The sequence below is a fragment of the Pseudarthrobacter sp. 05T312 genome (assembly GCF_056396685.1).
The window spans coordinates 1-56,057 of the sequence record NZ_JBFTLY010000021.1 but is presented as its reverse complement, the minus strand read 5'-3'; the positions used below and the strand labels follow the sequence as shown (position 1 = coordinate 56,057).

General features: G+C 65.9%; 53 protein-coding genes (1 of these 53 running past the window's edge). 25 read left to right on the top strand and 28 right to left on the bottom strand.

The annotated features are described in order from the left end of the window. Window positions 1-509: the 5' portion of an SDR family NAD(P)-dependent oxidoreductase gene (locus AC1DIP_RS19385; protein ID WP_477734744.1), read on the bottom strand. It extends 319 nt beyond the left edge of the window; the window shows 509 of its 828 coding nt (coding positions 1-509); its start codon is at window positions 507-509; its stop codon lies beyond the left edge, outside the window. 257 nt (window positions 510-766) lie between these two features. Here AC1DIP_RS19385 and AC1DIP_RS19380 point away from each other — a divergent pair, with 257 nt between their 5' ends. Then, the gene (locus tag AC1DIP_RS19380) at window positions 767-2,173 is read left to right on the top strand and encodes a GntT/GntP/DsdX family permease (RefSeq protein ID WP_477734743.1); all 1,407 of its coding nucleotides are present in this window, start codon (window positions 767-769) and stop codon (window positions 2,171-2,173) included. Beyond that, the gene (locus AC1DIP_RS19375; protein WP_477734742.1) at window positions 2,173-2,784 is read left to right on the top strand and encodes a gluconokinase; all 612 of its coding nucleotides are present in this window, start codon (window positions 2,173-2,175) and stop codon (window positions 2,782-2,784) included. The genes AC1DIP_RS19380 and AC1DIP_RS19375 overlap by 1 nt, the downstream gene beginning before the upstream one ends. A 78-nt stretch (window positions 2,785-2,862) precedes the next feature. Here the strand turns inward: AC1DIP_RS19375 and AC1DIP_RS19370 are convergent, their stop codons facing one another. The 6 genes from AC1DIP_RS19370 to AC1DIP_RS19345 form a co-directional block, all read right to left on the bottom strand. Continuing rightward, on the bottom strand, window positions 2,863-3,816 hold the full coding sequence (locus AC1DIP_RS19370; RefSeq protein WP_477734741.1) for a plastocyanin/azurin family copper-binding protein: 954 nt from the start codon (window positions 3,814-3,816) through the stop codon (window positions 2,863-2,865). Between the two features lie 392 nt (window positions 3,817-4,208). Further along, window positions 4,209-4,412, bottom strand: a complete 204-nt coding sequence (locus tag AC1DIP_RS19365; RefSeq protein ID WP_015936345.1) for a cold-shock protein — start codon at window positions 4,410-4,412, stop codon at window positions 4,209-4,211. A 201-nt stretch (window positions 4,413-4,613) separates the two neighbouring features. Further along, window positions 4,614-4,961, bottom strand: a complete 348-nt coding sequence (locus AC1DIP_RS19360; RefSeq protein ID WP_476209845.1) for a PRC-barrel domain-containing protein — start codon at window positions 4,959-4,961, stop codon at window positions 4,614-4,616. Further along, on the bottom strand, window positions 4,948-5,358 hold the full coding sequence (locus AC1DIP_RS19355; protein WP_476209844.1) for a hypothetical protein: 411 nt from the start codon (window positions 5,356-5,358) through the stop codon (window positions 4,948-4,950). Before AC1DIP_RS19355 ends, AC1DIP_RS19360 begins: the two co-directional genes overlap by 14 nt. Next, window positions 5,355-6,581 carry an Nramp family divalent metal transporter gene (locus tag AC1DIP_RS19350; protein WP_476209842.1) on the bottom strand — a complete coding sequence of 409 codons (1,227 nt, stop codon included), beginning with the start codon at window positions 6,579-6,581 and terminating at the stop codon, window positions 5,355-5,357. Before AC1DIP_RS19350 ends, AC1DIP_RS19355 begins: the two co-directional genes overlap by 4 nt. 10 nt (window positions 6,582-6,591) lie before the next feature. Then, window positions 6,592-7,092 (bottom strand): hypothetical protein, encoded by a 501-nt coding sequence (locus AC1DIP_RS19345; protein ID WP_476209840.1) that lies wholly within the window; start codon window positions 7,090-7,092, stop codon window positions 6,592-6,594. A gap of 236 nt (window positions 7,093-7,328) precedes the next feature. On the opposite strand from AC1DIP_RS19345, the gene AC1DIP_RS19340 reads away from it, so the two are divergent. Genes AC1DIP_RS19340 through AC1DIP_RS19325 form a run of 4 tightly spaced genes read left to right on the top strand, consistent with a single transcriptional unit; the run spans window position 7,329 to window position 10,900 of the window. Continuing rightward, window positions 7,329-7,721 carry a TfoX/Sxy family protein gene (locus tag AC1DIP_RS19340; RefSeq protein WP_477734740.1) on the top strand — a complete coding sequence of 131 codons (393 nt, stop codon included), beginning with the start codon at window positions 7,329-7,331 and terminating at the stop codon, window positions 7,719-7,721. Window positions 7,722-7,723: 2 nt separating this feature from the next. Beyond that, window positions 7,724-8,986, top strand: coding sequence for a flavin-containing monooxygenase (locus AC1DIP_RS19335; RefSeq protein ID WP_477734739.1), 1,263 nt, complete (start codon window positions 7,724-7,726; stop codon window positions 8,984-8,986). Between the two features lie 25 nt (window positions 8,987-9,011). Continuing rightward, on the top strand, window positions 9,012-9,797 hold the full coding sequence (locus AC1DIP_RS19330; RefSeq protein WP_477734738.1) for an alpha/beta fold hydrolase: 786 nt from the start codon (window positions 9,012-9,014) through the stop codon (window positions 9,795-9,797). 20 nt (window positions 9,798-9,817) lie between these two features. After that, window positions 9,818-10,900, top strand: a complete 1,083-nt coding sequence (locus tag AC1DIP_RS19325; RefSeq protein ID WP_477734737.1) for a tellurite resistance/C4-dicarboxylate transporter family protein — start codon at window positions 9,818-9,820, stop codon at window positions 10,898-10,900. On the opposite strand, the gene AC1DIP_RS19320 is transcribed toward AC1DIP_RS19325, so the two are convergent. Further along, window positions 10,897-11,601: a hypothetical protein gene (locus AC1DIP_RS19320; protein ID WP_477734736.1), complete on the bottom strand. Its 705-nt coding sequence runs from the start codon at window positions 11,599-11,601 to the stop codon at window positions 10,897-10,899. The two genes, AC1DIP_RS19325 and AC1DIP_RS19320, sit on opposite strands and share 4 nt — an antisense overlap. Window positions 11,602-11,912: 311 nt before the next feature. Between AC1DIP_RS19320 and AC1DIP_RS19315 the strand changes: the two genes are divergently transcribed. The 3 genes from AC1DIP_RS19315 (at window position 11,913) to AC1DIP_RS19305 (ending at window position 13,572) form a co-directional block, all read left to right on the top strand. Then, window positions 11,913-12,449, top strand: coding sequence for a hypothetical protein (locus tag AC1DIP_RS19315; protein WP_477734735.1), 537 nt, complete (start codon window positions 11,913-11,915; stop codon window positions 12,447-12,449). Between the two features lie 22 nt (window positions 12,450-12,471). Then, window positions 12,472-12,810, top strand: coding sequence for a hypothetical protein (locus tag AC1DIP_RS19310; protein ID WP_477734734.1), 339 nt, complete (start codon window positions 12,472-12,474; stop codon window positions 12,808-12,810). 75 nt (window positions 12,811-12,885) lie between these two features. Next, window positions 12,886-13,572: a response regulator gene (locus AC1DIP_RS19305; RefSeq protein ID WP_477734733.1), complete on the top strand. Its 687-nt coding sequence runs from the start codon at window positions 12,886-12,888 to the stop codon at window positions 13,570-13,572. Between the two features lie 12 nt (window positions 13,573-13,584). Here AC1DIP_RS19305 and AC1DIP_RS19300 read toward each other — a convergent pair whose 3' ends face one another. The 5 genes from AC1DIP_RS19300 to AC1DIP_RS19280 all read right to left on the bottom strand — a co-directional run bounded on the left by AC1DIP_RS19300 (window position 13,585) and on the right by AC1DIP_RS19280 (window position 21,870). Further along, entirely contained in the window at window positions 13,585-15,264 is a 1,680-nt protein-coding gene (locus AC1DIP_RS19300) for a GAF domain-containing sensor histidine kinase (RefSeq protein WP_477734732.1), read from the bottom strand. Between the two features lie 115 nt (window positions 15,265-15,379). Further along, on the bottom strand, window positions 15,380-18,106 hold the full coding sequence (mgtA, locus tag AC1DIP_RS19295; protein ID WP_477734731.1) for a magnesium-translocating P-type ATPase: 2,727 nt from the start codon (window positions 18,104-18,106) through the stop codon (window positions 15,380-15,382). 80 nt (window positions 18,107-18,186) lie between these two features. Beyond that, window positions 18,187-18,882, bottom strand: a complete 696-nt coding sequence (locus tag AC1DIP_RS19290) for a hypothetical protein (protein ID WP_477734730.1) — start codon at window positions 18,880-18,882, stop codon at window positions 18,187-18,189. 99 nt (window positions 18,883-18,981) lie between these two features. Beyond that, window positions 18,982-20,037, bottom strand: a complete 1,056-nt coding sequence (locus tag AC1DIP_RS19285) for an alcohol dehydrogenase catalytic domain-containing protein (protein ID WP_476209823.1) — start codon at window positions 20,035-20,037, stop codon at window positions 18,982-18,984. Between the two features lie 42 nt (window positions 20,038-20,079). Beyond that, window positions 20,080-21,870 carry an NAD(P)-binding domain-containing protein gene (locus AC1DIP_RS19280; protein WP_477734729.1) on the bottom strand — a complete coding sequence of 597 codons (1,791 nt, stop codon included), beginning with the start codon at window positions 21,868-21,870 and terminating at the stop codon, window positions 20,080-20,082. Between the two features lie 143 nt (window positions 21,871-22,013). Here AC1DIP_RS19280 and AC1DIP_RS19275 point away from each other — a divergent pair, with 143 nt between their 5' ends. Both AC1DIP_RS19275 and AC1DIP_RS19270 read left to right on the top strand, forming a co-directional pair. Further along, window positions 22,014-23,318: a GAF domain-containing protein gene (locus AC1DIP_RS19275; RefSeq protein WP_477734728.1), complete on the top strand. Its 1,305-nt coding sequence runs from the start codon at window positions 22,014-22,016 to the stop codon at window positions 23,316-23,318. A gap of 329 nt (window positions 23,319-23,647) precedes the next feature. Continuing rightward, the gene (locus AC1DIP_RS19270; protein ID WP_477734727.1) at window positions 23,648-25,195 is read left to right on the top strand and encodes a S8 family serine peptidase; all 1,548 of its coding nucleotides are present in this window, start codon (window positions 23,648-23,650) and stop codon (window positions 25,193-25,195) included. Window positions 25,196-25,211: 16 nt separating this feature from the next. On the opposite strand, the gene AC1DIP_RS19265 is transcribed toward AC1DIP_RS19270, so the two are convergent. Beyond that, complete coding sequence (locus tag AC1DIP_RS19265) at window positions 25,212-25,994, bottom strand: SDR family oxidoreductase (RefSeq protein ID WP_477734726.1); 783 nt, start codon at window positions 25,992-25,994, stop codon at window positions 25,212-25,214. Window positions 25,995-26,185: 191 nt separating this feature from the next. Here AC1DIP_RS19265 and AC1DIP_RS19260 point away from each other — a divergent pair, with 191 nt between their 5' ends. After that, the gene (locus tag AC1DIP_RS19260) at window positions 26,186-27,775 is read left to right on the top strand and encodes an alkaline phosphatase D family protein (RefSeq protein WP_477734725.1); all 1,590 of its coding nucleotides are present in this window, start codon (window positions 26,186-26,188) and stop codon (window positions 27,773-27,775) included. Window positions 27,776-27,866: 91 nt separating this feature from the next. Here the strand turns inward: AC1DIP_RS19260 and AC1DIP_RS19255 are convergent, their stop codons facing one another. The 3 genes from AC1DIP_RS19255 to AC1DIP_RS19245 form a co-directional block, all read right to left on the bottom strand. Continuing rightward, the gene (locus tag AC1DIP_RS19255; RefSeq protein ID WP_477734724.1) at window positions 27,867-28,700 is read right to left on the bottom strand and encodes a glycoside hydrolase family 25 domain-containing protein; all 834 of its coding nucleotides are present in this window, start codon (window positions 28,698-28,700) and stop codon (window positions 27,867-27,869) included. A gap of 149 nt (window positions 28,701-28,849) precedes the next feature. Beyond that, the gene (locus AC1DIP_RS19250) at window positions 28,850-29,854 is read right to left on the bottom strand and encodes a metallophosphoesterase family protein (RefSeq protein WP_477734723.1); all 1,005 of its coding nucleotides are present in this window, start codon (window positions 29,852-29,854) and stop codon (window positions 28,850-28,852) included. Window positions 29,855-29,924: 70 nt separating this feature from the next. Continuing rightward, window positions 29,925-31,193, bottom strand: a complete 1,269-nt coding sequence (locus AC1DIP_RS19245; RefSeq protein WP_477734722.1) for a S8 family serine peptidase — start codon at window positions 31,191-31,193, stop codon at window positions 29,925-29,927. Window positions 31,194-31,410: 217 nt separating this feature from the next. Here AC1DIP_RS19245 and AC1DIP_RS19240 point away from each other — a divergent pair, with 217 nt between their 5' ends. Further along, a complete protein-coding gene (locus AC1DIP_RS19240; RefSeq protein ID WP_477734721.1) occupies window positions 31,411-32,628 on the top strand; it encodes an MFS transporter in 1,218 nt (405 codons plus the stop codon). A gap of 88 nt (window positions 32,629-32,716) precedes the next feature. Here AC1DIP_RS19240 and AC1DIP_RS19235 read toward each other — a convergent pair whose 3' ends face one another. Then, window positions 32,717-33,559, bottom strand: coding sequence for an esterase/lipase family protein (locus AC1DIP_RS19235; protein ID WP_477734720.1), 843 nt, complete (start codon window positions 33,557-33,559; stop codon window positions 32,717-32,719). A 382-nt stretch (window positions 33,560-33,941) separates the two neighbouring features. Next, a complete protein-coding gene (locus AC1DIP_RS19230) occupies window positions 33,942-35,159 on the bottom strand; it encodes a low temperature requirement protein A (protein WP_477734719.1) in 1,218 nt (405 codons plus the stop codon). A gap of 218 nt (window positions 35,160-35,377) precedes the next feature. Between AC1DIP_RS19230 and AC1DIP_RS19225 the strand changes: the two genes are divergently transcribed. After that, window positions 35,378-35,680 carry a YciI-like protein gene (locus AC1DIP_RS19225; RefSeq protein ID WP_476209807.1) on the top strand — a complete coding sequence of 101 codons (303 nt, stop codon included), beginning with the start codon at window positions 35,378-35,380 and terminating at the stop codon, window positions 35,678-35,680. Window positions 35,681-35,683: 3 nt separating this feature from the next. Here AC1DIP_RS19225 and AC1DIP_RS19220 read toward each other — a convergent pair whose 3' ends face one another. From AC1DIP_RS19220 to AC1DIP_RS19205, 4 genes are all read right to left on the bottom strand, one after another. After that, window positions 35,684-36,163, bottom strand: coding sequence for a deaminase (locus tag AC1DIP_RS19220; RefSeq protein ID WP_476209805.1), 480 nt, complete (start codon window positions 36,161-36,163; stop codon window positions 35,684-35,686). 80 nt (window positions 36,164-36,243) lie between these two features. After that, window positions 36,244-36,741 carry an SRPBCC family protein gene (locus AC1DIP_RS19215; RefSeq protein ID WP_477734718.1) on the bottom strand — a complete coding sequence of 166 codons (498 nt, stop codon included), beginning with the start codon at window positions 36,739-36,741 and terminating at the stop codon, window positions 36,244-36,246. A 20-nt stretch (window positions 36,742-36,761) separates the two neighbouring features. Continuing rightward, window positions 36,762-37,499 carry a mycothiol-dependent nitroreductase Rv2466c family protein gene (locus AC1DIP_RS19210; protein ID WP_477734717.1) on the bottom strand — a complete coding sequence of 246 codons (738 nt, stop codon included), beginning with the start codon at window positions 37,497-37,499 and terminating at the stop codon, window positions 36,762-36,764. 104 nt (window positions 37,500-37,603) lie between these two features. Continuing rightward, window positions 37,604-38,458 (bottom strand): SAM-dependent methyltransferase, encoded by an 855-nt coding sequence (locus AC1DIP_RS19205; RefSeq protein WP_477734716.1) that lies wholly within the window; start codon window positions 38,456-38,458, stop codon window positions 37,604-37,606. A 183-nt stretch (window positions 38,459-38,641) separates the two neighbouring features. Here AC1DIP_RS19205 and AC1DIP_RS19200 point away from each other — a divergent pair, with 183 nt between their 5' ends. Genes AC1DIP_RS19200 through AC1DIP_RS19185 form a run of 4 tightly spaced genes read left to right on the top strand, consistent with a single transcriptional unit; the run spans window position 38,642 to window position 45,360 of the window. Continuing rightward, entirely contained in the window at window positions 38,642-40,084 is a 1,443-nt protein-coding gene (locus AC1DIP_RS19200) for a DUF3375 domain-containing protein (RefSeq protein ID WP_477734715.1), read from the top strand. Then, window positions 40,081-40,740: a DUF4194 domain-containing protein gene (locus tag AC1DIP_RS19195; protein ID WP_477734714.1), complete on the top strand. Its 660-nt coding sequence runs from the start codon at window positions 40,081-40,083 to the stop codon at window positions 40,738-40,740. Before AC1DIP_RS19200 ends, AC1DIP_RS19195 begins: the two co-directional genes overlap by 4 nt. After that, complete coding sequence (locus AC1DIP_RS19190; protein ID WP_477734713.1) at window positions 40,737-44,132, top strand: ATP-binding protein; 3,396 nt, start codon at window positions 40,737-40,739, stop codon at window positions 44,130-44,132. Before AC1DIP_RS19195 ends, AC1DIP_RS19190 begins: the two co-directional genes overlap by 4 nt. Beyond that, window positions 44,122-45,360: a Wadjet anti-phage system protein JetD domain-containing protein gene (locus tag AC1DIP_RS19185; protein WP_477734712.1), complete on the top strand. Its 1,239-nt coding sequence runs from the start codon at window positions 44,122-44,124 to the stop codon at window positions 45,358-45,360. The genes AC1DIP_RS19190 and AC1DIP_RS19185 overlap by 11 nt, the downstream gene beginning before the upstream one ends. A gap of 12 nt (window positions 45,361-45,372) precedes the next feature. Here the strand turns inward: AC1DIP_RS19185 and AC1DIP_RS19180 are convergent, their stop codons facing one another. Together AC1DIP_RS19180 and AC1DIP_RS19175 are read right to left on the bottom strand one after the other, a co-directional pair. Next, a complete protein-coding gene (locus AC1DIP_RS19180; protein ID WP_477734711.1) occupies window positions 45,373-45,699 on the bottom strand; it encodes a type II toxin-antitoxin system PemK/MazF family toxin in 327 nt (108 codons plus the stop codon). Continuing rightward, window positions 45,696-45,899: an antitoxin MazE-like protein gene (locus AC1DIP_RS19175; protein ID WP_477734710.1), complete on the bottom strand. Its 204-nt coding sequence runs from the start codon at window positions 45,897-45,899 to the stop codon at window positions 45,696-45,698. The genes AC1DIP_RS19180 and AC1DIP_RS19175 overlap by 4 nt, the downstream gene beginning before the upstream one ends. Window positions 45,900-46,062: 163 nt before the next feature. On the opposite strand from AC1DIP_RS19175, the gene AC1DIP_RS19170 reads away from it, so the two are divergent. From AC1DIP_RS19170 to AC1DIP_RS19155, 4 genes are all read left to right on the top strand, one after another. Beyond that, a complete protein-coding gene (locus tag AC1DIP_RS19170) occupies window positions 46,063-47,052 on the top strand; it encodes a 2-keto-3-deoxygluconate permease (protein WP_477734709.1) in 990 nt (329 codons plus the stop codon). Then, complete coding sequence (locus tag AC1DIP_RS19165) at window positions 47,049-48,251, top strand: four-carbon acid sugar kinase family protein (RefSeq protein ID WP_477734708.1); 1,203 nt, start codon at window positions 47,049-47,051, stop codon at window positions 48,249-48,251. The genes AC1DIP_RS19170 and AC1DIP_RS19165 overlap by 4 nt, the downstream gene beginning before the upstream one ends. Then, window positions 48,251-49,255 (top strand): 4-hydroxythreonine-4-phosphate dehydrogenase PdxA, encoded by a 1,005-nt coding sequence (gene pdxA, locus AC1DIP_RS19160; protein WP_477734707.1) that lies wholly within the window; start codon window positions 48,251-48,253, stop codon window positions 49,253-49,255. Before AC1DIP_RS19165 ends, pdxA begins: the two co-directional genes overlap by 1 nt. A 139-nt stretch (window positions 49,256-49,394) precedes the next feature. Continuing rightward, window positions 49,395-50,168: a DeoR/GlpR family DNA-binding transcription regulator gene (locus tag AC1DIP_RS19155; protein ID WP_477734706.1), complete on the top strand. Its 774-nt coding sequence runs from the start codon at window positions 49,395-49,397 to the stop codon at window positions 50,166-50,168. A 19-nt stretch (window positions 50,169-50,187) separates the two neighbouring features. On the opposite strand, the gene AC1DIP_RS19150 is transcribed toward AC1DIP_RS19155, so the two are convergent. The 3 genes from AC1DIP_RS19150 to AC1DIP_RS19140 all read right to left on the bottom strand — a co-directional run bounded on the left by AC1DIP_RS19150 (window position 50,188) and on the right by AC1DIP_RS19140 (window position 53,004). Next, the gene (locus tag AC1DIP_RS19150; RefSeq protein WP_477734705.1) at window positions 50,188-50,817 is read right to left on the bottom strand and encodes a DUF6308 family protein; all 630 of its coding nucleotides are present in this window, start codon (window positions 50,815-50,817) and stop codon (window positions 50,188-50,190) included. A gap of 62 nt (window positions 50,818-50,879) precedes the next feature. Continuing rightward, window positions 50,880-52,073, bottom strand: coding sequence for a ScoMcrA-related endonuclease (locus AC1DIP_RS19145; protein ID WP_477734704.1), 1,194 nt, complete (start codon window positions 52,071-52,073; stop codon window positions 50,880-50,882). Between the two features lie 139 nt (window positions 52,074-52,212). Next, window positions 52,213-53,004, bottom strand: a complete 792-nt coding sequence (locus AC1DIP_RS19140) for a DUF4352 domain-containing protein (protein WP_477734703.1) — start codon at window positions 53,002-53,004, stop codon at window positions 52,213-52,215. A 487-nt stretch (window positions 53,005-53,491) separates the two neighbouring features. Here AC1DIP_RS19140 and AC1DIP_RS19135 point away from each other — a divergent pair, with 487 nt between their 5' ends. The 3 genes from AC1DIP_RS19135 to AC1DIP_RS19125 all read left to right on the top strand — a co-directional run bounded on the left by AC1DIP_RS19135 (window position 53,492) and on the right by AC1DIP_RS19125 (window position 55,846). Continuing rightward, on the top strand, window positions 53,492-53,794 hold the full coding sequence (locus AC1DIP_RS19135; protein ID WP_477734775.1) for a YciI-like protein: 303 nt from the start codon (window positions 53,492-53,494) through the stop codon (window positions 53,792-53,794). Window positions 53,795-54,066: 272 nt separating this feature from the next. Further along, complete coding sequence (locus tag AC1DIP_RS19130) at window positions 54,067-54,597, top strand: HNH endonuclease (protein ID WP_477734702.1); 531 nt, start codon at window positions 54,067-54,069, stop codon at window positions 54,595-54,597. Between the two features lie 229 nt (window positions 54,598-54,826). Then, window positions 54,827-55,846 carry a zinc-ribbon domain-containing protein gene (locus AC1DIP_RS19125; protein ID WP_477734701.1) on the top strand — a complete coding sequence of 340 codons (1,020 nt, stop codon included), beginning with the start codon at window positions 54,827-54,829 and terminating at the stop codon, window positions 55,844-55,846. Window positions 55,847-56,057 lie beyond the last annotated feature (211 nt).

Genomic DNA, 56,057 nt, shown 5'->3' with positions numbered 1-56,057 from the left:
TCGGAAGTGAACAGGATGTTGGCGAGCTTGCCCGTACCGTAGGCGCGGTTGGTGCTGTAGCCGTACTCGGCGTTGAGGTCGAAGAGGTCGAGTTTGCCGAAGTTGTTGGCGGCGCTGGACGTGTTGATCACCTTGGCGTTGCTGGCAGTGAGGGTGTCCATGAGGAGGGTGGTCAGCAGGAACGGTGCCAGGTGGTTGACCTGGAACGTCGATTCGTTGCCGTCCACAGTGAGCGTCCGCTTGCCCATGATCCCGCCGGCGTTGTTTGCCAGGACGTCGATGCGCGGGTACTTTTCCTTGATTTTCGCCGCAAGGTCCCGGACCTGCGACAGCTGGGCGAAATCGGCCAGGTAGTAGTCGGCGCCGATGTCCCCGGCCAGGGCGCGGGTTTTCCCAGCGGAACGCCCCACCACGACCACCTGTTCCCCCGCCTTGGCAAGCGTCCGCGCGGCTGCGGCTCCGATGCCGTCGCTGGCGCCGGTAATCACGATGGTGCGGGGAGCAGTCACGGGGGTGTCCTTTGGTCGGCAGGCGGCGCGCCGGTATGGCACGCCAAGGGGGATAACGACGGCGGGACGGCGAGTGTTCCCGGACAGTAGCCTCCGGTGCCCGCGCGCCTGCGTCCGGAAAGGGCGGGGAGGGCACGCCGGCGCACCGGCACAAAGACGAAATGTCCTACTTATTCACTTTTGGGGTGTCATACGTCATACTTATTGCGGCGGCCACCAGTTTCGTTGGCTGCCCTACCCCATATCGAGGAAGCAACATGCAATCCCTTCTCCTTCCCGCCGCCACAGAGCCGTGGAACGGACACGACACCCAACTGGTCGTGGTCGCCGCCATCGGCATTGCGCTGATCGTATTCCTGATCGTCAAACTCAAGCTCCATCCCTTCCTGTCGCTGGTCCTCGGATCGGCGTTCGTCGGCCTCGCCTCCGGGGTTGAACTGGGGAAGGTCATCAGCAACTTCGAAGACGGCGTGGGGGGCACGCTGAAGGAAGTTGGCCTGCTGATCGCGCTCGGCGCCATGCTGGGCAAACTGTTGGCAGATTCCGGCGGCGCCAACCGCGTCGTGGACACCCTGCTCGGCAAGGTCTCCCCGAAGGTCCTCCCCTGGGCCATGGCCCTGGTCGCCGTCATCATCGGTTTGCCGATGTTCTTCGAGATCGGCCTCGTGCTGCTGCTGCCCGTCATCGTCCTGGTGGCCCAGCGGTCGGGCCGGAAGCTGATGCGCGTAGCCATCCCGGCCCTCGCCGGCCTCTCCGTCCTGCACGGCCTGGTCCCGCCGCACCCCGGTCCCCTCGTAGCCATCTCCAGCCTGAACGCCCCGTTGGGCATCACCCTGGCACTCGGGCTCCTGATCGCCATTCCCACGGTCATCATCTGCGGCCCGCTGTTCGCCATCTACGCTGCGCGCTGGGTCCCCGTGGATGCCCCGAAGGTAGCCGGCGGTATCGATACCGAACACACCCAGGCCGATCCTGACGCCAAGCGCCAGCCCACGTTCCTCATCACCCTGCTGACTATCGTCTTCCCTGTGGTGCTGATGCTCCTCAAGGCCGTGGTGGACATCGTCGACCCCAACGCCAAGAACCCGAGCGCTGCACGCGTCTTCTTTGACTTCATCGGTGAACCGCTGGTTGCCATGACCCTGGCGGTCCTGCTGGCCCTGGTGACGTTCGGCTACGCGGTCGGCTTCACCGGCACCAAAATCGGCGCCAAGATCGGCGCCTCCGTTGGGCCCATCGCAGCCGTGATCCTGATCGTGGGCGCAGGCGGCGGCTTCAAGCAGACCCTCATCGGGGCCGGAGTGGGCGATGCGGTTGCCAAATGGGCCACCGGAGCCAATATCTCCGTCCTGGTCCTGGGCTTCCTCATCGCGGTCGCCATCCGGCTCGCAACCGGGTCAGCCACCGTGGCAACCGTGACGGCGGCGGGCATCGTGGCGCCGCTGGCGGCCAGCCTCTCCCCCGGGCATGCAGGCCTGCTCGTCCTCGCTGTGGGCGCCGGTTCCCTGTTCCTCTCCCACGTGAACGATGCTGGTTTCTGGCTGGTCAAGGAACTCTTCGGCCTGACTGTTGGCCAGACCTTCAAGACCTGGTCCGTCATGGAAACCCTCATCTCCGTGGTCGGATTCGCCCTGGTCATGATCCTGTCCCTGGTGATCCCTTGATGGATGCCGCACAGACCCCCGAGTCCGTCCAGCAGCCGGTCCTGGTCGTCATGGGCGTGTCGGGCTCCGGTAAGTCCACGGTGGCAGGAATCCTGGCCGGCCAGCTCGGCTGGGACCTGGAGGAAGGCGACGACCTGCACCCGGCCGAAAACGTGGAAAAGATGGCGTCCGGCATTCCCTTGACCGACGAGGACCGTTGGCCGTGGCTGGACACGATTGCCTCGTGGATCATCGAACACACCATGGCAGGGATCCCCGGGATCATTACCTGCTCGGCGCTGAAGAAGACCTACCGGGACCGGCTTCGCGAGAAGAACGTCGTCTTCGTGCACCTGTCAGGTTCCAAGGAACAGATCGGCCGCCGGCTGACGGCGCGGATGGACCACTACATGCCCCCGTCCCTGCTTGATTCGCAGATCGCCACCCTCGAACCGCCGGGACCGGATGAGAACACCATCGTGGTGGACGTGGGGCGGACCCCCGCGGAGGAGGCCGCAGAGGTGGTCAGGCGGCTGGGGCTCTCCCCGGCTTCCGGTTCATCCGCACTGGGGCACCCCCACCCGGGTACGTCCTCCGTCGCAGGCCAGCCAGAGGACCCTGCCGGCGCATAGGCTTCTCCGCCCGGCAGGCTGTAACGCCACCGTGCCCGGCTGGGGCAAACGCTCCAGCCGGGCACGGAACCTGTTTCATTAATTGACGACGTGCACCTCGCCCACCATGCCCATGTAGTCATGGAGCGCGCAGATGTACTTGAAGGTTCCGGTTGCCTTAAACGTCACTTCGAATGACCCCTGTGGGGGAATAATTCCCGAGCTGAGGTCGCCGCCCGAGAAATGCCACGGGTCGCCGGACGGAGCGAAAATATTCGCCGGTTCGTTGCCGAAGGTCACGGTGTGTGGAGCACCCATACCGTTATTGACGAAGTTCACCTTTTCACCAACATGTACCGTCACGCTTGGCTGCACGAAGCGCATGACCATCGCCACGCCGTCGTCACCGCCCGCCATGACCTGATGGTTGCTGGCTTGTTCGGCCAGCGAGGCGTCGAGTTGCTGCCCATCGCGGATGATGGACCGCGCCTCGTCCCGTGCCTGCCTGTTGTAGTCACCCTGGTTGTAGGGATAATCCGTGCCCTGCTCGCGCACATGGACGGTTCCCTTCATCATCTTGCCGTGCACCAGGCAGTAGTAGGTGAAATCGCCCTCATGCGGGAACGTCAGGCTGTAGCTCCGAACACTTTTGAAGCCCGGCACGTCCACGTTGGCCATGATGCCCGAGTTGAAGTAATTCTTCCCGTCGTAGGAAGTTTCACCGACCGGTCCCAACTCATTGGGATCGAACGGATTGAAATCCTGCAGCGGCTGACCCGACGCCAGGAAGGTCACCGTATGGATCTCCGCGGAGTTTGCGTGCCACATAATGGTGTCCCGCTCATTGATGAAGATTTCCGAGGGAAGGAATGCCATCCCCTGGATCTCCTGGTCGTGGGATTCAGAACCCACCTGCACGTGCCAGGTCCGGTGCCCCCAGTCACCGGCCGCGGCCGGGCCGGCAAGCCCCAGTGAAGCGAGCAGTGCAACAGCGAATGCAACGATAAACGACAGTTTGTTGAATCTTCGAGTTATTCCCCGAGTGTGCTTCATAGCGATGCTTTCTCGAACTGCCATCGGCCAGAGGCGATAAGCAGCTGCAGCCAGTCCAACGCAGTGGACAACTGGCCAGACGGGCCGCTGTTTTCGGAGTGAAGGTGCCGGCTGCCGATGCCGGGGAGCGCGGGCAGCTGGTGCCGGCCGACTTACGTGCCGGACATGCACCACCCCATCTGGTGCCGCGTCATTGGAGATTTCCAAACGCCGCCGTGGGCGTGGGATTGGCACGCTGCGTACGTACGCACATTACAGAATGCTCCTTCAACCGTCCTTTGTCGAGGAGGAAATATTTCCCAGATCCTGGCCGTCGCGCAAAAGAAAAGCAGGGCCCGCCGTTGAACGGCAAGCCCTGCTTGGAAACCTAACGGTCCCGGATCCCTAGGAAATTAGAGAGCCTGGATGTTGGTGGCCTGGGGACCCTTGGGGCCCTGCTCGGTGTCGAAGGAAACCTTCTGGTTCTCTTCGAGGGAGCGGAAGCCGGAGGAGTTGATCGCGGAGTAGTGCGCGAAAACGTCCTGCGAGGAGTCGTCCGGGGAGATGAAGCCGAAGCCCTTTTCAGCGTTAAACCATTTGACGGTACCAGTAGCCATTATTTTGTCCTTCGTGAAGGTGGAGGGAACGTCCCGACTTTCGGGCCCTCCGGCGTGGGGTGTTCAAAAACCGCTACTTCAGAAGAACACGGACTTTCGACCGCGCGTACTGCCTGAACTACCAACTGCATAAACACAACAACAGGTCCTACACTACAGGAGATTTGACGCTCGCCTAATTGCATGCCTGCCGGGCCCGGCTCACGCCTCCGTCGCGCCCTGCAGCGCAGGGCTGTAACGGGTGTACCCGGGCCGGAGCCGCACCGATCGCGGGCCCACCATGGCGATGTCTTCCCACAGCACCAGGAATGACCCGCGGTGACGCCAGCGGAGGATCTGGGCCACCAGCCGGGGCCGCATGAGGCCGTTCCGGTCGTAGCCCATGAAGGAGGCCGTGCTGTGCGGGCCGATGACCAGCCCAAGCAGGCGCGGCTCCGCCATCAGCTGGTGCGGGGTGCCGTCCAGGACGAACCGGACGTCTGCCACCCGGCCCAGCCTCCCGCCGTCGGCGTCCAGGACGGGGGTGCCCAGCAGGTCACCGAGGATCATGGCGGCCTCCCGGAATGCGCGCAATGATCTTGTCCCGGACCCACCGCTCCACCCAGCTCGCATCCAGCGGCTCCCCGCTGATGCCAAGCCGCAGCACCACGCCCACCTCCGCTATGTCTTTCCACGGGATGCGGATCAGCCGGGACGACGGCGGCCTGCCGCCGAAAATGCGTGTACCCAGAACCGGCCCGGTCAGCAGCGACTTAAGGACAGGCGCGGCCGTCCCGGGCTCGATGGCCTCATCCACCGCTGGGCCGCTCAGTTCAAGGTCGTCGACGGTGGTGACCGGAACGCCGTTGTGGTCCAGAACCTGCCGGTCCAGCAGGTGCAGCTGGGCGTCCAGGACGCGCCCGGCCACTTTCGGGGCGGGAGGCAGCGGGTCGTGCGACGATGTCATGAGCCGGCTCCTGTCACGATCATGAGGGGGATGGCGGCGATGGAGGCCACCAGGATGATCACCAGGTAGACCATGCCCAGCCCGTTGACCACCCGCCCGTTCACGTGCTCGCGCATGTACTGGGGGTCGTTGGCCACAATGAGGATGGGCAGGTAGGTAAGGGGCAGCGCGATCGCGGAAAACACCACCGAGTACTCGGTCACCAGGACCGGATCCACGCCGGTAGCCAGAACCGCGATGCCCACCAGCAGGCACACGATCATGGACAGGTGGAAGCGGGCGGCCTCGGCTGGACGGCGGAACTTGCCCCAGGACCAGCCGAAGAACTGGGCCAGGGTGTAGCCGCTGGAGAGGGTGGTTTCCAGGGCTGCGCCGAAAGTCGCCGCCACGATCCCCACCAGGACCAGCGCCAGGCCGACCTTCCCCGCGCCCTCGGCCACAGGCAGGATCACCTGGGACAGCGACGTCACCGAAATGCCGGCGGGCAGCAGGACGACGGCGGCGCACGCGGCGATGGAGACGGACAGCAGGCCACCCAGCGGGAATCCGATGAGGACGTTGATCCTCTCCTGGAGCAGGTCCTTCACCGTCCACCCCTCCTCCACAGCGCCGGAGGAGAAGAAGAAGACCTCATACGGGGTCATGGCCGCGCCGAACAGGGCGATGGCGTAGTAGCTGTAGGTCCACACCGTTTCCTGCGCCGGCACGGCGGGCGACAGCTGCCCTGCCAGCGAGCCCCAGTCCGGCTTCAGCAGGAACAGTGCCACGGCAAAGATGACCAAGGTCAGCCCCAGCAGGCCCGTGACGTTCTCCATGACGGTGAACCGGACGCGCCAGACCACCAGCCACACGGCCAGCGCCGCCACAGGAATCCACAGCAGGTAGTACACGCTGCTGGCCAGCTGCAGGGCCAGGGCTACGCCGCCGATCTCCGCGGTCACGGTCATCAGGTTGATCAGGAAGGACGCCGCCAAGTTGGCCAGCCCGGCCCGCGCGCCCAGCCGTTCGCGGATCACTTCAAAGGTGGCCCGGCCGGAGGCCGCAGCCACCCGGCCGGACATGTTGGCGAACAGGCAGATCCCTACGACGCCGACGGCCACCACCCACACCAGGGACAGGCCAAATCGGGATCCGACGACGGCGTTGGTCACCAGGTCCCCGATGTCCACAAAGCCGCCGATGGCGGTGAGGACCCCGAGTGCGACGCCGAGGAGCCGCTTCACGGTTCAGCCTTCATGGTGACCCCACCTTGCCTTCGAGTTGCTTGAGGGCGTCCTGCGCGCCGGCGAGCGCCTTGTCCCCGTCGGACACGGAGGGGGTGCCGCCGTCGCCCGCTGCCAAAGCCGCGCGCGCCGTGGCAAAGCCCGCGGCGCACTGGTCCAGTACGTCCAGTGCCTGCTTCTGGGTTTCGCGGTCCTCCGCGGTGGCCGGGGAGAGCTTCAGGACGGTGCTTCGGCTGGACTGGAGTTCCTTGAGCTCGTCATCGAGCGTGGTGGAGGTGGCGGCACGGGCCAGCTTGCCGTCCATGTCCTGGCGGAGCGCGATCCGGGCGGTGGCGACGGCAGAGGAACTGTCCTTGACGGCTGTGGACACCGACTGGCTGGTGCCGCCGCTGCAGCCGGTGAGGAGGGCCACCGCCAGGACGGCGGGCGTGGCAAGGGCCAGGGAACCCAGGTATGTCCGGCCCGGCCGCGTGTTGCGTCCTGCCGGCCCCGGAGCTGGAGTTGCCAGCACCGTTGCCTCCAACCTTCCGGGAAATCCCGGGTCCTCGGAATCCGCCCTTTTCGCGAGGCAGCCGCAATTAGTTGCCTATGGTCAGGTATAGCACCGGCCGGGGAAGTTTGACCTGCTCAAAGCGGGATTTGTTCCCGGGAAGTGGCCTCCGGCAACGGCCCCTCGACCCCACCGCCAAACGGGCATATCCTGCATCCAGATCCTGCGGACAAACCCTGCCAACGGGAGGCAAAGCCATGGAGATGCCCAAGGCGACCGAGGAAGAAAAAGAGCGGTTCCGCCGCGTGGTCCCCGACCACCCCGGGGTGGTGGTCAAACCCATGTTCGGCAACCTGGGAGCGTTCGTCAACGGCAACATGTTCGCCGGGCTGTTCGGGTCCACCATTGGCGTGAAGCTCTCCCGCGAGGACAAGGAACTGCTGGAGTCCTCCGAACGCACCATGCCGTTTGGACCCGCGGAGAGGCCCATGGGCGGGTACACCGGCCTGCCCGAGGTGTGGAATGAAGAGGGCGACGGCGACGACACCCGGGCGCGGGCATGGGCCGAGAAGGCTCTGGCGTACGTCGGCTCCCTGCCGGCCAAGGAGCCCAAGGCGCCGAAGGCACGGGCACCCCGGACAGCCGGCTGACCGTGTCCGCCCCCGCTGCCTCCCGCGAGGCGACCCACACCGTGGTGGTGGGCGCCGGCCAGGCGGGCCTGGCCACCAGCTACTGGCTGGCGCAGCGCGGCGTCGAGCACGTGGTCCTCGAACGGAGGGACGCCCTGGGCGGGGCCTGGCAGGACCGGTGGGACTCCTTCTACCTGAACACCCCCAATTTCTCGGTCACGGCGCCTGGAAAGTCCTACGACGGGACCGAACCGGACGGCTTCATTTCCCGGGATGCCACCATCGATTTCTTCCGCCGCTACGCGCAGCACATCAACGCCCCGGTGCAGCTGCGCACGGAAGTCACCAGGATTTCGCCCACGGATACCGGCTTCACCGTGGAGACGGGCCAAGGCAGCTGGTCCGCCCGCAACGTTGTCCTGGCCAGCGGTGCGTTCCAGCGCCCGCGCATGCCGGCCGCCGTCGGCATCTCCCCCGCCGTCCTCCAAATGCACAGCCATGAGTACCGCAACCCCGCCCAACTGCCGGACGGGGCGGTGCTGGTGGTGGGGACGGGGCAGTCCGGTGGCCAGATCACCGAGGATCTGCTCGACGCCGGGCGGACCGTGCACCTGTCAGTTTCCTCGTGTCCCGAGGCGCCCCGGCGGTACCGCGGCCAGGACATTTTCCGCTGGATCATGGCGGTGAACATCCACGGACCGGAGTACGGAATCAACGCGCTCCAGGTGCATGGACTGCCTTCCCCGGCCGGGCGGTTCATGTGCAACCCGCTCCTGTCCGGCAACGGGGGCGGCCACAGCGTGCACCTGCGGGGATTGGGGCGCCGCGGAGTCAGGCTGCACGGCCGCTTTGAGGGAGTGGACGCGGGCGCGCTGGTGTTCACCGACGACCTCCCCCAGCGCCTGGCCCTGGTGGAAGCCGGGTTCCGGCAGCGGCTCGGGATGCTGTCCGACGCTTACATCAGGGCGGCCGGGCTGGACGCGCCGGAGGCCGACGTCCCGGAGGAGGACCCCTGGCTGCCTGCGGACACCGGCGCCCGCCTGGACCTGGCTGCGGAAGGGATCACCTCCGTCATTTGGTGCACCGGCTATGGCCTGGACTTCGCCATGCTGGACCTTCCCCTCCTGGATGAGTGGGGCTACCCCCGCCACGCCAAGGGCGTCACTGAGCACCCGGGCGTCTACGCCGTCGGACTCCCCTGGCTGACGCGGCACATCTCCGCCACCCTGGTGGGCGTGGGTCCGGACGCCGAGCACGTATCCGAACATCTGGCGGCGCGCGGCTGACGCGCCGCCCCTGGAGGTCTTTGCCGTGGAACCGTACCGCGTGATCCTGCTGCCCGGCAGCGTGCTGCCCGCCGGTCCCGCCTATGGCGCGCTGCTGGGAGCCCTGGGGGAAAGCGCTGATGCCCTGGCCAAGGACCTGGAGCTCTACCAGGATGACGCGCCACCGCCTGGTTGGAGCCTGGACACCGAAGGGGACGGCATGCTCCGCGAGGCCGACGCCCGCGGCTGGGACAGCTTCCACCTGCTGGGCTATTCCGGCGGCGGCGCAGCGGCCCTGGCGCTCACTGCCCGGCACCCGGAACGCCTGCTGAGCGTGGCCCTGCTGGAGCCGGCCTGGGCCGGCACCTGGGACTGGAGCCCGGAGCACACGCGGCTGTGGCACCGGTACGGGGAACTGGCTGCCCTGCCGCCGGAGGAGTTCATGGCGTCCTTCATGCGGCTGCAGGTGAAGCCCGACGCCGTCCTGCCGCCTCCGCCGCCCGGCCCGCCACCGCCGTGGATGGCCAAGAGGCCGGGCGGCATCAGCGCCTTCCTGCACGCGTTCGAAACGTATGACCTGGACCGCGGCCGTCTGGCTGCCTTCGACAAGCCGGTGCTCTTCGTACTGGGCGGCATGAGCAGCCCGGATGAGCAGGGGGACAACGCCGGCCGCCTGTCCCGCGTCTTCGCCGATTACCGGCTGGAGGTGTTTCCCGGGCGGCACCACTTCGATCCCCCGCACCGTGCGGAACCCGGGCGGGTCGCCGCGCTGCTGCGGGCGCACTGGGACCGGGCGGAGGCGCAGGTGGAACGCCGCACCGGTGCGCCCTGAGCCAGCCTAAGCTGGGTGCCATGGACACAGCCACGGATGCCCCGGATTCCCTGGGCTCCCGCGCCGGCGAGGCAGTACGGACGCTGACGCCCGGCTACTTCGCCCTCACGATGGCCAGCGGGATCATCTCCGTGGGCCTCGAACTCGAGGGCTTCCACGCGCTTTCCGTGGCGCTCCTGGTGGTCTGCGCGCTCTCCTACGTCCTGATCCTCGCCCTCAGCCTGCTCCGCCTGGCAAAGTTCGCCGCCGACATGCGTACTGACTTCATGGATCCCGGGCGGGCCTTCGGATTCTTCACCTTCATCGCCGGAACAAACGTACTGGGGGCGCGGCTTGGCATGGCGGGATGGCAGGGCACGACGGCGGTCCTGCTTGCCGTCGCCGTGCTGGCCTGGGTGGTGCTCGGCTACGTCGTGCCCTGGACTGCGGTGCTTGGCCGGTCAGAGCGGCCCGTGGTCAAGGATGCGAACGGTTCCTGGTTTATCTGGTGCGTGGCCAGCCAGTCCGTGGCGGTTGCCGCAGCGTCGATCGAGCCTCTTGCCGGGCCGGACTGGCGGGCCGCCCTGGCGCTCGTCGCCGTCGTCGCCTGGTCCGTGGGACTGATCCTCTACGCGGCCGTGGGGATCTTTGTCTCGCTGCGGCTCATGACCTACCCCATCCGGCCGGAGGACCTGCGCCCGCAGTACTTCGTGGCCATGGGCGCCATGGCCATCAGCGTCCTGGCAGGCGCCCGGATCGTGGAGATGGCGGGCGCACCCATGGTGGACGCAACGCGGGGGCTGGTGGCCGGGGCTTCGGTGGTGTTCTGGTCGTTTGCCTCCTGGCTTTTCCCCGTGCTCCTTGCGGCGGGGTGGTGGCGCCATATGGTCCACCGGGTGCCGTTGTCCTACGAGCCGGGCCTGTGGAGCGTCATCTTCCCCCTGGGCATGTATGCCGTGGCCGGGATCTACCTTGGCCGCGCGGACCAGCTGCCCCTGGTGGCGGCGATCGGCCGCGCCGAATTGTGGCTGGCAGTTGCGGCCTTCCTGGCCACCCTCGCCGCCATGCTCTGGCACCTGTGGGCCACGCTGCTTGCGCCGGTTGTCCGCGGGGCCGGCCGTTAACCTGCCCGCGTTCCCGGGCCGTGGGCCTTCTGCCGTCCGTCGCGGTGGGCGAGGTAGGCGTAGACCATGAGGGCGAGCCCAGCGAGGATCATCACCGCGGGGAAGGCAACGTCCACCGGGATGAGCAGCGCCGTCGCCTGGAGGATGAAGATCAGGCCCATGACGGCGAGGATGCCGGCCGGGATCAGCGGCCATCTCATCCGGTCGGCGTGGCCGCCGGCCTCGTCCGCGGTGTGGACCGGGACCACTGACAGCACCCCGAAAGTGGCGGCCAGGCCCAGGAAGAGGATGGCGGCGGTGGGCGTGCCCTGCAGTTGCGGCGGGAGGGCCACGATGAGCGCCAGCGTTAACATGACGCCGGAAGGGATCAGGGCCCACCAGTTGCTGCGTTCGCGCACGTAGACGGCCGCGAATCCGGCTGCCATGGAAAGGAACAGGAAAGCAGCGCCCCAGGCACCCCCTGTGAGCTGGGTGGCGGTGACTACTGCTGCCAGGCCAAGGAACACGGACCCGGGGATGGCCGCCCACCAGTTTTCCCGGCGGCGGACGAACAGGGACAGGAACAGAACCCCCACGGCTGCGAAGATCAGCGGTGCCGTGAATGCGGCGGTGTCCATGACGCCCAGCCGGTCAAGGAGCAACAGCACGCCCAGGGCAATGAGGATCACGCCCGCAATGACGCTTGTGTTTGCAGATTTCACCGTGTGCCTCCCGGTTCCGGCAGGCGGCCGTGCACCGCGCTGCCTATTTCAGGCTAGGGCGGCTCCAAAGCCCACAACAGGGCACTAAGCCCCCGTCCGCCGTGATCGGTAGCGGGAGTCCCGGCGATGACGGGACCTTCAGCCCTATAGCCGCCTGGGGATGCTTGGCATTCTGGTGGGGGCAGCATCCGGGTCCCCACTGTGCGGGGCCGGAGCGGCCCGAACCCCCAGTGACTTTCCGCCGGAGGCATCCACGGGATGCCCGCCGGTGCGCAGCCGCATCCGGCCGGCTGGATTTTGAAAGGACCGGCATGTCCGCTGACATCCTCACGTTCCGTCCCGCCCGATTGCGGCAGGCGGAAGCTGCCCGCCGGCGCGCGATGCTCCTCCACCCTTCCAATTTCATCGCCGGGCCAGCTCCTGGCGGTGACGCCGGGAAGGAAGCTGAAGAGCTCGCCGTGCGGTTCGATTCGCTCTATCAGCGCTTCCTGGACCACGGACTGCCGCCGAACCAGGCCCGGACAGAGGTGGCGCGGACGGCAGCACGGGACATTTGGGACGGTTTTGCCTCCCGGTTGCGCGGCCACCGGGCAGCCGGCCAGCAGCTCGACGCCAATGTCCTGGCCGTTGCCCTTGCGTCAATCCAGTGCATGAACATCGCCCTGCCACGGCGCCCGGACGACCTTGACCACGCCGTCCGCACCGTCAGTACCGCCCGGCGCCGCCTCCAGTACAACGGCGGCCTGCTGGCGCGCCTGCATCCGCACCGAAACCCGGCGTTCCATGATGCCGTGGCCACGCTCCAGGCGCTGGAGGTATTCCTCACACCGCAAAAGAAAGCCGCCTGAGACGGGACGGGTGGTCAGGACCATGGCAACCGAGGACGAATACAGGGCAGTGTACGGCGGCGGCTTCCCGGCGGCAGGCCTGGGCGCCGCGGCCGGGCTGGGCGACGGCGGGTGCAATGCCATTTCCAGGGACAACGGCGGGCTGGTGGGCCGCTGGAGTTCATGGGAAACTGCCAGCGTGGCACTGAACCGGCTCCAGGAGCTCGGCGGGCGGTATGAGTACCGCCTGGAGGAGTCCCATCAATGGGTGACCGGTCCGGAACACAACACCATCTGCGCTGTCTGCAGCATCCCCCGGGAGGCTCCGGTACCCACCCTTACAGCGCTGGGAATGGAGTGGCCGCAAGTGCTGGATGAATAAATGTGGTTCCTTCCGGAGGGGCGGCTGCGGGGAGAGGGCAGCCGGGGAGGGCATCGAACCGATGAGAGCGTCTTAATGAACACACCTGCAGAACCCCCTGGAGAGGCTGCGTTCCCCGTCATGCCCGTCCGGGTGTTCATCCTCAATGACCACGAGATGGTCCGCCGAGGCCTGGCCGACCTGCTCGAGCACGCCGGATTCGATGTTGTTGGCGAAAGCGGATCGGCTGCGGAGGCGGCCCGCCTGATCCACATCCTGCAGCCGGACATCGTTGTGCTCGATGACAGGCTGCCGGATGGGACGGGCATCGAGGTGTGCCGTGACCTGCGCGCAACCGCCCCGGACGTGAAGTGCCTGATCCTTACCGGCTGGGACGAACAGCACGCGGTGCGCGCAGCGGTTCTCGCGGGCGCGTCAGGGTATGTGCTCAAGCGGATCGGAGACCATGATTCTTTGATCAACTGCCTCCGCATCACCGCCGCCGGCATACCGGCCATGGGTCCGGGGGTAAGGGAACGGGTGGCCGAAAGCCTCCATGCCACCGCTTCCGCGCCCTGGCTCAAAGCCATGACACGGACGGAGCGGAGCGTGCTCGCCCTCATGGCGCGCGGGCTGACCAACCACCAAATCGGGGAGGAGATGGTCATGACCGAGGCTGCCGTCGCCGCCAGCGTCTCCTCCGTGCTCCAGAAGCTCGGCTTCCGTCGGCGGGCCCACCTGATACCCGCGCCCATCCCCCGGGCGTGGGAACTGCTGCACTGACCAAGCCGCCGGTCAGCCGGCAGCGGGCGCCCTCCAGGTCACGCTGGTGCCTTTGCCGGGGACGCTGTCGATGATGCATTGACCGCCCAGGCGGGCGGCCCGGTTCCTCATGTTGGTCAGCCCGCTGACCCGCTGGGGATCCTTGAACCCGCGCCCGGTGTCGCGGACCGTGAGGACCACGTCGCCATCCTGGACGGCGAGCAGGATGGCGATGTCCTCCGATCCCGAATGCCGGACGGCGTTGCTGACGCTTTCGTGGAGTACCGGGAGCAACTGTGCGGCGACATCGTCGTCCACCGCATCGTCCACCGGCCCGGAAAACTGGATCCTGGGGAGGAATCCGGACGCGTTGGCGGCTTCCTGGACGGCGCGCAGCACCTGCCCGCTGAGCAGTTCCCTATCAGGCTCACGGGCCTGCAGGGAGTAGATGGTGTCCCGGAGCTGGTGGATGCAGTCGTCGAGTTCCGCGGTGATCCCGGCGATGCGCCGCTCGTGGGCCTGCGGATCCGCGGTGTAGCGGCGCAGCCCCTGGATGCTCAGCCCGGCAGCGAAGAGCCGCTGGATCACCAGGTCGTGCAGGTCCGCCGCGATCCGTTCCCGGTCGATGAACAGGGCGTGCTCCTCGCGCAGCTGGTTCGCCTTGAGCAGGTCCAGGGTCAGCCCGATCCGGGAGGCAAACACTGCGCTTTGTTCAGCATCGACGTCCGTATAGCGGGCGCCGCCAACGGCCCGGGCCAGGACCAGGACGCTGTCGCGGTGGCCGTCACTGTTGCTGCCCAGGGCGGCCACCAGGACCGGGCCCAGCTTCTCGGCCGACGTCGGATCGAACACCAGGAGCGGGTCGGCCAGGACCTTGGACTCCCCCGTCTCCAGCACTTCGGACAGGATGGCGGCGGCGGGCAGTTCCTGGCCGCCGGGCATCGACTGGGCACCCACCGAGGTCCGGCACCTGATGGTTCCGTCCTTCCCCACCGAGGCGATCAGGGACAGGACCGAGGAAGATGCGTTGAGGGCGCGTTCTGCGATCATGTCCAGGTTCTCGGTGTCCGAGCGCGGCTGGTCCTTCAGCCGGTCGCTGACTTCCATGCCCGCTTCCAGCCAGCGCTGGCGGCGCCTGCTGTCATCAAAAAGCTTTGCGTTCTGGATGGCCACACCGGCCGCGGCCGCCAGGGCAACTGCCAGGTCCTCGTCCTCACCCGTGAAATCCTGGCCACCGATCTTTTCCGTCAGGTAAAGGTTCCCGAAGACCTCGTTACGGACCCGGACCGGGACGCCCAGGAAGGTGCTCATGGGCGGGTGGTTGGGGGGAAACCCCACCGCGATGGGGTGTTCGCCCAGATCGTGGAGCCGCAAAGGCTTGGGTTCGCGGATCAGCTGGCCCAGCACGCCGTGGCCGGTGGGCAGGTCTCCGATCACCCTGGCGCCTTCTTCATCGATGCCCACAGTGATGAAGTGGCTCAGCTGCTGGTCGTCACCGATGACGCCCAGGGCCCCGTAGCGCGCCCCGACAAGTTCGCACGCAGACTGCACCAACCGGTCCAGAACTGCCTCCAAGCTCAGGTCCTCCGTCATGGAGACGACTGCGCCGAGCAGCCCCTCTACGTGTTCCTGTGCCCGGACAAGATCATCTGCCCGCTCTACGAACTCCCGCAGGAGTTCCCGGGTCCGTCGCCTAATAGGTTCACGCCACATGTAAAAACGCTCCGATATCGAACGCATCCACGGCGGGCTGCCTCACCCCGGATCCGATATTTGAAAGCCCCCAGCGTCCCGTTCACCACTCTAACAACCCGTGGCGCCGCGCGCCCTAAAGGTTACGGCCGGCCCCGGGCCGCCGTGCCCTGCCTCCCCTCAGGACGCGTCCCCGGGCGGCAGGAATCGGGAGCGGGGGTACCTTGACGGGGATGCTGAACCGGAACGCCCGCCGGGCAATGTGGTGCGTATCCCTCCGGCGCCGGACGGGCGGCGGCGGGGCGGGCAGCTGCTGGGCGTCGCGTGCGAAGAACCATTGCTTGGCCACCTCCACCAGCACCAGGTACACCACCACCATGCCCATGAGGGCCAGGAAGAACGGCACCGGCAAGGGGTCGAAGCCCAGCACTGCGGCCACGGGTGACAGCGGCAGGAAGATGCCGAGGGCCACCACTCCCAGCGAGGCGGCGATCAGGCCTGCTGAGGGCCGGCTCCGCAGAAAGGGGACCCGCCGGGTGCGGATGGCGAAAATGATCAGCGTCTGGGTGGCGATGGATTCGATGAACCAGCCGGCCCGGAACTCCCCCGGCGCTGCGGTAAACACAAACAGCATCAGCGCGAACGTCGCGAAGTCGAACAGCGAACTGATCGGCCCGAAGAGCAGCATGAACCGCCGGATAAAGGCAATGTCCCAGTGCGACGGCGCCCGCAACTGCTCCTTGTCCACCCGGTCCCCCGGAATGGCCAGCTGCCCCGAGTCGTACAGCAGGTTGTTCAGCAGGATCTGGCCCGGCAGCATGGGCAGGAAACTCAGCACCACCGAGGCCACTGCCGCGCTGAACATATTGCCGAAATTGCTGGAGGTGCCCATCAGTACGTACTTGATGGTGTTGGCGAAGATCCGACGGCCCTCCATCACGCCCTCTGCCAGCACGCCCAGGTCTTTGTCCAGGAGGACGACGTCGGCCGCGTCCTTGGCAACGTCAGTGGCGGTATCGACGGAGATGCCGATGTCCGCCTTGTGGAGTGCCAGCGCGTCATTGACGCCGTCACCCATGAAGCCCACGGATCCGCCGCTGAGGCGCAGCAGGGCGATAATGCGTGCTTTTTGTTCGGGCGAGACCCGCGCGAAGATCGTTGCCGTTCGGGCGGCGGCGGCGAGGTCGGCGTCGGACATGGCTTCAACCTGGGCACCGGTGAGGGTGCCGCCTGAGATCACGTCCAGGTCCGTACAGACCTTCTCCGCCACCTTGGCGTTGTCCCCGGTGGCGATCTTCACCGAGATGCCCAGTGCCTCCAGGAGGTCCAGGGACTGGCGGGCACTGGCTTTGGGGCGGTCCAGGAAGACGAGGAAACCGGCCAGGGTCAGGTTGCGCTCGTCCGCCGGCGTCAGCCTGTCCAGCCCCGGGACCGGGCGGGTGGCCACGGCAACCACTCGGGAGCCGGCGTCGAACTGTTCGTCCAGCAGTGCCTGCACGGCGGGCGGGGTGGATCCGCAGAGGGCCAGGATGTCCTCCGGGGCGCCCTTGGTGATCAGCTGCGCGGGGCCCCCGTTCTCCCGGACCAGCACTGTGGTGCGGCGGCGCTGGTGGTCGAAGCCGATCAGGTCTACCCGCTCGAAGCGCCCCGGGTCGAAACCGGACGCCCCGGGGCTGTCCCAGAGGGCGGCGTCCAGCGGGTTCTGCCCGGCCGGGGAATTCTTGGCCTCCGCATAATCGGTCTCGGTGGCCAGCAGGCCCAGGGTGAGCAGGCCGTCGTCTGCCGTTTCCGGGGCGGCTGGCAGCGCACCGGTGAAGCTGATCCTGCCCTCCGTCAGGGTGCCGGTCTTGTCCGTGACCAGGATGTCCATGTCCCCCAGGTCCTCGATGCATACCAGGCGTTTGACCAGCACCTTGCGCTTGGCCAGCTGCCGGGTGCCGGTGGCCAGGGATGTGCTGACCACGGCAGGGAGCAACTGCGGGGTGATGCCGACCGCGATGGCCAGCGAGAACAGCAGCGATTCCAGGAGGGGCCGCTGCAGCAGCAGGTTGGCCACGAAGATCACCGAGGTGAGCACCATCGCTACCTGCAACAGCAGGAAGGAGAACCGCTTGAGTCCCAGCTGGAATTCGGTCTGCGGCTGCCTCTCGCCCAGCCCGAGGGCGATGCGCCCGAATTCGGCCCGGCCGCCGGTGGCCACCACCACCCCGGTGCAGCCGCCGGACTGGACCACCGTGCCCATGAACACGCAGGAAGTGAGGTCCCCCAGTGCTGAACCGGGTGCTACGGGGGAAGCTTCCTTGGCCGCAGGCTGGGACTCCCCGGTGAGGATGCTTTCATCGCAGAGAAGGTTGTTGGTGGTCAGGAGCCGGATATCCGCGGGGATGATGGCACCCAGGGAGAGATGGACGACGTCGCCCGGTACCAGTGCGGTAACGTCCACTTCCCTGGTGCTTCCCCCGCGGAGTGCCACGGCACGGTGCGTGACACGGTCGTGCAGGGCCTCGGACGCCCGTTCCGCGCGGTATTCGTTGGTGAAGCCGAGGCCGACGCTGACCAGCAGGATCACGCCGATAACGATGGAGTTGGTGGCGTCGCCCAGGAACAGGGACAACCCCGCGGTGACGATCAGGAGGATCAGGATGGGGCTGGCGAACTGGCGCCCCAGGACTGCCCAGGCGTTGGCGCGGTGCGTGCGGACCGCATTGGGGCCCAGCTGTTCCAGGCGGGCGGCGGCTTCCTCCCCCGTGAGGCCGCCCGGCCCGGATCCCAGGCGTGCCAGCGTTTGCTCCGCCGTCAGGCTTGCGGCATCAGTGATGGCCAGCTGGAGGGAGCTGCGCTCCCGGACGTTCACGTCTGTCATGCCGATCCGTTCGGACGCGTGGGCTTCTTGGCTTTAACCTAAGGCAAGGGTACGACGGCGGCGGCATTCCACCTTGGCAGTTACTTCAGGCTGAGGACGTCGTCAATCGGCCGGCCGTTGACGTACACCTGTGCGCTGGTGGCTCCCGATGCGGCCATGGCGGTGTACTCCAACTGCGCCTTCACCCGCGGATCATCGCATTCCCCGGCCAGCATGAACTGCCCGGAGAGCCAGATGGTGATGGTGCTGCCGTTCAACTCTCCGCCCAAGTAGGTCAAGTTGGACTGGTAGAGCGCATTTACCAGCCCGGACATGCCCACATCCCGGCTCTTATTGGCCAGCAGCGTCCCCACACTGGGGCCCACCTGGTCGGTGAAGCGGACGGGTGCCGTGGTGGTGGCCACCAGGCTGTCACCGCAGCCGATCATGGGCCCCGAGACACCGTCGTCCCCCACCGCCACGTAGTAGATGGTCAGCGGGGCAACCTGTTCCGGGAGCCCGGTGGGGGCAGGCTCCTGCGTGGGCGGCGGGCTTGCCGGGGCGGACGACGGCGGCGGGGAAGACGGGGTGGTGGGCGCGACTGAGGTGCTGGGCGGCGAAGTCGGGGTCGCCGTGGTGGTGGGGCCCGACGTCGTACTGGGACTGGCACTGGCCGTGGGGCTCGGGGCCGCGGAACTGGTGGTGGGGCCCGGCGACGGCGTGCCGGAGCAGCCCGTGAGGACCAGCAGCCCGCTGAGGCCGAGAACGCTGAGTGCCGAAAGCCTGGGCTTGGTCATGATGCCCCCTTGGATGTGGGTCCCGCGGCCGTGGGACCCACATCCAAGCTACGCCTGGGGGTTACTCCAGAACAGGGACTAAAGTCCGAGTACTCCAGGCTACGGGTGCACCAGCACCTTTACGGCAGTGTCCTTGTGGTTGATGAGGGTGTCGAAGCCCTGCTCCACCAGGTCCTCCAGCGCGATCCGGCCCGTGATGAACGGCTTGAGGTCCACCTTGCCCTCCTGCACCATCCTGATCACCGCGGGGTGGTCGCGGACGTAGGCGATGGTGCCGCGCAGGTCGATCTCCTTCAGCACCAGCTTCTGCATGTCCACGGTGGCGGGCGCGCCCCAGATGGACACGTTCACCACCACGGCCCCGGGCCGGACGGCGTCGAGCATGGTGTCCAGGACGGCGTTCACGCCGGCGCATTCGAAGGCGACGTCCGCCCCGGTGCCGCCGGTGAGTTCGCGCACCCGCGCCGGGACGTCCTCCTTGCTTGGGTCCAGGACGTGGTCCGCCACGCCGCTGGAGGTGGCCTTCTCCTTGCGGGCCTGGGTGAGCTCACTGATGATCGTGGTCACGCCCATGCCTTTGAGGACCGCCGCGGTGAGCAGGCCGATCGGCCCGGACCCGCCCACCAGCGCGGTGTCGCCTGCCTTGACGCCGCTGCGCGCCACCGCGTGGTGCGCCACGGACAGCGGTTCAATCAGTGCGGCCTCATCCAGCGGGATGTTGCCGACGGGGTGCACCCAGCGCTGGTCCACCACGATCTTCTCGCTCAGCCCTCCCCCGCCGCCGGACAGCCCGATGAACCCCATCTGCCGGCACAGGTGGTAGCTGCCCGCCTGGCACATGTCGCAGGTCCCGTCCACGAAATAGGGTTCAACGACGACGTTGTCACCCACTTCCAGCCCCTCCACGCCTTCGCCGACTTCAGCCACGGTCCCGGAGAATTCATGCCCCAGGGTCACCGGGGATTCCTCGTGGGACAGCGGGTGCGGATGCCCCGGCGCGGGACAGAAGATTGGCCCCTCCAGGAACTCGTGCAGGTCCGTGCCGCAGATGCCGCACCACGCGACGTCGATCTTCACCGCCCCCGCCCGCAGCTCCGGCTCCGGGATGTCCTCGATCCGGATGTCCTTGCGGGCGTGGAAACGTGCTGCCTTCATGATGGTCCTTTCATGTGGGTTTCGACAGGCTCAACCGCCGAGTCAGCGGGTGTGGTGGCTGGGCTGCAGTTCGTAGACCGGTGTGTCGAGTCCTTCCATCCGGGCCTTCAGCTGCAGCGCCAGGTAGGCGGAGTAGTGCCGGCTCTGGTGCAGGTTGCCGCCATGGATCCAGAGGTTGGGCACATTGGTGGGCTTCCACATATTGCGCAGCTCCCCCTCCCAGGGACCAGGGTCTTTTGGCGTGTCTGAGCCATATCCCCAGCATTTGCCCACCCGGTCCGCGATTTCGGGCGAGGCCAGGTCCGCCAGCCACCCGTTCATGGACCCGTACCCGGTGGCGTAGACAATCAGGTCCGCCTCCAGTTCGGTGCCGTCATCCATCACCACGGCGTTGCCGGTGATCTTGGTGACCTGCCCGTTCTTCAGCTTCACCCTGCCGTCGATGATCAGCTGGGAGGCGCCGACGTCGATGTAGTAGCCGGAGCCGCGCCGCAGGTACTTCACGAACAGGCCTGAGCCGTCCACGCCGAAGTCCAGGTCGAAGCCGGCGGCCTCCAGCTGGGAGTAGAACTCCGCGTCCCGGGATGCCATCTCCTGGTACACCGGCACCTGGGCCCCGGGCAGGACGCGCATGGGCAGGGAGGCGAACAGCAAATCGGCCTTTTCCGTGGTCATCCCGGCGGCGAGCGCCCGCTCCGAGTACAGGTCACCCAGCGCCAGGTCCATCAGGGACTCGCTGCGCGCGATGTGGGTGGAGGAGCGCTGGACCATGGTGACGTCGGCCCCATGCTCCCAGAGGTCGGCGCAGATATCGTGCGCCGAGTTGTTGGAGCCGATCACCACGGCCTTCTTGCCCGTCCAGTCCCCGCCGCCCGGGTGCTGGGAGGAGTGCCGCTGCTCGCCCAGGAAGGACTCGGCGCCGTCGAAGACCGGGATGTTCGGGTAGCCGGAGACGCCCAGGGCGAAGATGAGCTGCTTCGGCCGGAGCGTCACCTGTTCGCCGTTGCGAAGGACGTTGACCGCCCATTCCTGCGTGCCGTCGTCGTACGCTGCCCCCACGCACTCGGTGCCGGACCAGTAGTTCAGCTCCATGATGCGGGTGTAGTGCTCCAGCCAGTCACCGATCTTGTCCTTGGCGGCAAAAACGGGCCAGTCGTCCGGGAACTTCAGGTAGGGCAGGTGGTCGTACCAGACGGGATCGTGCAGGTGCAGGGACTTGTAGCGGTTGCGCCAGGAGTCGCCGGGGTTCTGGTTCTTCTCGACGATGATGGTGGGCACGCCAAGCCGCTTCAGCCGGGCGGCGAGGCCGATCCCGCCCTGGCCGCCGCCGATGATCACGCAGTAGGGCTGCTCCTCGTAGCCGAGCCGCGCCTCCTGCTCCTCCTTGAGTTCCTTCCAGGACCGGCGGCCGCGGACAATTTCGTGGGCCACGCCCTGCTCCCGCCGCGGACCCTTCTTCTCCTCGAAGCCCTTGAGTTCCTGCATGGTGGTCAGCAGCGTCCAGCATTTGCCGTTCCGCAGCCGGAGGTGGCCGTAGCCGCGGGCGGCACCGGTCTCGAACGTGATCCAGGCTTCCACATTCTCTGCGTCCCCGGTGGCAGCCTCCGAGAGCGCCCAGTGGGCGGGCTGCACGTGGTCCAGCGTGGTTTCCAGCATCCGGCGGATCTCCGCCTTGCCTTCCAGCGTTTTCAGGTTCCAGGTGAACGCCACGAAGTCGCGCCAGTAGCAGTCGTCCTCGAACAGGTCCAGCGCGACGTCCACGTCGCGGCGCTGCAGCGCTCCGTCCAGCCCGGCAAGCCAGGCCCGCGCGGCAGCCGTGGGTGTTTCGGTCATCTCCACTCCTTTGTGCTGTTTCATGGGCTCCGCCCGCCCGATATGCTGGGGCGGGCGTGAGCTGCATCACCAGTTGAACGCGGCGGGGGTAACAGCGGCGTTACACGGATCCGGCAAGGGAGCCGGGCTGCGAGGAGGAAACGGTGGACTACGGCCAGAGGTTTTCGGACCCGGCGCGGTACGCACGGACGCTGCGGCGCGCGCACGAGCTGGTCATCGCCGGTGTCACACGGCCCGAGATCCCCGCCCGCCTGGTCGATTCGTGGCACCGGTCCATGGCCCTGGGCATCAGCCCGGACCAGCACAGCCCGCGCCACCTGCACGAGGTGTCCGAGGTCCTGGAACTGCGGCGGGAACACCGGCTGCAGCAGGTCATGCCCGCGCTTCACGATCTGTTGGCGGATGATTCCCGGTCCGGCCGCCACCTGCTGGTGCTCACCGATGCCAGCGGCGAAATCCTGTGGCGGGTGGGCAGTCCGGATGTGCTCCGGCGCGCCGACACGCTGGAGTTCTCCGAAGGTGCCGACTGGTCCGAGGCGGGCATCGGCACCAACGCCATCAGCGAGGCCCTGGTTACCGGCGGCGCCGTGCAGCTGTTCTCCGCCGAGCACCTGGTGCGCACGCACCACGAGTGGGCCTGCACGGCGGCGCCCATTACGGACCCGGCCACGGGACGGGTGCTGGGCGTGCTGGATGTCTCGGGGCCGCTGGACACCATCAGCGCGGACACCCTGCGGATGGTGCGGTGCGCCGTCCGCGTGGCGGAGGCCTTGCTGGGAACGTCCGACGGCGGCACCTCCCCGGGTGCCCCCTCTTCCGTGGCGGCCTCTTCCGTGCGTGCGTCGCGGCGGCCTGCGCCCATCGCCGCCAGGTCCGTGGCGGTGGAGTCGCTGGAACTGCTCGGCGATAAGCCCGCGGCCGTGTTCGCTGACGGGAGCCGCGTGCCGCTGACCCTGCGCCGGGCGGAAATCCTGGCGCTGCTGGATTCGCGGTCGCAGGGATGGTCCGCGGAGGAACTGGCGTATGAGCTGCACGGGGACGCGGGGACGCCGCAGGCCATCCGGACGGAGATGTTCCGGGTGCGGTCCATGCTGGGCAGCGCCGTGGAGTCCAACCCCTACCGCCTGGCCGCTGGCCTGGCCGGACATTCCGATTCCGGGAGGGTCCTGCGGTTGCTGCGCGATGGTTTTGTGGCGGAAGCGCTGGAAGCGTACCGGGCACCCCTGCTCCGCCGGTCGGTTGCCCTTGCGGTGCAGCTGCTGCGGGACCAGCTGGACATGGCCGTGGGATCGGCCGTGCGGGCCGGCGGGGACGCTTCGCTGCTGGTTCAGTGGCTTTCCACCGACATGGGAGCTGTTGACCCGCTGGCTGTCGAGGCACTGGGCCGGCTGGTGGGCGGCGGCGATCCGCGGTACCTGGCCTTCCGGGCGGCCTGCCCCGCTGGTTGAGCGCGACAAGGGTGTGGCCGCCGCTTCCGTAACCGGGGAGTTGTAAAATGGCCGGGGCCACACCGTCCGGCGCTACGCCTGCGCTGGAGATCAGACCCCGGGCTCAGCCGGGGCTCCTGGACAGGACGGGCAGTGTGGACCGGGAATGGTTTCCGTTTCCGCCTAAAGCTGGGGAGCACAAGGGATGTCTGGGGCTACCGAATCTACTGCCGGCCGCTGTATCCGCTGCCGGCCGGAAACACCTGCCTCCTTAGCCGTGCCCGGAACGGCCTGCGGAACCGCTCGAGGTCTATTAACCGCAGGATGGATCGGTCACTAGGAGGCCACCCATGTCATTATCCAAGCGATTCCGGGGCTCCGCCGGTGCTGTGCTGGCCGCTGCTGCTGCTGTGATGCTGGCGGCGCCGCCGGCCACGGCGCTCACCCCTGCGGTGGCCCTCGCTCCACCGCCGTCGCCCGCGGTCAGCGGTGACGCGCAGGCGGCCAGCCCCCAGGCCGGTGACGAGGGCCGCTACCTGGTCCGCTTCACCAAGGGCTCGGACGTGGCCACGGAAGCCCAGTCACTGCAGGGCCAGGGCGTGCGCATCGGCCGGACCTTCTCCGCAGCAGTCAGGGGAGCGGCCATCACCGCCACCAAGGCACAAGCGGCTGCCCTGGCCCGTTCGCCACGTGTTGCCCTGATTGAGCCGGACTCCCCCGTGACGGTTGCCGACACCCAGCAGTCACCGTCCTGGGGCCTGGACAGGATCGACCAGCGAGCGCTCCCGCTCTCAGGCACGTTCACGCCCACCGCCAGCGGCGCCGGCGTCAGCACGTACGTCATCGACACCGGGGTCCTGGCGGAAAACACCGACTTTGGCGGCCGAGTGGCGCCGGGCTGGACCGCCATTGCCGACGGCAAGGGCAGCAGCGACTGCAACGGCCATGGCACGCATGTTGCCGGCATCATCGCCGGGAAGACCTTCGGGGTAGCCAAATCAGCCAGCGTGGTCCCGGTGCGGGTGCTCGGCTGCGACGGCTCCGGGTATGACTCCGACGTCATCGCGGGCCTGGACTGGATCGCCTCACAGCATGCCGCCGGCACGCCCGCGGTGGCCAACCTCAGCATTGGCGGTCCCACCAGCACCACGCTGGATGACGCCATCAGGGGAATCATCAACGACGGCGTCACGGCCGTGGTGGCTGCCGGAAACGCCGCGGTGGATGCCTGCACCACGTCCCCGGCACGGGTGGCCGAGGCCTTGACCGTGGCGGCCAGCGATTCCTCGGACCGGCAGGCAGGGTTCTCGAATTACGGGAGCTGCGTTGACCTGTATGCCCCGGGGGTGAACATCCAGTCCGACTGGGACACCTCCACCACCTCGGTAGCGACGCTGAGCGGCACGTCCATGGCGTCTCCGCACGTTGCCGGTGCTGCGGCGCTGTCCCTGTCGCGGAACCCGCAGCAGACGCCGGCTGCGGTGGCAGCGGACCTGACGGCTGCGGCCACTCAGGGCACTGTCACCAACGTGTCAGCGGGAACCCCCAACCGCCTGCTCTTCACCGGCCCGATTCCGGTACCGGCTCCGGCCCCGGTGGCGAGAGATTTCACCAGTGACGGCAAGGCCGATGTCCTGGCCCGGGACAGCGGCGGCAGCCTSTGGACCTACCCCGGCCAAGGMAACGGGCTGCTCGGCGCRCGCRTCAACRTCGGCGGCGGCTGGAACATCATGACCGCCATCAGCGCAGCAGGGGACCTCACCGGSGACGGCAAACCCGACCTCATCGCCCGCGACACCGACGGCAGCCTCTGGACCTACCCCGGCCAAGGAAACGGRACCTTCGGCRCACGCATCAACATCGGCGGCGGCTGGAACATCATGACCGCCATCAGCTAGGAACGGCTGTGGGCCGTCACCAGACGGAGTCGCCGCGCAGCACAGCGTCGCTGCCGCCGTCCACGTAGACGATCTGCCCGCAGAGGTGGGTGTTTTCGGCGCTGTTGAGCCAGGCCAGGAGGCGGGCGACGACGATGGGTTCGGCGATGCCGTTCAGCGGCATGGGGACCACTTTCAGCAGCGATTCCCGCTCCTGTTCAGTGTCGATCAGGTCGGCGGTCATGGGTGTGGCGATCACACCGGGCGCCACGGCGTTCAGCGGGATCCCGGCTCCTGCCCACTCGGCAGTGGCAGCTTGCCGGCGGACCCACCGGGACAGCGCCAGCTTGGTGGAGGCGTAGATCAGTTGTCCGGTGGTGGCCGGTTCCTGGGCCAAAACCTGGGCCCGGTCCATGGCGGCCGGTTCGTCCCCGTCAGTCAGCAGCGCCACGAGCTCATCGTCGCTGGCCATGAGGGCGGCCATGGAGGAAACCACCACGGCGCGCGGTGCCTCCGATCCGGCCAGCAACGGCCGGAGCCCTTCGATCGAGGCGACGGTACCGAAAAAGTTCACGGCCACCGTGGCCGGAGCCGGTATCGCGAGACCGGCCACTGCGTAGATGGCGTCAATCCTGCCGCCGCTGACTTTTCGTACCGCATCCACCAGGGCACCTCGGCCCTCCGCGGTGGAGAGGTCGGCCACCACTTCGGCGTCGTGGAGATCCACGCCAATCACGCGTTCGCCCCGCTGTTCGAGCAGTTCCTTGGTTGCCTTGCCGATCCCTGAGGCGGCACCGGTGATGACGGAAGTGCGGGGCATGGTGTCTTCTTTCGCTGGCTGGGCGGGGTCGGTGCCAACGATGCCCGGCGGCCCCCGTTGGAACCAGAGTCCAAAGGCCCGTGCGGCGCTGAAGACAGGAACAAGGGATCTAACAACCCTTGTCACGCCGTTAACCGCGCCTTCACATCCTCCTCGAACCCTGTACAGAACCTGGAAATACGTTGGGAGCCATGGACAACATCTCCCGCAGAACCCTCATTTCCGCTGGCCTCGGGGCCGGCCTGGTGGCCGCTTTGCCGAGTGCCGCCGTCGCGGTTTCCACCGCTGACGACGCCGGCCTCCGCACCAATCCCTTCATGCTCGGCATCGCCTCCGGCGAGCCGTGGCCGGACGGCTTCGTGCTCTGGACGCGCCTGGCGCTCAACCCCGTGGCAGAGGACGGGCTGGGCGGCATGCCGTCCCGCCCGGTGGCCGTGCAGTGGGAAGTGGCGGAGGACCAGGGCATGCGCAGCGTAGTGGCCCGCGGCGTCGAGCAGGCCCGGATCGAAACCGCGCACTCGGTGCACGTGGAACTGCGGGGCCTGAAAGCGGGCCGCGAGTACTTCTACCGGTTCCGCGCCGGCAAGCACCTGAGCCCGGTGGGGCGCACCCTGACCAGCCCGGCGCCGCATGAGACGCCAGCCGCGCTGGCCATGGCGTTCGCCAGCTGCGCCCAATACGAGCACGGCTACTTCACCGCCTACCGCCGCCTGGCGGAGGACCACCCGGACCTGGTGCTGCACCTGGGCGATTACCTTTACGAGTACAAGAAGGGCAGCTACGTGATCGGCGGCGGGAACCCGCGCGACCACGAGGGCCCGGAGACCGTCACCCTGGAGACCTACCGGCAGCGGCACGCACAGTACAAGGCCGACGCCGACCTGCAGGCAGCGCACGCCATCGCACCGTGGGCAGTGGTCTGGGATGACCACGAGGTGGACAACAACTGGGCGGACGACGTGCCGGAGAACAGCGACGCCGGCCAGCTGAACGACAGCGCGGAGCACTTCCGGCAGCGCCGTGCCGCAGCGTTCCAGGCGTACTACGAGAACATGCCGCTGCGGCCGTCGTCGCTTCCGGCGGGTCCGGACATGAAGATCTACCGGAGGCTCCAGTGGGGCCAGCTGGCCAACCTCCACATGATGGATACCCGGCAGTACCGCGACGACCAGCTTGCCGGCGACGGCTGGAAGAAGAACGTCGCCGGGCGGCTGGCGGAGGACCGGACCATCACCGGCGCCGAGCAGGAGAGGTGGCTGCTGGATGGGTTCCGGCATTCCACGCAGCGCTGGGACATCCTGGGCCAGCAGGTCTTCTTCGCCGAGCGGGACCGGAACAAGGCGCCGGAGATCGACGACGTGTCCATGGACGGGTGGGATGGGTATGTTTCCTCCCGCCGCCGCATCACCCAGGGCTGGGTGGACGCGAACGTCCGGAACGCCGTCGTGCTCACCGGCGACGTGCACCGCAACTGGGCCAACGACGTCAAGGTGGACTACAAGGACCCGGCTTCCCCCGTGGTGGGTTCCGAGCTGGTGTGCACCTCCATCACCTCAACGGGCGACGGCAACGGCTCCACCGCCGACCCCGTCATGGCCTGGAACCCGCACCTAAAGTTCTACAACGACAACCGCGGCTACGTGAACACGCGCATCACCAGCGAGTCCATGACCGCGGACTTCAGGACGCTGGACCACGTCACGACGCCGGGTGCACCGGTGGCCACCAAGGCTTCCTTCGAGATCCGCGACGGCGTGCCGGGGCTCCAGGCGCGGGACTGACCTGCCGCGGGGCTGAACGCGGCCAGGCCTACTTCACGGCGTTGGCCGCGTTCACCCGCCCGTGCGCCGGGGTATCGAGACAGCGGAGCTCCTATTTACAGGAGTAGTCGTAATCGAGTCCGGCGGATACGTATTGGGTGACTGTCACCTTGCCGCCTGGGGTCAACGGAGAGAGGGAACAATTCGACTGCGCGCCCCGCAGGGTCTTTGCCCCCGCAAGCCAACTTGGCAGCCCGGCCAGTGAACTGCTGGACGGTACGGTACCGGCAATGCTTCGCCACTGACTTCCTGTTGAGTAGATTCCGACACCGGGGCCGTTCTTTCCGTCAGTGTTGCTCCGGAAGTAGTCGGCCATCCCTTCGAGTGTGGCCCGGTTGAGGGCCGTGGAGTTCGTTGCCCCCGTTTGCCAGCTATTGCCTGTCTCCACATCCAGCCACCACAAATACGTACCGGGACTCGCCACGCCCCGCTTGTTCGCATCGTCGTAGGCCTTCGCGTAGCCGTACATGTATGAGCAGGCGACGTCGACCGGACCTGCGGCTTCACCATTGGGATTGCATTTTCCGTAGGGGCCGCTGGTGATCTCGATGCCAGAGCCCTCGGGGTAGATGTTGGACGAGGGCCACCAAGAACCCGTGCGCCCCGGGTTCGCCGTGTTTACGTACAAAGCAACCAAGGGCTGAGTGGTTCCCCCTGTGGAGGACTTGGCCCAATCGAGTTGCTTAATGAGGCACGGGTTCGTGTTGTTGGCCAGTCCTCCGTTGACACCCACGATCGCGAACGCCTGCCCGGCCGGAAGCGTCTTGTCGCATTGGGGCCAGGAAATGTCGTTGCCCACCAGGTCCGTGTTTCCGGATGGTGCTGCTGACACCGGGGCAATGCCTGTGAACAGCAGCCCAAGTGAGACCAGCAATGTGCCTGCCATCTTCATCCCATAACGAGCCATGCCCGGTACTCCCGTAACGTCGTTGGTACTTCGAGGTGGGTAAGACTATACGCGCCGACGAAGATGGGCCGGTAGGCGATGAGTCCCCTATTTTCGGTAGTGATGTACGGGAGTCGCGGACCACGCGATTACGCTGCCGGGCGGCTCCCCGAGTCCGTGCCGGACCCGGTGGTTGCCGTGAAGTTCCAGCCGAAGGAGCCGTCGGAGTGCAGCGTCAGCTGGAGGAAGCCGCGGCTGTCGCTGAACCGTTTTGCAATGTAGGCCGGGCGGCGGCCGGTGAAGGGGCGGGTATCGATGCCGCCGGTGGAAACCTGGAAGGCCGTCATGCCGTCGTCGACGCATTTGTCTGCATTGTTCACCGGGCATGACCGCTCATAGTTGTGCTGCGAGGCCGAGAGGGTGAGGCGGACGCGGTACTTCCACATCACGTCGATCCACGGCTTGTTCTCTTCAGTCCGGCCGTGCTCGCTGGTGTCCGACGTGAAATACGGCTCGTGGTAGACCACTGCCAGGTGCTGGCCGGCGGCCTGCGCGGCCGAGAGATCCTGGTCCAGCCAGTCCGTCGCGGCCTTGGCATCCGGGGTGTCGTACCTCCACAGCGCGGAGGACAGGAAGGCGAAATGCCACTTCCCAAAGTCCTTCGAGTAGGGCTGGCCGTTCGGGACGAACCCGCGCTCCTGGTTGATCGCGGCCTTGTCCGTGGAGCCCGGGCACTGGCCGTTCATGAAGTTGTCCAGGTCTTCGTTGCGGCCGGGTTCCCAGTCGTGATTGGGGGCGGACACCCAGTAGAGCTTGGGCAGCGTGCCGCCCCAGAGCGGTTTCCAGTAGTTCACGTAGTCCGCGCAGCGCGCGGTGCTGTACTGGAAGTCGCCCAGGCCCAGGAACGCGTCGATTTCGTTGTTCGCCGCCAGCCGGGCAATCGCTGCGCCGTTGCGGCCGGAAGGGCTGTCCGGGTCGGTATTTCCCTCGGGGTTCATGTCGCCGACGGCGGCGATGCGCACGTCGGGCAGGGGCGATGGCGGGTCCGGCGGTTTCGGCCCGCCGGTGCACCCTGCGGCGGCGAGCGCCAGGAAAGCCGCGGCCGTCGCCGCTACACGCCGGAGGCGTCTGGAACGAGGGAGCGCTGGCTGCATCCCATGACCTCCTTCGGGGAGCAGGACCGGACGGTGGGAGGACGACGGCGGACCGGCCCGCCTGCCGCGCTCAGCATACCGGGGCACCCACTGCCTTGCAGGCGTTCACCCGGCCGTGCGCCCAGTACGACCCGGTGCCGGAGATCGGATCGGCCGTGGATTCAACCTTAACGCGGACGGCAGAGTTGGAGGTGCCGGATGGGGTGCTCCAGACCAGTGCGGCTGTGGCGGCGGCGATGGGGGACGCCATCGATGTGCCGCTGAGGATGTCGTAGCCCGGGGACAGGGAGTTCTGCGCGCCCAGGACCGTGGCGTAGTCCGGGAGGGTTGAGTAGACCCTGACGCCCGGGGCGGCAACGTCCACCCACTTCCCGTACGTTGAAAATGATGCCTTCGCGTCCTTGTTGTCCGTGGCGGCCACGGCGATGACGTTCGGATAGGCGCCCGGGTAGACCTGGGCCTGCGTACCTGCGTTGCCGGCCGCGGCGACGATCACCACACCCTGGTTCCAGGCGTTGTTGACGGCGGCCTCGAGGGTCCGTGACGAGACGCGCTGCCCGAGGCTCATGTTGATGACCTTGGCGCCCTTGCCCACGGCCCAGTCGATGCCGTTGGCGATGCCGGAGGAGGACCCGGACCCGTTGCTGTTGAGGACCTTGGCGTCCAGGATGGAGCAGCCCGGGCACACACCGGCGACCCCCAGGGAGTTGTCCGCCGTGGCAGCCACGATGCCGGCCACGTGGGTGCCATGGCCGTACTTGTCGTAATCCTCCGGCGCCAGGATCTGGGTGTCGCTGAAGTTCGCCCGGTCAACCACCTTGGAAGAGATGTCGGCGTGGTTGATGGCGACACCGGAATCGACGATCGCCACCCTGACACCGGTTCCCCTGGTGACGTTCCACGCCTCGACGGAATCCACATCGGCATCCTTGGTGCCTGCAGGGACCGTGACCGTTCCGGCGGTGTTAGTGAAGGACTGCCCCACGTTCTGGAGGGCGTACTGGCGGTCAAAGTACGGGTCGGCGGTGGCGGCAGTCACCAGCTGGTCCGGTTCGGCGTACTCAACTGCGGGGCTCCGGCCCAGGGCGGCCACAAGCTGCAGTTCCTTGCCTGCCGGCACCTTGATGAGGTGGGCGCCGGTACTGCCCACTGCCGGGCCGTCGCTGAGTCCGTGCATGCCAAGGACGGCGGTGGCGGTGCTGCCGTCCCGGAATTTGACCAGGATCTGCCCCGGCACCGGTGGGGACGGCGGCGTGGCGGCAAGGCCCGGGGCGGCTGCTGTTAGGGCACCCAGGACCAGGACCGCCGCAGCCAGGCCGGCGGTAAACATCTTTTTCATGGCTTATCTTGCGCCCCAGAGGCCACACCTGAACAGGGCTTGCCATGCGCAACTTTGGATAAAGGGCGCGCTTCGCTGGTGTTCGTGATTCGAACATTTGTACGTTTAATGAACTACTTGGTAGCCTCCCATCAGTAGGCATGCCGTGGATCACTCCCCCTGGTGACAGGGCTCTCAGCCCGCATGCACCCCCGCTTCCCTGATCAATGAGGATTTCATGACCACTTCCCCCTCCACCCGCGCGTCCCGGTGGCCGGTCTGGCTTTGCTGGCTGGCCATGGTCCTGGACGGCTTTGACCTGGTGGTGCTTGGCACCGTCATCCCCACGCTCATCAAGACCGGTGAGCTTGGCTTCGACGCGGTCGGTGCCACCCTGGCCGCAACAATCTCCCTGGTGGGCGTGGGTCTCGGCGCCCTGTTCATCGCCCCGTTGTCGGACCGGTTCGGGCACCGCAAGCTCCTGGTTGCCTGCGTCCTCTGGTTCTCCATCTTCACCATTGCGGTGATTTGGGCGCCCAACGTGGCAGTGTTCAGCACTTTCCGGCTGCTGGCCGGCCTGGGGCTTGGCGCCTGCCTCCCGGTCGCCCTGGCCTACATGAACGATTACGCACCCGCCGGTTCCGCGGGCAAGTCGACCACCCGGACCATGACCGGCTACCACGCAGGCGCGGTGGCCACGGCCTTCCTGGCGCTGATGGTCATCCCGGACTGGCGCACCATGTTCGTGGTGGGCGGCATCGCGGGCCTGGCCCTGGTGCCCCTCCTCTGGTTCAAGCTCCCCGAAACCCTGCCGGCGGAACGGGAGGCCAAGAAGCAGGAGCAGGGCAGTGTCCGCGACCTGGCCAAGAAGCCGTACCCGCTGGTGGCCCTGGCCATCGCTGCGGCCTCGTTCATGGGGCTCCTGCTGGTCTACGGCCTGAACACCTGGTTGCCGCAGCTCATGGCGTCCGCGGGTTATCCCGTCAGCGCAGGCATCTCGCTGCTCCTGGTGCTGAACCTTGGCGCCGTTGCCGGCCTGATCATCGCCGGCATCCTGGCGGACAAGCACGGAACGAAGCGGATCGTGCTGCTCTGGTTTGGCCTGTCCGCCGTCTGCCTGGCCCTCCTCAGCGTCAAGGTTGACAACGCCATCCTGCTCAACGCCCTGGTCTTCGTCACGGGAGTGTTCGTCTTCAGCTCCCAGGTCCTCGTGTACGCCTGGGTCAGCCAGCTGTTCCCGGCGCGGCTGCGCGCCACCGCCCTCGGTTTCGCCGCGGGCGTGGGCCGCGTAGGTGCCATCGCAGGGCCCGCCGTGACCGGCGGACTGGTGGCCGCCGGCATCGCGTACCCGTGGGGCTTCTACGCTTTCGCCGCCGCCGGCGCCCTGGCCGTCGTGGCGCTCGTGACGGTACCGCACACCATTGCCGCCACGCAGCCGGTGAACCACGCCGGCTAACCAAAAGCAGCCGGGCGCTTCAGACACCAACGACGGCGGGAGGCCGGCTCTGGAAGCCGGCCTCCCGCCGTCGTACTGCTTTGACGTCCTAAATGCAGGCGGGCTGGTAGGCGGAATCCGCCGGACCCGACGCCTGGGCCAGGGCGTTGGCCACCAGCTGGTGCACCACGGGATCGTTGGGCGTCTGGTCGTGTTCAATGACGTCGGCCGGGCACTTGTCCTGGATGGTGATGTTGGTGACCTGGCGGGCGCTGCCGCTCAGGAACTGGCTGTTGTACGGGATCACCACCTCATCATGGGTGGTGGAAATGACCGTGTAGGCGGGGCCGGCGACGGTATCGCCGATCGAGTTCAGCTCCTGCATGAACGGCGAACCGGCCTGCTGGTCTGCGCACGCGGCGCATCCGGCGGCGGTGTAGTCGGGCGTGGGCACCAGGTCCGGCGGCGGAAGGATCACGCCTTCGGTGCCGTGATTGGACGGTGCAATGCCGACAAGCTGGTGGACGTACTTGGCGCCACCCAGGAAGCCCATGTAGTAGCGGGGCATCATGCCGCCCTGGCTGTGGCCCACCAGGTCCACCTGCTTGGCGCCGGTAGCGGAACGGACAGCGTCCACGAACGGTGCGAGTTCATTCGCCGAATCCTTCACCGGGGCCGTGGCGTAAACGCCGTTGGTGGCACCGTAGTTGAGGGCGAAGACGCAGTAGCCCTGGCTCTTGAGGTCCGGCGAGAGCGTGGACCAGTTCTTCTCCATGCTCTCGAACGTTCCGGGAACCAACACCACCGGATACGGGTGCTCGGCTGAAGGTTTGCAGGACCAGTCGTTGGCCCCGGGCGGGGAGATGTCGACGGCCTGGGCGGGAGCGGCCATCAATGAGGAGGCGAGGACCGCGGCGGCGGCAACGGACAGGGCTCGGCTAAGCAATGACATGGAAACCTCTTTGTTTGTCTGTCTTGGGAGGGGGCCGGAGCTGATGGTCTTGGGGGGGTGCCCATCAGTTCCGGCCGTGGTTTTCCATGCTGGCAGCGCTCTGGTTCATCCGCAGCGGAAGTGCACGGATGTGCGGCCAAAATCCGGGTTCAGCGGCACTCCCCCTCGGGTTGACTGTGACCGGCGACACATGCATTGTTACTGGTGAGTAGCACTTTTGGTGCGGCTAGACAGTGGACCGCCCGCCCAGCGACGCTTGCACGAATGTGCAGTTTCGGTCCCTGGCGCCGAAGACGCCGGAACGGTTCGGGCTCGCCGGAACGTTCCGGCGTCCCGGCACCGATCCGGCGATCTCGGGGCGCGGGGTCGACGTCCTGGGCCATCACGGCGAGTCTGGGACTGCGGAAGCATGGGACAGGCGGATCCGCCGCTGGATCTCGCTGTAGGCGGTGACCAGGAACACAAGGACGACGGCGAGGAGCAGGCTGACGGCGGCCGGGACCACGGCGCTTAGCGGTATCAGCCCCAGTGCGGCCACCACGGCTGGCGCGGCCCAGGGGAGGACGGTGCCAGGGCGCCGGCCATAGCGGAGCGAAACGATGGCATCGCAGCCATAGAAGAGGGCGAGACCGGCGCCGAGTGAAATTCCTGCGCCTGGCGGCAGCGGTTCGAAAGCCGCGGGAATGGCGGTGGCGATCCCCGCCGCGATCGCCGTCATGCCCGCCACCAAAAGGAACGGATAGAACAGGGTGGTCAGCAGGATTCCGGTGAAATCGGCCCTGTCCTGCAGCCATTCCAGGCCTTCATTGATGGCGCCGGTGCCGTACTGGAAGAAGGCCCACCCCAGGAAAGCGACCACGAGGAAGCCCAACAGGCCGGCCACACCCGCTTCCGGGCTCCATTCACCGGACACTTCAGTGACGATCGCGGACACGGACTCCCCCAAGACAATGACGACGAAAAGCCCCAGGCGCTCGGAGGCATGCTCAATGTCGATGCCGCCCACGCCACGGTCGGCCCACAGCCGCCCGCTCAGTGCCACCATGCCAATCTCGATGACGATCGACGTTGCCCACAGAACCACAGCGAGGTGGAGGGGCAGGAACGCCGCGACGAACCAGAGGACCGCCGTGCCGCCGTTGTAGATCCAGATCCGCCAGGGCGATTCGCTCGACCCCCTTTGGTAGTGGTGGTACAGCCACAGCACCAGAAGGACTACGCGCATTGCCCCGTTGGACAGGGAAAAAGCCCAGGCCCGTTCTCCGAAGGCGCCGGGTGCCGCAATGGCCATTAGGCCCGCCGCGGCCATGGCCGCGAGCATTGCCACGCCCAAGGCTCGCGACGACAACCTGGGCAGCAGGTTGATCACGGAAACAATGTTGACCCACGCCCACCAGGCTGGAAAGAACAGCAGCACGAATGTACCGAACTCGGCCCACCCCGGGTTCCCGTGGATTCCGTGGGCAAGCTGTTGCACAAACGCGACGAACACAAGATCGAAAAACAGTTCCATCCAGTGCACGCGCCGGGGAGCCTGGGAAGCCCTTCCGGTCCGGTCACGGGAAGCCACCGAGTCCGGTCCGACGGGCCTGCGTTTCATGACGACTCCTTTGCGCGCCTTACCTGAGGTTAGGCGACCCAAACGGGGCAGTCCATGGCGGGATGCGGGCGGTCGAAGTAGACGTTCAGGAAACGTGATGGGGCGTTACGTGGACCATGCAGGACCGGGAGGCGCCGGGTAATTTCGCGAGCTTCCGGCTCCACCGGCGGGTACGCTACTTTTGCAAGCGGATCCCTACAAGGAACGGACGGTCACGCATGCACGCCGTACTCGAATACACCTACGCGGACGACTACCTGGAAAGCCGCGGGCAGTATCGCGCAGACCACCTCAGGGCGGGGTGGGAAGCAGTCGAACGCGGCGAGCTCCTGCTCGGCGGTGCAATCGGCGAAGGTCCCTTCAAAGGCTTGCTGATCTTCACCGGCGAGAACCCGCTTAAGGACGCAAAAGCCTTTGCAGCCGCAGACCCTTACGTCATCAACGGCGTGGTGACATCGTGGACCGCCAGCCCGTGGACAACGGTGCTGGGTAACGAGGCAGCGACACCGGTCCGCCCCTAAACGCTACTCCGCGATGTCCTCCGCCCACAGCTCCGGCTTGTCAGCCTGGAACGCGGCCATCATGTCCACGCAGCGCTGATCATCCAGGACCACCACCTCAACCCCGCGTGACCGCAAAAGCTCCAGTTCGCCGTCGAACGTCCTGGCCTCCCCCACCACCACGCGGGGGATCTTGAACTGGATGATGGTGCCGGTACACATGGCACACGGGGCCAGGGTGGTGTACAGCGTGGTGTCCCGGTAGCTCGTCTGCCGGCCGGCGGCGCGGAGTGCGGACATTTCCCCGTGCGCGATCGGATCCGCGTTCTGGACCCGTTCGTTGTGTCCGCTGGCAATCACCACGCCGCCGCGGGCCATCGAAGCTCCAATCGGGATGCCGCCTTCGGCCAGGCTTTTTTGGGCAGCTTCATATGCGGCTTCGAAGGCGGCAAGGCCGGCGCTGTCCAGTTCCGGCGCAAGGGAATGTGGCTGCTCGTGAGTCATGCGCCATTCTTGCATGGACTGGGCCGCCTACCACGGGGATCCCCACCACCCGGCGAGGGACGGACGACGGCGGCACCCGCCTAAGCGCGCACGTCCCCGTTGGCATCGATGGACTCAGCGATCCGCTTGATCGCGGCGAGGGTTTTCGGGATGCCGTCGAGCGCCTGCTGGGTGCGCTCGGCGATCTGGGCGTCGGCCTCATCGCCGTATTTCTCCCTGAACATGGCGATCCCTTCCGGCAGGAACTCCCACGACTCGGTCAGCGTCGTCCCGTTATCAGCCGGGGTCAGGGTGAAACCCCAACGGACAAAGCGGCCACCCACCACCCAGGCGAACTCGCGGCCGCGCTCGGCAGCCACCACCAGCGACCGGGTCTCCCACGTCCGCCCCGGGATCTCGTTGCGGCCGGTGAACCAAGCGCCGGCCTGACCCGCGCTGGCCTTGTCGTCCCACCAGCACGACGTGCAGACCGGGCTCCACTCGCCGGTGCGGGTGATGTCGGAGACCAGGTCGTAGAGCGCGTCGGCTGGGACCTGGACCGTGACGGATTCCTGGTGTTGGCGGGTGTTTGTCTTCATCGATCCATCCTCTACTGACGTCACTTCTTCTGCCGCCGGCTGCCGCCGTGCCAGTCCTCCGGCTGGCCGACGGTATCGGCATCGACTCCGAATGCGGCAAGCTGGGGCTGCTCGCGCAGGCTCCGCTTGAGTTCGGCAAAACCGGGGAACTTTGCCAGCCCCACTACGTGGTCCCACAGCTCGGCGGCCGAATCGTCGTCCGGCAGCCGGCTGATCACCGGACCGAAGAAGGCCACGCCGGCTGGAGGCTCGAAGTGGATGATGGGCGTGCCCACGTCCTTACCCGTCAATGCGAGCGCCTCGTCCGTTTCCTGGCGAATCTCGCCGTCCCAGGACTCGTCGTCGAGAGCCTCCGCCAGTACCAGGGGCAAGCCAGCGTTGCCGAGGATAGGCTCCACGAACTCACGTGTCCCGCGCCGCTCACGCACTTCGCCCTCGGTGCGCTGTTCGGCCTGGTCCGGGGCAGTGTCGAAGATGTGTTTGCCGAACGCCTCATAAAGCCTGGCTATCGACTCGCGGCCGTGCTCCGCACGGGCCCGGGCCGCCACCCGTAGAAGCCGGAGCCCGGCGGTGTGCCCGGCCTCGTACTCCGGCGGAAAGTGAGCGTCGTAGTCCACGTTGGAGTTGATCAGACGCAAGGAGATGAACCGCCAGTCCACGGTGTAGTCGCGCTGCGCCTGCACCTGCCGCACCCATTTGCTGGTCATCCAGGCGAAGGGGCAAACGGGGTCAAAGTAGAAGTTGATGTCGGCATTCACCCGACCACCCTTGCACCAGTTAGGGACCTGCGTCTAATCAACAAGCCCGGCCCAAGCAGCTGGACGCTCACGCCCCGTGGCCGCAGCGTAGGCGTCACGGCGCTTCACCTGGGCGCCCGGTTCTCCCCTGCCTTGGACAGCGTGAAGATTCCGTAGTGCATCGCCCCGGTGCGGTAGGCCAGGATCAGGCGGGGAATGCTCAGGATGGCACCGCGATTGCGTGCGCCCAGGGCGAGTTGGCGGGTTTCGCGGTCAACGAAGAGGGCCTTCAGGAGCCGGCGAGCGCAAATCATCCACGTGCGGGCGACCCGGCGGCTGACATCCTCATAGCCGGTGACCACAAAGCCCGCCGCCTCCGCCATGGCCTCATATTCTTCGGGCGTGCCCATCGAGGGCAGGCGCCCTTCGCGGCAGATCGGCTCGAGCAGGTGGCGGACCTTCCACCCGCTGGCGTCGGTCCCGGCGAGCCACGCGCAGATGACGAAGCGGCCGCCCGGCGCCAGCACGCGGTGCGCCTCGGCGAAGAACCCGTGCTTGTCCACCATGTGCTCGCTCGACTCGATCGCCCAGGCGGCGTCGGCCGAGGCATCGGCCAGCCCGTTGTCGAGCCAGTCGCGGACCTGGACGTCCACGCCGGGCACGGGATGCGCGGCGGCGTAGCGCGCCTGCTCGGCGGACAGCGTGACGCCGGTGACGCGAACCCCGCGCATCATCGCGAGGCGCTTTGCGGTGGCGCCATAGCCGCAGCCGATGTCGATGCACGCCTGGCCGGGCAGGAGGCCCAGCCGGTCGCCAACAGTGTCCACCAGCGCCTCGACGGCCCCGGCGGTTGTCTCTCGGCCCGTCGCCCACAGCCCGTGATGGACATGTTCGCCCCACACCCGGCGGTAAATGGGATCGAGCTCATCGTAGTGATCCGCCACCGCCACGGCGTTCTGGGAAATATCGGGGACGATCACGCCCTGACCCTACAACGGCGCTCCAGCGCGAAGGAAGGGGAAGGACGACGGCGGCACTTGCCTCCCGCCGTCGGCCCCCCGGGTCCGCAACAAGTTCGTCGGCGACATGTTGGCGTGAAGGTTTGTCGTGGGTGTCGCCTAGAGTAAAAGCCGACGATGTGACGCGCCAAACACGGGGCACGAATGGACTTTTACGCCATCAACTCCCTGCGGGACAACCATGCAGGATGGTCACTGCTCCGCGCCCAAAATGCGCCCCTCGCACTAACGTTTTTCATGGCCGCGTTCACCGGCCCAAACCAGCGCAACCTGGGCCGGCAGGAGCTGATCGACGTCCTGGATGACGTCCTGTTCGGTCTGCGGGACAGCGAAGGTTCAGACAGGTTCCCACGCCCCGCGGGTGAGTACCTGGACGACTGGGCCGCCGACGAGCGCCAATGGTTAAGGAAGTACTACGTCCCGGGTGAGGACGAACCCCACTACGACCTCACGGCGGCGGCCGAGGACGTGGTCCGCTGGGTGGAGAATCTGCGCGGGCGGGACTTCGTGGCCACACAGTCCCGCCTCACCAGCATCTTCGCGGTGTTGAAGGAACTGGTGCAGCAGTCCGAGACGGACCCGGAGGTGCGGCTCGCCGAGCTGCAGCGACAACGGGACGCGATCGACGCCGAGATGCAGCAGATCCGGGATGGCAACATCCGTGTCATGACCGGGCCGGAAGCGTTGGACCACCTCCAGCAGCTCACGGCCCTGGCCAAGGACTTGCTGTCCGATTTCCGTGAGGTGGAGCAGAACTTCCGCAAGCTCGACCGGCAGGTGCGCGAGCAGATCGCCACCTGGGAGGGCACCCAGGGTGAACTGCTGGAGTCGATTTTCGACAACCAGCAGGACATCAGCAGTTCCCTCCAGGGCCGCACTTTCCAAGGGTTCTGGGACTACCTGATGTCGCCCCGGCTCCGCACCGAGTTGCAGGACCTGCTCCAGCGCGCCACACGGATCGAAGCGCTGGCCAAGACGGACAGCCTGCAATCGGTGGCCAACCTCCACCAGGACTGGCTGCCCGCCGTCGAACAGACCCAAGCCACCGTCCGGCAGCTTTCCCAGCAAATGCGGCGGCTCCTGGACGACAAGGTGTTCCTCGAGAACAAGCGCATCATGCAGCTGATCCGTAGCATCGAATCCGGCGCGCTGGGCACGCGGGAGGCACCGCCGCCGGGCGCTTTCATGGAGATTGAGGCGCCGTCCGTGGACGTGGTGCTGCCCTTTGAGCGGCCCCTCTATGAGCCCAGCCGGAAAGTCCTGGTGGACGACTCCGTTGAAACGGCCGACGACGCCGATGTGGACGCCTCGGCCCTGTTCGGCCAGTTCTTCGTGGACAAGGAACGCCTGCGGGCCAACATCGACGCCGTCCTGGCCGGGGCGGAGCAGGCCACGCTCGCCGAGGTCACGGACGCCTACCCGCTCACCCAGGGCCTGGCGGAGGTGGTGGCGTACTACCAGCTGGCCACGGAATCGGACTGGGCCACCATCAACCCGGAGCAGTCCCAACACCTGACCTGGCAGCTGCAAGACGGCAGCATCCGCGAAGCCACCATCGAACAGATCATCTTCGGAAGGCCGGCATGAACCCCGCCACAGCTGACACTGAAACCCGCACGCCGGAGGAGCTTCCCGCCGTCGTCACCCGGCTCTTCAAGGGCGTACTGTACGCGGAGAACGATGAGAAGCTATGGCAGTCGCTGCTCGGACTGACTTCGCACGTGCGCGACTACGTCTCGGTGCTGGGCCTGGAGCTGGTCCTGGACGAATCCGAAGGTTACGCGTTCCTGCGGTCCAAGGATGATCCGGACGGCAGGCTCCCCCGGCTCATCGCCCGCCGCACCCTGACGTTCAACGTCAGCCTCCTGCTGGCCCTGCTCCGCCGGCGCATGATGGAGTTCGACATTAACAGCAGCGAGGTCCGGCTCATCATGACCGAACAGGAGATCGCGGACATGGTCTCGGTGTTCCTGCCCGAGTCCAGCAACGAGGCCCGCGTCCTGGACCGGCTTGGGGCTGACATCAAGAAGGTCGTGGATCTCGGTTTCCTGCGCAAGCTCAAAGGGCAGGCGGACACCTACGAGGTGGCACGGATCCTGAAGGCATACGTGGATGCGCAGTGGCTGGAGGAGTTCGACGCGCGGCTGGCTGACTACCGGGCGACACTCGCCGGTGCGCCTCCCAGCACAGCGCCGACTTCTGCGGAGGGAACGTCCGGGCTCGGGAACGGGGAAGACCAATGACGGCGGACCTGCAGGAGAGCCTGTTCAGCCTGGACGACACCGCGGACGACGCCGGCACTCCCCCGGGCTTCCGGCTGCACCGCCTCGAGCTGCTGAACTGGGGTACGTTCCACCAGGGGGTGCGCACGTTCCGGCTGGACGGTGCGAACAGCCTGCTCACCGGCGACATCGGCTCGGGCAAGTCCACCGTGGTGGATGCGATCACCACGCTGCTGCTTCCGGCGCACAAAATCGAATACAACAAGGCCGCAGGGGCGCAGAAGAAGGAACGCTCCCTGATGTCGTACGTCCGGGGCTTCCACAAGAGCGCCCGGAGCGCCGGCGGGGAGTACTCCAAGCCGGTGCCTTTGCGTCAGACGGGACAGCTGACCGTGGTGCTGGGCGTCTTCCACAACGCGGTGCTGGGCAAGTGGGTCAGCCTGGGGATTACGCTGTGGGCCACGCAGGAGGCGGGGCAGCCCAACCGCTTCTACTCGCTCGCTGAGGCGGACCAGTCGATCGCTGCGGACTTCAGCAACTTCGGCCAGGACCCCCTGAAGCTGAAGAAGAAGCTCCGCGCCGCTGGAGCCTCGGTCCATGATGCCTTCGAACCGTACTCGGCCGCGTTCAAGCGCCAGTTCGGGATCAGCGGCAACCAGGCCATGGAGCTGTTCCACCGCACGGTCTCCATGAAGCAGGTGGAGAACATCACGTCGTTCGTGCGGAGCAACATGCTGGAGGAGGACGACGTCGCCACCCGGATCACCAACCTGATCCACCACTTCGACGACCTGAAGAAAGCCCACGACGCCGTCCTGCGGGCCAAGGACCAGATCGCCCTGCTGACACCCATCAGGGAAGGCGCCGCGCTGCACGCCGGGCTGACCGCGGACGACGCCCTGGCCCGGAAACAGCGTGACCAGCTGCACCCCTGGTTCACGGACCGGAAGCTGCAGCTGAGCCTGCAGCACCAAACGGAGCTGCAGCAGACGGGCGTCCGGCTCAGGGAGGACTCGGCACGGCTGAACGGCGAGGTCAAGCAGCTGCGCCGGGATCTTGCCGGAGTGGAAGAGGACATCCGGACGAATGGCGGTGGACGGCTCACAGCGATCGACGCCGAGCTGGCCTCACTGGAGACCAAGTCTGCCGAGCAGAAGCAGCGGTTCGAGGCCTACTCGGCGGCCGCAGCGGACCTCGGCCTGCAGGCGCCGCAGGACCGTGTCCTCTTCGACGCGAATCGGGCGCGGCTCGCCGGGGTGGAACGGGACTTGGCGGCGCGCTCCGAGGCGCTGCATGAAGAGCGCACCAAGCTGTCCATCCAGCAAACGGAACTCACCTCCAGGTCAGCGGAGATCAAGGCCGAGCTCACCAGCCTGCAGGCCCGGCGCAACCTGATCCCGCTCCCCCAGTTGGACATCCGCCGCCGGCTCTGCGAAGGCACCAAAATCCCGGACAGCGACCTGCCCTACGCAGGCGAGCTGCTCAAGGTCCGCGAGGGCGAAGCCGCGTGGGAGGGCGCCGCGGAACGGACCCTCCACGGGTTCGCCCTCTCGCTCCTGGTCCCCGCGGAACACTACGCCGCGGTCAGCAGCTGGGTGGACGCCAACAACCTCCGCGGCCGGCTGGTGTACCTGAGGATCGGTGAGTCCTACGCGCCGAAGGCTGCGGAGCCGGGGACGCTGGCCGCGAAGATCGCCATCAAGCAGGGCACCCCGTTCCGGGACTTCCTGCAGGATGAGCTCAGCAGCCGGTTCGACTACTTCTGCTGCGAGAACCTGGCCGACTTCCGCCGCTACCCCAAGGCACTGACGGCGAACGGCCAGCTCAAGGGCGGCCGCGGGCGGCACGAGAAAGACGACCGGAAGGACCTGGCGGACCGGCGCAACTACGTGTTGGGCTGGGACAACCACGACAAGATCGCCGGGTTCCGCGCCGATCTTGATGAGGTGCAGGGCAAGCTGAAGGTGGTGGCCGGGCAGCTGGATCGGGTCAATGGTGAGCTCGGGGCACTGGGCCGGCGGAACCGGCAGCTGGGCGTGGTGGGTTCCGTCGCTGAGTTTGGCGAGATCAGCTGGCAGGCCACGGCCCGCAGCATCGAGGATCTGAAGGCGGAGAAGCGTGCGCTGGAGACCACCAGCGATGTCCTGCAGCAGCTCATGGCCAAGCAAAAGCAGGTCACGGCGGAGCTGGAGCGGCTGGAAGAGAAGGTGGGCAAGCTCCGGGAGCGGCTTGGCGCCAATGAAAAGGACGCGCGGGACATTGCGGAGGCAATCGAGGAGTGCCGGGCGGTGCTGGGTGAGACGCCGGTGACGGACGACGCCGGGGTGCTGGCCGCCGTCGGACGCCTCGCCGAAGCGGCACTTGGCGGCAAGCCGCTCACCTACAAGAACACGGCCGCGTTGGAAAGCACAGTCCGGAACGGGCTGACGGACACCATCGACGCGCTGTCCAAGAGGATCGCCCGTGCCGCGGAGAGCACCGTCCGGCAGATGGCGGACTTCCGCAACAAGTACCCGAACGAAACCACCGACGTCGACGCCTCGCTGGAGGCGGCGGCGGACTACAACCGGCTGCTGGAGCAGCTGGTGGGCAACGACCTGCCCCGGTTCGAGAACCAGTTCAAGGACCTGCTGAACCAAAACACCATCCGCGAGGTGGTGGCGTTCAATGCGTTCCTGGACCGCCGGCGGCAGAACATCATTGACCGGATCGGCGAGATCAACCAGTCCCTGTCAGGTATTCCTTACAACACGGGCCGGCACATCCAGCTGGAGCACCAGGCCACGTCGGACCAGGACGTGCGCGAGTTCGGCAGCGACCTGCGGGCGTGTTCGGAGGGGACCATCGGCGAGACAGAGCAGTACTCGGAGCAGAAGTACCTGCAGGTGGAGCGGCTGATCGACCGGTTCCGCGGCCGGGAAGGCCTGACGGACCTGGACCGGAAGTGGACGGCCAAGGTGACCGATGTGCGGAACTGGTTCACGTTCTCGGCGTCGGAGAAGTGGACAGAAACCGGCGAGGAGTACGAGCACTTCACGGATTCCGGCGGCAAGTCCGGCGGGCAGAAGGAGAAGCTGGCGTACACCATTCTCGCGGCGGCGCTGGCATTCCAGTTCGGCCCGGGGTCCGGCAAGGGAGCGGGCAGGAACGCCGGCAGCGGCAGGAGTTTCCGGTTCGTGGTCATTGACGAGGCGTTCGGACGCGGCTCGGACGAGTCCGCCCGTTACGGGCTGGAGCTGTTCCAGCGGATGAAGCTGCAGCTGTTGATCGTCACTCCCCTGCAGAAGATCCATGTGATTGAGCCGTTCGTATCCCACGTTGGGTTCGTGGCCAACACCAATGGCGACGATTCGCACCTTCGCAATATGACGATCCAGGAGTACCGCGAGGAGAAAGAGCAGTATGCCCGCTGAGTCCTGGACCACGCTGGCAGCCTTGCGTTCGCAATCACTGAAGTCGTGGAACAGCGGTGCCTTGCTGCGCGAGTTGCTGGAACCCGCCGGAGTGTACCCTCGACGTCGTCCGTTGAAACGGCCGACGGCGGCAGAACTGCTCAGCGACTACGCTGCGGTCCGCGCGTGGGCTGCTGAGCTTTTTTCCGGGGCAGGTGCCTACTCATTGGAGACCGTGGAGACCGGGCGGCGGACTGCGGGGGCCAATTCCCTTCCCGCCGCGGCTGTCTTTGCCACTGTTGAGGACGAGATCGGCTTCGTTGGGAAAGCGCGGGAGGCCGGCGTGTTCCGGTCACTGACCGAGGGCTTGGCCGGACTGGATCCCAAACTGGTGGACTGGGCAGCGAGGCGCCCGATGAAGCTGCTCGAGCTGGGGCCGGACGCCTTGACTGCGGCGCGCGTCGCGTTGTGGCTGCGGGACAACCCGGCGCCGAATATCTACGTCCGCCAGTTAGGTCTACCTGGGGTGCACACGAAATTCATCGAGCGGCACCGGCAGGTTATTGACCAAATGCTGGCTTCCTTGGAGCCTTCTCCCTGCGACCAGGAAATATCCGCCGGTGACGACGAGCTGGAGTCGCCGGGCCACGATGCGGCGCTCGAAGACAGCGCGGGAAGGACACCTGCGGCGAGGTTCGCACGCCGGCACGGGTTCCTGCACCCTCCGGAGTTGGTGAGGTTTCGTCTGTTGGATCCTGAGGCTGACCAGTTCTGTGGGGCACGGGACATCACATTGACAGCCGAAGCGTTCGGCGGGTTGCGGCTGCCGGTGGAGACCGTCATTGCAACGGAAAACCAGGTGAATTTCCTGGCACTTCCTGACCGCCCGGGGACGCTGGCACTGTTCGGCGGAGGGTACGGGTTCTCGTCGCTCCGGGACGCGGCCTGGCTGCGGGACTGCCGGGTCCTCTACTGGGGCGACATTGACACACACGGCTTCCGGATCCTCGACCAGCTCCGGGCGGTCCATCCGCACGTGGAGAGTGTGCTGATGGATGAGCGAACCCTGCTTGCACACAAGGATGCTTGGGGTAAGGAAGCATCCCCCTCGCGGGCGGCGCTCGGGAGGCTGACGGCGGCCGAAGCGGTGTTATACGAATCGCTGGGAAACGACACCTATGGCTCGAATGTTCGTCTGGAGCAGGAACTGATCAACTGGCAGTGGGCGCTCCAACAGCTGGGGTCCTAGTCTTTATCCCAGTTACCGGGCCAGGCCGAGAAAGACCGCGAGCGACTGCTCAACAGCCACCATCGTTTCCGAATCAACGCGCCCTATCCTGTGCCCAAGATTGGATCGGCGCACGGTTGTGAGCTTGTCGACCATGATTTGGCTTACTCGATCCAAACCGTTCAGTTGGCCCGCGTCAATGGTTAGCCTCAGCAGTGGAGCATCCGCGAGGTGCGACGTCAGGGGTAGGAGAGTAACAGACTCGGACTCGGCAAAGAGGTCGTCCTGGACGATGAGTGCCGGCCGGGGTTTCTGGGCATAAGTTACGCCGGATACCGTCCACAACTCGCCGCGGTTCACTCCGGCCAGTCTTCTGAAATCTGTTCGACGAAATCCTGGTCGTCTGTAGCGCGGTCAGCGGCTGCGGCGGCGCGCGCCTGCCGCTGGGCCTCGCGCTTGAACTCGTCTGTGCGCGCATCCGGCACCCACATCTGTATTTGACGAAAGCCACGCTCACGCATGGCTATCCGATGCCGCGCGACACGGTCCCTAACGCTCATGGAATCAACGTTACATGTAACGCACCCCTCTGTCAGCAATCACTTTCTGTTGCGCAAATCGCGCAGTTGCAGTTGCGCTAAACGCGCAGCACCCCATATGATCTACATCATGCTTCGAGCCGAGCGCTCGGCTCCTTTCCCCCGACAACAATGAGGTTGCTACATGTCTGTCCCGATCAAGGCCACCATGGAAAAAGTTCCTGGCGGCATGATGCTGATCCCCCTGCTCATCGGTGCCGTCCTCGGCACTTTCGCACCGGATTCGGCCAAGTTCTTCGGCTCCTTCACCGGCGCGCTCTTCACCGGCGGCACCACCATCCTCGCGGTGTTCTACGTCTGCATGGGCGCGAGCATCGATATCAAGGCCACCCCGTACATCCTGAAGAAGGGCGGCGTCCTCTTCGGCAGCAAGGTCCTGTTCGCCATCATCATCGGCGTCGTCGCCGGCAGGTTCCTGGGCGAACTTCCCATCGACGGCGGAATCCTGAGCGGCCTGTCTGTCCTGGCGATCCTTGCCGCCCTCAACGACACCAACGGCGGCATGTACATGGCGCTCATGGGCCAGTACGGCAAGCCCAAGGACGTAGCCGCCTACTCCGTGATGACCTTGGAGTCCGGCCCCTTCCTGACCATGGTGACCCTCGGCGTCGCGGGTTTGTCAGCCTTCCCGTGGCAGGCCCTGGTGGGCGCCATCATCCCCCTGCTCCTCGGAGCCATCCTCGGCGCCCTGGATCCTGCCATGCGCAAGTTCCTGTCCTCCGCGGCCCCCGTCCTGATTCCGTTCTTCGCCCTCGCTCTTGGCTTCGGTCTGAACCTGGGACAGGTAGTCAACGCTGGCCTGCTCGGAGTGGGACTGGGCCTGTTCGTGCTGATCGCCGGCGGCGCCGTGCTCTTCTTCGCCGACAAGCTGACCGGAGGCTCCGGCATTGCCGGCCTGGCGGCAGCCACCACCGCGGGCAATGCAGCCACGGTTCCCATGCTGGTGGCGGCAGCCAACCCGGCCTACGCTCCCGCAGCCGGACCCGCCACAGTGCTGGTTGCCGCGTCCGTGGTGGTCACCGCCATCGGCTGCCCCCTCATGGTCGCTTGGTACGCTAAGCGCCTGAAAGCCAAGCAGACCGTGGAAACTCCTGAGGTGTCCCGAGCAGTATGAACACCACCGCAGCCATGCGCTGGGCGATCATCGCCGACGACCTGACGGGAGCGGCGGATGCCGCCGCAGCCTACGGGCCCACGCACCGCAGTTCCGTCGTCCTCGACGTCGACAGCACGTGGCCCGCCGCCCAGATCCTTTCGGTCAACACCGAGAGCCGCTACCTGGCCCCGGCGGAAGCAGCCAGGGCGGTCACGACGGCGGCAGACCAGTCTCTGCGTCAGCACCGGCGGGTCTTCAAGAAGATTGATTCGCTGCTGCGAGGCAACGTGGGCGTGGAAGTTGCGGCAACCTTGGCGCGGCTGACGCAGGGCCGCGGCAAGGGCCTGGCGGTGGTGGCTCCGGCGTTCCCCGGCACGGGACGGACCACCCTCGGCGGCATCGTGCACGTCAACGGTGTCCCCCACACGGCAGGAAACTTCGACGGCGACGTCGCGGCGGCGCTTGCCGCCGGCGGCCTCACCGCCGAAGTGGCCGGCACCAGCGGACGCACGCCGGAGGAACTGGCGCGGCACCTGAGGGACGTGCAGGACCGCGGGATTGACGCCGTCGTACTGGACGCCGTTTCCGATGCTGACCTGGAGGCCATCGCTGCCGCTGCGGGCCTGCTGGACTTTCCGGCGCTCCTGGTCGGGTCAGGCGGCTTGGCAGGGCACATCGCGCCCCGCGACGAGGCTGCAGCTGCGCGGAATGCGCAGGTGCGGCCCGTCAGCCGGACCCTGACCGTGATCGGCAGCTACTCCGGCCTTGCACGGCAGCAGACCGATGCGCTGGTCGCGGCCGGCGCCGAACACATCACCCTGGACCACGCCACCCTGGATGACACGGCCGTCCCGCGCCTGGTTGCCCAGGCAATGGCCCGCACGGACGTAGTGCTGACGCCGGACCCGATGGGGGCCGTGGACAAGTCGCAGGCCCTTGTGGTGGCGGAGGCCCTGGCCCGTGCCACCGCTGCCGGCATCGGGCACTGCGACGCCCTGGTCCTCACGGGCGGGGAGACGGCCACGGCTGTCCTGAAAGCCCTCGGCGCCGACAGCTTCACCGTCCTGGGGGAGATCGAACCCGGCGTCGTGATGAGCCTGCTGCCCGGGACACTCCCCCTGCTGGTCACCAAGGCCGGCGCGTTCGGGGACGCCGGCACGCTGGCCCGGACCACACGATTTCTTACTGGCACCACGACTGAAATGAGTATCAAATAATGGGACGCCCGATCGTAGCCATCACCATGGGTGACGCCGCCGGCATTGGCCCGGAAATCATCGTCAAGGCCCTGGGGGACAGTGAACTCCGGTCCAAGGCACGGATGCTGGTCGTCGGTGATCTTCGCCGGCTGCAACTCGCCGCGGACGTCGTCGCCAGCGCGCTGACCCTGCGCAAGGTGTCCGCACCGTCGGAGGCCCTGTTCGACGAGGGCACCATCGACGTGCTGGACATCGACTGCATCCCGGAGGACCTCGCATGGGGCGAGCTGTCTGCCGCAGCCGGCCACGGTTCCTACCTCTTCATCGAGAAGGCCGTCCAGCTGGCCATGGACAAGCAGGTGGACGCCATCTGCACCGGGCCGCTGAACAAGGCGGCGCTGCACGCCGCCGGCCACAAGTTCCCGGGCCACACGGAACTCCTGGCCGAGCTGACCGGCACCGAGGAAGTGTCCATGATGCTGACCGCGCCCAAGATGCGCGTCATCCACGTCACCACCCACATCGGCCTGATCGACGCGATCGCCAAGATCAACGGGGACCTGGTGTACCGGACCATCAAGCGCGGCTATGAGCTGCTGCGTGCCTCCGGCATCGAGAACCCGCGGATCGCCGTGTGCGCCATCAACCCACATGCCGGCGAGAACGGCCTGTTCGGCTACGGCGAGGAGGCGGAGAAGATCCAGCCGGGCATCGAAAAGGCCCAGGCGGACGGCATCGATGCCTTTGGCCCGCTCCCGGCGGACACCCTGTTCTTCCTGGCAGGCCGCGGCGACTTCGACCTGGTGGTGGCCCAGTACCACGACCAGGGCCACGGCCCGGTGAAGGTCCTGGGCCTGGAGAACGGCGTGAACATCACCGTGGGCCTGCCCGTGGTGCGCACGTCCGTGGACCACGGCACCGCCTTCGACATCGCCGGCAAGAACATCGCCGACCACGAGTCGCTGCTGGAGGCGCTGCGGCAGGCAGTGGATCTGGCGCCGGCACGCGAAGAGGCTCTGTAGCGTCAACCAGAAGGACGGCCGGTCAGCGTAGGATTGCTGACCGGCCGTTTCGCTGACCCCTGGCTGCGGGGACACGTCGGGGGCCGGAACTAGCATGGGTACCACTGCCACCGCCATGCCCACGGGAAGGAGACCGGGAATGCTGAGCGCAAACGCGCGGCGCGAGGAGATCTACCACCTTGCCGTGACCACCGGCCTTGCCTCCGTGGAGGAACTCTCCGCCCGGTTCGAGGTGACCGCGTCCACCATCCGCCGCGACCTGGCGTTGCTGAACGGGCAGGGCCGGCTGGCCCGCACCTACGGCGGGGCGATGGCCCTGGGCGCGCACCCGGAGGCGTCGCTGCGGCAGCGCACCGGCGAGGCGTTCGAGCAGAAGCACGCCATCGCCCGCTGGGCAGCTTCCGTGATCCGGCCCGGGGAGAACATCCTGCTCGACGCCGGCTCCACCGTGGGTGCCCTGGCCCACGAACTGCGCGGGTTCGAGAAGCTGTCCGTCACCACGCCGGGCATCAACACCATGCAGGAACTCGCCGAGTCCGAGGGCATCGAGGTGGACTGCCTGGGCGGCCGGCTGCGAACAGTTTCGCAGAGTTTTGTGGGACCGCTGGCCGAAGCGGCGCTGGAGCGGATGAGCTTCGACCGGGTTTTCCTGGGCGCCGACGCCGTCACCGCCGAGGACGGCATCTGCGAAGCCGACCACGCCCAGACCCGGCTCAAGGAGCTCATGGCCCGCCGCGGCCGGGACGTGTACGTGCTGGCGGACTCGTCCAAGCTCGGGCTACGGCCGTTCCACGCTTGGGCGCGGCTGGCACTCCCGTGGACTCTGGTGACGGACGACGGGGCCGACCCCGCCCAAGTGCAGAAGTTCCGGGACGCGGGGGTCCAGGTTGAGGTGGCCTCCGTGGAAAGTTGAGGCAAAAGCGATGACCCTCTTAATTGAGGTTCTTTTTCCTCATGTCCATCCATATCAAGATGTCGGCCAGGCGTAGCAGTGAGAGGGTCCGGCCATCGGTTGTCCGGACTTCCGAAGCGAGCTCGGACATCCAATCCCTGTTCTCGCAGATATCCTTCCAAAGCGCCCCGCGGAGTAGTCGAGACTCGGTGTCCATCACGCTATAGAAGCCACGGACGTATGAGTCGTTGAGCGGTACAACGTGGGGACGACGGCGATGCAAAACCTTCGAGACGGTGGTGGGAGTCCAGTACGGTACATGTTCTGTTGCTGCATTTGCGGCAGCCAAACTAACTACACACTTCTCCAGATCATCGATGGAGTCGAAATCTTCAAACGACGGAGCTTCGGCTAAGTCCGAAAGAGCTGTGTCCAGCTTTTGGCGCAGTTTCTGCGCTGGGCCGTCTCCGACCGCGAAAAGGGGCACGACTTCTTGCCAGCCCAGTTTCAAGCTCAGCAGATTTGCCATCAGTACGTCGGCTGGTGAGAGAGGACTGCTCAAATCCGACTGGACATCATAGGTTGTGAAACTGAAAAGTGAAGTCGGAGAGGTGTAACTGGCAACTACTTCGCCCGCCGTTGCGCGAAGTTCTGACAATCCCCTACTCATAATAGGTACCCCCGTGGCCTTTAACTCGTTGCAGATCGGTCTGAAAACGCACTTGAGATAGCTTACGAACGATTCATATGGTGGCCGCGGTGCCATTCAAAATATGCGCGGGAGTCGTTTGCGAAAGAGGAACAACGCCGGTTGAGGAGTGATTCCAGCCTCCCGTCCACATTGGTTGAGCGGCGAATCCCCCGTTCGACAATTCCATTGCTGCCAACGACGACGTAGCCGAGCTCGTATAACGCGTCGCAGCCGAACAAACATGCAAGCATGGCGATGTTGAAGGTGTCCATGCGTTCTGCTTCCGTGCATGCCCACCTTGGTTTGATGTGGGCCCCCACTAGCAATTCCTCCGGCAACGAAGAGCCACAGAGGCAGCAGACGCTGCCCCATCGTTGGATCTGTTGGCGCCGCAGGAAGCTTTGTTCCGCCCGCACAGCAGTGAGAGCCAGCCGGTCACTGCTTCCTTGGACGGGCTGAGGACTCACTTCAACACTCGAATCCTGCACCTTCTCCACGGGCTTCAAACCTGCAAGGCCCAGTACTGCTAAACCAGCAGCTTTGCTAATTGGAAAAAAATACCCGCGGCGAAGAGTGCCATGCGCAGTTACTGGGCCAAAGCCCCTATCGAGCTCTTCAAGGACTTCGCTTCGTCCCACCTGAACTTCCCGTACGGGCTCAACCAAGACCAGGTTTCCAACAGTTTTCGTCGAGCTCTCGAGATAGCCACGCGGAGGATAGGCCAGCTGCGGCACCGTGGCCACACGGCTAACAGCACGAAGTTCCGGGCTGTCGTAGTGGAACACGATGTCGCCCAGGCTGGCGTTTTGCAGGCTAAGCCAGTGATCAACCCGTTGTCCGTTTTTTCCAACCAACGGAGCCCAGAGGGTCCGATCCTCGAAGACCGGATCAAAATTCTGCGATTGATTAGCCCACCAGAAATTGGTTGAAGAATCCACTTGCACGACGTCATTAGGTTGGGGTGAAGTCTCACTCCTGAGGTCCACCAGCGTGTAACCGAGCCGCTGCAGTATCGCGCGTGTTTCATCTCCGCCCGACAAACGAGGCACCGCCTCTTTGGAACAAGCAAACTGCAGTTGGTAGGCCATAGCCAACAGCGGTTTGCTATCAATGCGTTGACCTTTATCGAACACAACGTAGCGGTTGGACTCCTTGAACTTAGTGCGCTCAATGAATGTTTCGCCGCCTAAGTTATGCCACATTGCAATTGCCCGAACGACGCTTTCACGTTCCAAGTCGAGCCAAGTCCTTCTCACAATCGGCACTGCCCCTTCTAAGACCATGCTTTCACTTTGATCACTTCTAGTTATGGCACTTGTTGGCAAGCCGATGGGCGAGGCCAGCGCCGGAGTTGGCCCCGCCCTGGAGCATGAGCTATATGCCCGCGCCGAAGGAGATGATAGTCGGATCTGCCTTCCTGTAGGCCGAAAAATCAACTTCGCTAAAAGCAGCTCCGGCAATCGTGGACTTTGCTGGTACCAAGAAAGCCCAAGTCATGTTGGATTCGAAGCCAGGCTGCAGTTGAGCATTACACTCCGGGTTGTCTTTGATCTTATAAATGTTCTCGATCGGACTATAGACCTGCGATGAACTGTTGAAGACCTTTATGTCTATCGGATAGCTACAGGTGAGATCTATTGGCGCTTTCCCGTTGTTTGTCACGACGGCCTTTACCACTACGTACCGTCCGCCGGATTGAGCGGGTACGTCCTCGTAGGTTTCAAAACCGCTGCCAGAACGATAAGTGGACGTGTTTTGAGTGACTGTCGGTGACGACACAGCCGACACCACTTTTATTTGTACCCCACCGTTCGTGGCAACATCTCCAACCTTGGCGAACGTCGGCTTCGGTGTAGGGGTGGGAGTTGGACTTGCACTTGGACTTGGGCTTGGAACCTTCTTTTCAGCTACGGCAGTCGCAGACGGTTTAGCTGTTGATGACGGCGCTGGCGTGAAGGCAGGAGTCGTGAGTGGTGATCCGCAACCCGCAGTGACCATGAGGACACCTGCCATGGCTGCGAGAACTCTGAATTTCATAAATCCCCATTTGATAAATACGAGTTGATGGCCTGTCTGCTTAAGCCGGGGCTGATCCGCTTCAGGGGAGATCGCAAGCTGCGCGCACGCAAGTGCGTCTCTGCTCGTGGTGATGACAAATGCGGTCAATTCCCCCAAGTTGAACAGGCAGTGCAAGCCGTACGAGTGACATGGACTGCGCACCGCCAATCCTTTCATTCCAAATCGACAGCGGGCCTTCGTCTAACGCAGCTTTGGATCAATATTTGCTCAAGGGTCAGCTAGGTATCCTCTCGGAAGTTAGCAGAGTCGTCTTGAGCGTGGTTCACGACACTACAGACACCCGAACTTGGGGCTTTCGGAGGACACCACTTACGGGCTTGAGGCAAGCTATACCCATCGCAGCCTGACGTGTACGTGCTGGCTAGCTCCTAGAGACTTGGACCCCGGCCATTCCCTGCCTAATCGGCCTTGGCTTTGCCGGAACGTTGGTTACGGACGACTGCGTCAATCCCGCACGGGTGCAGACGTTCCGCGACGCGGGGTACAGGTTGAGGTGGCCTCGGTTTCCGGCTAACTTCCGCAGGGTAGGCTACTTCGACAACGAACTAAAACCCTGAACGATATGGAGACAGGCATGCACGCCGTGCTCGAATACACTTACGCCGACGACTACCTCGAAAGCCGCGAACAGTACCGCGCAGACCACCTCAAGGCAGGGTGGGAGTCAGTCGAACGCGGCGAGCTTCTGCTGGGCGGCGCTGTTGGCGAAGTCCCCACCAAAGGCCTTTTGATCTTCACCGGCGACAACGCGCTCGAGGCCGCCAAAGCCTTTGCAGCCGCAGACCCTTACGTCATCAACGGCGTCGTGACGGCGTGGACTGCCAACCCGTGGACAACGGTCCTCGGAAACGAAGCGGCCACACCTCTGCACCCATAAGTCCCAAGCTGTACCGCAACGGTGCTTGTCGAGGTGCCGGTCCCGGCCGACTCGGCCATGTCCCTGCTCACCCGGTACTCCCGGCTGGCTTAGCCCGGCCAATCCTTCGGCTCTGAAGCTCAGCAAAAATTGAGCTAAATCTGGGACATCGGCGTGCACGCCGCCTATAGGATTTGCTGGGCATCCCGAACCTGGGAAGCCCGGCAAACAAAAATGGGGGGGAATCAATGCCGGAACTCGGCCGCATCTACTGGACCCGGCAAGGCCTTCGTTTGGCTTACTCTGCGGTGCTGATTTGGCTCGCCGCCTCGGTGATGACGGCTCTCATGGCAAAGGGAACACCGGTTTCCGGTTCGGGGCCATCCGTTGCCGCTGAAGTGTTGCGAGGCATGATCGACCGCGTCGTCTCCTCAGCTGTACTTCCAATCGTGTTCGTGGTCTTGCTCGGCGTCGCCGCAGCCGTCGCCACCAGCCGCGACGTGCGGCGCCGCGACCCGGTCCGCCGCTTCACCCGCCAGCAACGCCGTGAAGGGATGCTCCGCGCCGGCGGCCTGTGCGAGTTGGAAGCCGGGTTCGGGCGCCGCTGCGGCCGCCCGGCCGAGCACGGCGACCACTTCTATCCGTGGTCCAAGGGCGGCTCTACGAGTCTGAAGAACTTTGTCGCCGCATGCGCCAGATGCAACCGCGCCAAGCGTGCCAAGATCCCTTCCCCCACCCAGCAGCGCCGGATGGAGCGACGACGGCGGGAGTACCTGCCGCCGTCGGTCTCCGTCACCGTGGGCGAACGTCAACCGCTCCATTAACGCAGGTAAATCGCGACGAGCCCTGGAGCTACGGCGGGCGTCGTCCGTTCATCCAAGGCACGTCCGCTATCGGATGCTTGGCCTCCACTCTTTTTACGAATACAAACTAAACCGGGACTCTGACGGACACCGCTGGGAATAGAAATAGGCGCATACTCCCATATGAAAAGCCCATCATCGGCACGTTTCCCCCTCTCCAAGCCCCGACTCGGTCCGAGGAGATTGTTAAGTGACCAAAGATGACAGTGCTTCATCTACTCAAAAATCAAAAGCGAAGCGACAGAACCCTGTACGTGATGAGGGCGAGAAATCACTGGCGCACAAATTTCCAGAACTGGCGGCACAATGGAATAAGGACAAAAATACGTTTCCTCCGACACACGTCAGACCGGGAAGCAACCGGCCGGTTTGGTGGATATGCGAAAAAGGCCATACGTGGTTAACCCCGCCGTATGTTCGAGCGAAGGGTCACGGCTGCGCCACCTGCCAGGGAATGAAGCCCAGCGAGAAGAACAACTTGGCTTTTGTCCGTCATGACCTTGTCGCAACATGGCACGACGAGCGAAATTCAGTCGAATTACGCTTGTCCCCTACGGAGATAACAGCCCAATCCAATCGCAAGGTGTGGTGGATATGCCACAGGGATAACAGCCATGAATACAAAGCTTCTCCGGCCGCGCGCTTTCGAGGCAGTGGGTGTCCGTTCTGTGCTGGGAAGCAAGTCGACTCTTCCAACAGCGTCGCCGGGGTGAGGCCACTTCTAGCGACGGAGTGGGATCCGGAAAACGAAAAGGGACCAGGCGAAGTCGCCTACGGGAGCGACTACAGAGCATCTTGGATTTGTCGAGCTGACTCATCACACAAGTGGGAGGCTGTAGTCAGTTCCCGTCCGGCAGACGGAGCAGGGTGCCCGTTCTGCAGCGGCAGGCGTCCCACCGACGAAAACCGTTTGAGTATCAACCGACCCCAGCTCGCCCAGCAATGGCATCCAACCAAGAACGGAAAACTTACACCTGCAGACGTGTCCGTCGGAAGCAGTCGACGCGCATGGTGGATATGCCCGCAAAACTCTGAGCATGTCTGGTCAAGCTCTGTTGTTGCTCGTGCTCGGGATCAGGACGGCTGTAAATGGTGTGCACCAGCAACGCGCTCCAAAATCGACGTTGCTCTCGCATGCGAGTTCGAGGCAGCCTTTCCCGGGGACGTAGACCCCCAACAGCAGAAGCGCCTCGACCTAGGAGACTGCTGAACTAATCGGCGGATGTGGGGCGCGTCGACTGGACTGGTGGGTCTGGTGGTTAAGACTTGTCATATGCAGGGACGCGAGGACGCGCAACGCGGGTATTTGGATGTGGAGGCATTGGCCGGGGAGTTGTTGGCTCCGGGCAGTGTTTTCGCTTTTCTGGCCAAACRTCGGGGGCGGTTGTTTCCGGATTCGATGATGGAGGATTTGTTTCCGT

Bases quoted from the DNA above. Each gene is read 5' to 3' on its own strand.
- AC1DIP_RS19380 (WP_477734743.1), top strand. From the start codon at position 767: ATGCAATCCCTTCTCCTTCCCGCCGCCACAGAGCCGTGGAACGGACAC.
- AC1DIP_RS19375 (WP_477734742.1), top strand. From the start codon at position 2,173: ATGGATGCCGCACAGACCCCCGAGTCCGTCCAGCAGCCGGTCCTGGTC.
- AC1DIP_RS19370 (WP_477734741.1), bottom strand. From the start codon at position 3,816: ATGAAGCACACTCGGGGAATAACTCGAAGATTCAACAAACTGTCGTTT.
- AC1DIP_RS19365 (WP_015936345.1), bottom strand. From the start codon at position 4,412: ATGGCTACTGGTACCGTCAAATGGTTTAACGCTGAAAAGGGCTTCGGC.
- AC1DIP_RS19360 (WP_476209845.1), bottom strand. From the start codon at position 4,961: ATGATCCTCGGTGACCTGCTGGGCACCCCCGTCCTGGACGCCGACGGC.
- AC1DIP_RS19355 (WP_476209844.1), bottom strand. From the start codon at position 5,358: ATGACATCGTCGCACGACCCGCTGCCTCCCGCCCCGAAAGTGGCCGGG.
- AC1DIP_RS19340 (WP_477734740.1), top strand. From the start codon at position 7,329: ATGGAGATGCCCAAGGCGACCGAGGAAGAAAAAGAGCGGTTCCGCCGC.
- AC1DIP_RS19325 (WP_477734737.1), top strand. From the start codon at position 9,818: ATGGACACAGCCACGGATGCCCCGGATTCCCTGGGCTCCCGCGCCGGC.
- AC1DIP_RS19315 (WP_477734735.1), top strand. From the start codon at position 11,913: ATGTCCGCTGACATCCTCACGTTCCGTCCCGCCCGATTGCGGCAGGCG.
- AC1DIP_RS19310 (WP_477734734.1), top strand. From the start codon at position 12,472: ATGGCAACCGAGGACGAATACAGGGCAGTGTACGGCGGCGGCTTCCCG.
- AC1DIP_RS19305 (WP_477734733.1), top strand. From the start codon at position 12,886: ATGAACACACCTGCAGAACCCCCTGGAGAGGCTGCGTTCCCCGTCATG.
- AC1DIP_RS19300 (WP_477734732.1), bottom strand. From the start codon at position 15,264: ATGTGGCGTGAACCTATTAGGCGACGGACCCGGGAACTCCTGCGGGAG.
- mgtA (WP_477734731.1), bottom strand. From the start codon at position 18,106: ATGACAGACGTGAACGTCCGGGAGCGCAGCTCCCTCCAGCTGGCCATC.
- AC1DIP_RS19290 (WP_477734730.1), bottom strand. From the start codon at position 18,882: ATGACCAAGCCCAGGCTTTCGGCACTCAGCGTTCTCGGCCTCAGCGGG.
- AC1DIP_RS19285 (WP_476209823.1), bottom strand. From the start codon at position 20,037: ATGAAGGCAGCACGTTTCCACGCCCGCAAGGACATCCGGATCGAGGAC.
- AC1DIP_RS19280 (WP_477734729.1), bottom strand. From the start codon at position 21,870: ATGACCGAAACACCCACGGCTGCCGCGCGGGCCTGGCTTGCCGGGCTG.
- AC1DIP_RS19265 (WP_477734726.1), bottom strand. From the start codon at position 25,994: ATGCCCCGCACTTCCGTCATCACCGGTGCCGCCTCAGGGATCGGCAAG.
- AC1DIP_RS19260 (WP_477734725.1), top strand. From the start codon at position 26,186: ATGGACAACATCTCCCGCAGAACCCTCATTTCCGCTGGCCTCGGGGCC.
- AC1DIP_RS19255 (WP_477734724.1), bottom strand. From the start codon at position 28,700: ATGGCAGGCACATTGCTGGTCTCACTTGGGCTGCTGTTCACAGGCATT.
- AC1DIP_RS19250 (WP_477734723.1), bottom strand. From the start codon at position 29,854: ATGCAGCCAGCGCTCCCTCGTTCCAGACGCCTCCGGCGTGTAGCGGCG.
- AC1DIP_RS19245 (WP_477734722.1), bottom strand. From the start codon at position 31,193: ATGAAAAAGATGTTTACCGCCGGCCTGGCTGCGGCGGTCCTGGTCCTG.
- AC1DIP_RS19240 (WP_477734721.1), top strand. From the start codon at position 31,411: ATGACCACTTCCCCCTCCACCCGCGCGTCCCGGTGGCCGGTCTGGCTT.
- AC1DIP_RS19235 (WP_477734720.1), bottom strand. From the start codon at position 33,559: ATGTCATTGCTTAGCCGAGCCCTGTCCGTTGCCGCCGCCGCGGTCCTC.
- AC1DIP_RS19230 (WP_477734719.1), bottom strand. From the start codon at position 35,159: ATGAAACGCAGGCCCGTCGGACCGGACTCGGTGGCTTCCCGTGACCGG.
- AC1DIP_RS19225 (WP_476209807.1), top strand. From the start codon at position 35,378: ATGCACGCCGTACTCGAATACACCTACGCGGACGACTACCTGGAAAGC.
- AC1DIP_RS19220 (WP_476209805.1), bottom strand. From the start codon at position 36,163: ATGACTCACGAGCAGCCACATTCCCTTGCGCCGGAACTGGACAGCGCC.
- AC1DIP_RS19215 (WP_477734718.1), bottom strand. From the start codon at position 36,741: ATGAAGACAAACACCCGCCAACACCAGGAATCCGTCACGGTCCAGGTC.
- AC1DIP_RS19200 (WP_477734715.1), top strand. From the start codon at position 38,642: ATGGACTTTTACGCCATCAACTCCCTGCGGGACAACCATGCAGGATGG.
- AC1DIP_RS19195 (WP_477734714.1), top strand. From the start codon at position 40,081: ATGAACCCCGCCACAGCTGACACTGAAACCCGCACGCCGGAGGAGCTT.
- AC1DIP_RS19190 (WP_477734713.1), top strand. From the start codon at position 40,737: ATGACGGCGGACCTGCAGGAGAGCCTGTTCAGCCTGGACGACACCGCG.
- AC1DIP_RS19185 (WP_477734712.1), top strand. From the start codon at position 44,122: ATGCCCGCTGAGTCCTGGACCACGCTGGCAGCCTTGCGTTCGCAATCA.
- AC1DIP_RS19175 (WP_477734710.1), bottom strand. From the start codon at position 45,899: ATGAGCGTTAGGGACCGTGTCGCGCGGCATCGGATAGCCATGCGTGAG.
- AC1DIP_RS19170 (WP_477734709.1), top strand. From the start codon at position 46,063: ATGTCTGTCCCGATCAAGGCCACCATGGAAAAAGTTCCTGGCGGCATG.
- AC1DIP_RS19165 (WP_477734708.1), top strand. From the start codon at position 47,049: ATGAACACCACCGCAGCCATGCGCTGGGCGATCATCGCCGACGACCTG.
- pdxA (WP_477734707.1), top strand. From the start codon at position 48,251: ATGGGACGCCCGATCGTAGCCATCACCATGGGTGACGCCGCCGGCATT.
- AC1DIP_RS19155 (WP_477734706.1), top strand. From the start codon at position 49,395: ATGCTGAGCGCAAACGCGCGGCGCGAGGAGATCTACCACCTTGCCGTG.
- AC1DIP_RS19150 (WP_477734705.1), bottom strand. From the start codon at position 50,817: ATGAGTAGGGGATTGTCAGAACTTCGCGCAACGGCGGGCGAAGTAGTT.
- AC1DIP_RS19135 (WP_477734775.1), top strand. From the start codon at position 53,492: ATGCACGCCGTGCTCGAATACACTTACGCCGACGACTACCTCGAAAGC.